This window comes from Halomonas sp. DQ26W, assembly GCF_003339685.1.
In the GTDB taxonomy this organism is placed as follows: Bacteria; Pseudomonadota; Gammaproteobacteria; order Pseudomonadales; family Halomonadaceae; genus Halomonas.
This window is the reverse complement of the sequence record NZ_QPKI01000021.1, coordinates 1-57492: the sequence shown is the minus strand read 5'-3', so window position 1 is coordinate 57492 and position 57492 is coordinate 1. Positions and strand designations below refer to the sequence as shown.

The window sequence follows — 57492 nt, the reverse complement described above, 5'->3', positions numbered from 1 at the left end:
ATGATCAGGCCGTTCTTGATCAGGGTATCTAGCTGCATGATGTCACTCTCTTGTTGTATTGATGGGCAGGTGCGCGCGGTTCGGCCCGCGCGAGGCGCCGGCGGCGCCCCGGCTGGCGCAGGCCGATCACCCCGGTCCCGCCTTCGTTGCCAGCGTCTTCAGGTAGTTCAACCAGCCGCCATGCCGGGTGATATCCACGACACCCGGCCCATCGATGGCACTCTCTCGCAAACGCATGCTCAGGGCGCCCGAGCCATCCTCGAGCTCGATGATGGTCAGCTCGAGTTCATCCGGCTCATTCGGCAGCAGGTCCTCGCGCAACTGCGCATGAGAGAGCGCGTAGAGCTCGCCCGGGACTTGAGCCCCCGCGGATGACACGGGCAGCAAGCCGGGAAACTCGTCCCTTATCGAATAGAAGCGATAGCGGGGGGCCGTAGTGATCGCGCCCAGGAATCGGGCCCCCTCCAGTGCGAAATCAAGGCTGCCCCCTGACATGGCCTGCCCGTTGACGAACATCCTCAGTGGGATCTCGTGATGTTGCATGCTTAGCTCCTGGTCGTGCTGAAGGTGAGCTCCTCGCTGGCGTCGCATCGACAGCCAACGGTCATGACGTCACCGAGTGCGATCACTGCAAAGGTGGCAAGCGCCGACAGCCCCAGTACGGTATAGCCGTCGATCCTCACCACCCCGTCTTGAGTTGGTTGCTTGTTGTCCATCAGCGGCTCGCAAGAGGGATCGGGAGAAGGCTCATACCAGCAGCCGCGGATCCTGAAAGAGACCGCCCCATCCCTGGATGGAAGTGGTGTCCTCCCCCGCAAGCCGCAGAGACTTCCATACCGCGACGCTCACCGAGTCATAGATGGGAATGCCCAGCTCCTGCTCCAGCGCCGGCACGATGGCGGCACCTCGCATATTAGTGCACAGCAGGGTGATGGCCTGGGGATGGCTCTGGGCCACCTCCCGCACCAGCCCCGCCAGGGTCGCTTCGTCGTATTCCGAGAAGGAGAAGTTGCCACGGTCATTGAGGTGGCGCTCCGCCATCACCTCGATGCCCTCGGCGGCGTAGTTGGCGACGATAGCCGCCTGGATATCGCTCAGGTAGGGCGTCACCAGCCCCAGCCGGGTCACTCCGGTGCGCGCCAGGATCTCGTTGAGTGCCAGCACGCTGCTGGTGGCCGGCACCCCGGTCGTCTCGGTGATGGCGTCACACAGCTGGCGGTCGGTCTCGAAACCCAACCAGCTCCCCGAAGTGCCGCTCCAGGCGATCACGTCCATCTGCGCGTCGTTGAGCAGGCGTGCGGCCTCCAACTGCGGCGTGGGATCGAATTGAACCTGGGCCCGACCGCTGAGTGCAGTCTCCTTGACGGTGAAACGCTGAAAATGAGCCGTAACCCGAGGAAAAAGCTCTTGAAGCAGGGCCGCGGTATAGGGCTCGAGCACAGTATTGGAGGAAGGCGTCAGCATGCCCAGCAGGGTACGATTCATGGCTTGCTCCGGGGCTGTTATTGATATTCTGTATACAAAAACCTCACCCCCAACAGATTCGCACAGCTCTGATTTTTTGCAAGCAAAACACACTGAAATACAATTTTTCATAAAAATAGAAAAGTTATCTAATTGTTTTTTAAGTATTTTTAAAAAACCTGTATTCTATGTTTTGTATTTTCTGAAATCCTCCGCTAGGGTTCAGAAAGTCGCCCACACAGAAATACAAGGCGATCGGCAGTCCACTCGTGAAACAAAAGGAACCCTGTATGACAACAACAACACGACTCGCAAAACGCTCTGCAGCCATTCTGTTGGCGCTCGGCCTAGGCTCTCCCCTGCTCGTCAGTGCCGAGACCCTGCGCTTCAGCGGCAACTTCCCCGATGACCATTCCAGCAGCCGGGCAATGGAGATTTTCAGGGATACCCTGGCCGAACGCACCGACGGCGACTTGAGCGCCCAGCTGTTCCCCAACATGCAGCTAGGCGGCGCCAGCGAGAACGTCGATCAGGTTTCGTCTGGGTCCATCGCCGGCACCTGGGTCGGCATCGCCTTCCTGTCGCGTACCGTGCCGGAGCTGGAGGCACTGAGCCTGCCCTTCGCCTTCGCTGATCGCGAGGACGCCTTCGCCCTGATCGATGGTGACTTCGGCGAGCTCCTCGACGAGAAGCTGGCCGAGAAGGGATTCGTGGCGCTGGGCTATATGGAGCTGGGCTTCCGCCATGTGACCAACAACGAACGCCCCATCGAAACCATCGAAGACCTCAACGGTCTGAGAATCCGCCTGCAGCCCAACCAGACTCACCTGGACACCTTCCGTGCCATCGGCGCCAGCCCGATCTCAATGGATATCAGCGAGGTCTACGGTGCACTGCAACAGGGGGTGCTGGACGGCCAGGAGAATCCCTACAGCATCATCAGCACCCGCCGACTGGACGAAGTACAGGGCCATCTCTCCGATACCGGCCACTTCTACGACTTCATCGTGGTGGTGGCCAACCGCAACACCTTCAATCGGCTGAGCGAGGAGAAGCAGCAAGTCGTACGCGAGGCCATGGCAGAGGCAGTAGCCTGGCAGCGGCAGACCGCTGCCGAGGAGGATGAGGCGGCCCGGGCGACGCTGATCGAACGGGGCATGCAGTTCACCCCAATCAGCGACGAGACTCGCGCCGCCCTGCGTGAGGCCAGCCAGGGGGTGGTGGAGCAGCTGCGCGACAGAATCGGTAACGAGGTCGTCGACCAGGTGCTCGAGGAACTCACGTCATGACTTCCGCCTGGCACCAGCTGGAGGCGCACGCCTCCAGCCCGGTCAAGCGCCACTTCCTGCATGGCCTGGTGCTGCTCGACCGGACATCCTATTACGCCATTCTGGTGGCCATGGGCATGATGACCCTCCTCGTCTCGGCCCAGGTGTTCACCCGCTATGTACTCTCCAGCTCTATCGACTCAGCCGACGAACTCTCGCGGCTGTTCTTCGTCTGGGCGATCTTCCTGGCCATTCCCCACGGCATCAAGGTCGGTATCCATGTGGGTATCGACGCCCTGGTCTCCCACTTGTCCGAGGGGCTACAGCAGCGCCTGGCGCAACTGATGGCCCTGTTCGGCGCCGCCATGATGGCGTGGCTGTTCTGGATCAGCCTGGGCGCGGTGGTCAGCAAGTGGCAGGAGCTGATGCCCACCCTGCCGATCACCGCCGCCGTCTTCTATATCGCCGTGCTGGTCTGCGCCGGCCATAGCTGCCTGCATCTGATGGCTCAGGCAATGCGCCTGGAGCCACTTCCCAGCGCCCCGACCCACCGTGGAGGGCTGCCCTCATGACTCCGGCCATCGTCTTCACCTTCCTGAGCTTCGCCCTGCTGCGGATGCCCCTGGCCTTCGCCCTGGGCCTGGCCTCCCTGGTGGGTCTGTATGTAGGTGGCATGGATTTCTCGATACTCCCTCAGCGCATGATGCACTCGGTCAATAGCTTCCCGCTGATGGCTATCCCACTGTTCATGCTGGCCGGCGAGCTGATGGTGGCCGGCGGCGTCCTGCAGCGCTTGGTGGACTTCGCCAACTCGTTGATCGGTCGCATACATGGTGGCCTGGCCCATGTGGCCATTGTCGCCGGCATGGTACTGGCGGCTGTCAGCGGGGCCGCCGTGGCCAGTGCTAGTGCGTTGGGCAGCTCACTGGTGCCCTCCATGCGCCAGCAGTACGGTACCGGCTACAGCAGCGCCGTGGTGGCCTCCGCCGCCAACCTGGGGGCCATCATCCCGCCCAGCAACGCCATGATCGTCTACGCCTTGATGGCCGGGTCATCGGTCTCGGTAGGCGGACTTTTCATGGCAGGCGTCGTACCCGGAATCATCTTGGCGGTGGGTTTCATGGGACTGGCCAGCTTCATCGCCATGCGCCGCCGCTACCCACTAGGCACCGAGAGCAGGATCGGCCTCAAGCATGTGCTGGTGCAGACCTGGCGCGCCCTGCCGATTCTCTTGATGCCAATCGTGGTGGTGGGCGGCATCGTTGGTGGTGCTTTCACCCCTACAGAGGGAGCTGCCATCGCGGTGGTCTATGCACTTCTCATCGGCTTCTTCGTGACCCGCAAGCTGCGCATCTCCGACCTGCCCAAGGCGATGTTCAATGCCGCCGTGACCGCTGCCATGGTGGGCGCCCTGATCGCCTTCGCTTCCACCATGACCTTTGCCTTCACCCTCGACCTGATCCCCATGCAGCTGTCCCAATGGGTACAGAACTTCACCCAGGATCCGCTGGTGTTTCTGCTGCTGGTGATGGTGTTGCTCATCGGGGTCGGCATGTTCATCGAGTCCAACGCCGCTTACATCATGCTGGTACCGCTACTAGCGCCCATTGCTTTGGCCTACGGCATCGACCCGCTGCTGTTCGGCTTCCTGTTCGTGATGAACCTGGTGGTGGGGATGATGACGCCGCCGGTGGGCGTACTGTTGTTCGTGATGTGTGGTATCTCGAAGATAAGCCTCAACGAGCTGATGAAAAGCGCCTGGCCCTTCATTGTTTTCCAATATGTGGTGCTGTTCGCCTGTATCGCTTTTCCCGGCATTGTCACCTGGTTGCCGCGGGCACTGGGGTACTGACTACCGCCTCCTCCGGCTCCAAACAGGGGCCGGGGCTCTTTCTTTTCAGCGGCGCGGGCTACCCCGCCACGAACATACTTAGTGAGCACGCCATGAAACTACTGGTCATCAATCCCAATATCTCAATCGACGTCACCGCCCTGATCGAACGGGAGGCCCGCCGCAGCATCCGACCAGGCACCGAGCTGACCATGGCCACCGCCCCTTTCGGTGTGGCCTATATCGAGACCCGCGCCGAGGCCCAGATTGGCGGCTATGCCGTGATGCAGATTGCCGCAGAAATGTATGAAGATCATGATGCTGTGGTGGTGGCGGCGTTTGGCGATCCGGGGCTTACCGCCCTGCGTGAGATCTTACCGATCCCGGTAGTAGGAATGACCGAGGCAGCTCTGGTTAGTGCCTGTCAACAAGGAAGCCGTTTTTCGGTAATCGCTATCTCCCAGCGCATCCAGGCCTGGTACCGGGAAACCATAGCCAGCTACGGCTTCTCCGATCGCTTGGCCAGTATTCGCGCCCTGGACGAGCCCTTGGCCCATATCGGTCGAGTGCAGGAGGATCAGGGCGAGCGCCTGGTGGCTCTGGCCGAGCGAGCGGTTCATGACGACGGTGCCGATGTCCTGATCCTTGCCGGAGCCCCCCTCGCCGGCCTAGCCCGCGACGTAGCTGCACGCCTGCCAGTACCTGCCCTCGATGGTGTTACCTGTGCGTTGCATCAGGCTCAGGCCATGGTCAACTTGGGGGCGGCAGCACCCTCCGCCGGCAGCTTTGCCGCTCTGCCCAGCAAGCCCTGCCATGGTCTCCCTGAGAAACTGGTAAAGTTGGTAGGCCGTCAAGTACTGACGAATCGCATCTGACTGGAATTCCATTGTGCCAGCGGGAAAAATAGAACTATCCGGTCAAGAGGAGATGCCTATGAGTACAGATGCCCCAGCGGGTGTAGCCCGCATAACCGCACCAACCCTGGCTGAGGAAGCCTACCAGACCCTGCATCGGCTTATCGTTCGGGGCCAACTACCTCCGGGGGAGCTGCTTCAGGAACCCACCCTATGCGCACAGCTGGGCATCTCCCGAACCCCCCTGAGAGAGGCACTGAAGCGGCTGTCCGCAGAGGGACTGGTGGTGATGCCTCGCAACCGCCGGGCTCGAGTGGCCCCCATCAATGCCAAGGAGCTGGATCACCTCTTCGAGGTAGAGGCGGGGCTGGAAAGCCTGGCCGCCGGCTTGGCAGCAAAACGCATGACCAAAACCGAACTCAAACGCCTAGAAACCTTGCAAGAACGTCTTGAGCGACTTCTAGTGAAGGGCGACCGTAGTGCCTATTTTGAGCTTAACCAACGCATTCATGGGTTGATCGTGGCCGGCGCCAAAAACCCCGCGTTGGAGGAGACCCATCGCAGCTTGCTGGGACGGCTGGAACGAGCACGCTATTTGGCCCTCGATCATTTGGGTCGCTGGCAGGAATCGACGGAGGAGCACCGCCAGATCCTTGAGGCACTGAAGGCCCGTGACAGTGACCTAGCCCAGCGCCTACTGGCCAGCCATATCCGACATACCGGTGAGGCGATTGCCAGCATAAACCGCCCACCCTCTTGACGCCCTAGGCACTGTCTGAAAAGTCGACGAGCGATGGTCAGATAAGGCAAAAATCAGCGAAAAGACGGAGTTTACGGGGTGTAAATGAGTATTTTGAGCTGATTTTTAACGCAGTATGGCCGAGCGCAGACAGTTTTCAGACAATGCCTAACATCCTGCTGAAAGCACAAGTGGCCCCTCCCGCCTGGAAAAGCCACTTGCTTGGCAGCAACTTGAGTTAGAGGCTAACTCGCAGTGCCAGCGGGTGCTCGTCACAGTTATTGCCCTCACCGCCACGATCGACGACCAGGAATTCCCCCTCACGCTCGAGCACCGACTGGATCGCATGCCAGGTCCCGGCTCGGTAGTTCACCCCCTGGCGGCCATCGGTGACGAAAGCGCGCACCTCGTCCGGGTCGATGGTCTCGCCCGGTGGCGCCACCACGACCACGAAGCGCTCCTCGTGCAGCGGCATGAAGGCCTGGCTGCCCAGGGGATGACGCTCCAGGAAATCGAGTTCCAGCGGCAGCGAAATCGGCTGGCTGACGAAGATGCTGATCAGTGCCCTCGTCTCCTCACCGAGGGTCTCGACCTTCGCCAGGTCGTGGTAGCGTCGGGTGCGCCCGGCATTGATGTGAAAGTATTCGGCCGTGCGCGTGTCGATGACGTCGCCAAAGGGCGCGAAGGCTTCCGGCGTCAGCGGCTCGGCTTTGAGTTCCAGCATGGCTGTTTCCTTTAGCAATTTCTGTGTTCACCCGATCAACCTTACAATCTAAAGGCAGCGCTCCAGCGAGAGGCGCCGGGGACAGGGTGAAGAGGGGGTCCGATTCCATGGATGGAATCGGTAGCGCCCAGGGAGGGGTTCACAGCGCCCCCTCGAAACCCTGTCGACGGATCAGCCTCGAGCGGCGAGACGACTCCAAGCGCCCTGCCCGTCTCAGCGAGCCCCGAGCCGCAGCTTCGGATGGCGATTCACATCCTTGTAGAGCAGGTAGCGGAACGGCCCCGGGCCGCCGGCATAGCAGGCCTGGGGGCAAAAGGCGCGCAGCCACATGAAGTCGCCGGCCTCGACCTCGACCCAGTCCTGATTCAGGTGGTACACCGCCTTGCCCTCCAGCACATAGAGGCCGTGCTCCATCACGTGGGTCTCGTCGAAGGGAATCACCGCCCCCGGCTGGAAGGTGACGATATTGACGTGCATGTCGTGACGCACATCGGCCGGATCGACGAAACGGGTGGTGGCCCAGCGGCCTTCCGTGCCCGGCATCGGGTTGGGCTCGACATCGTTCTCGTTGACCACGAACGCCTCCGGCACGTCGATACCCTCGACGAACTCGTAGGCCTTGCGCACCCAGTGAAAACGCACCGGGGCGTCGGACTCGTTGCGCAGCTGCCAGTGACTGCCCGGTGGCAGAAAAGCGTAGCCGCCCGCGGCCATGCGATGGCGCTCGCCGGCCAGCGTCAGGGTCATCTCGCCTTCCACCACGAACAACACGCCCTCGGCTGCGGGGTCGAGCTCGGGCTTCTCACTGCCACCGCCCGGCGACACCTCCATGATGTACTGGCAGAAGGTCTCGGCAAAGCCGGAGAGCGGCCGAGCCAGCACCCATAGCCGGGTCTCCTCCCAGAACGGCAGGTTGCTGGTGACGATGTCGCCGAATACCCCCTTGGGAATCACGGCGTAGGCCTCGGTGAAGACCGCCCGGTCCGAAAGCAGCTGGGTCTGGGGCGGGTGTCCGCCGCGGGGGGCGTAATACGTGCGTTGGCTCATGAGGCGTCCTGAAAGAAACGTTGAGGCTGATAAAGATGCGTTCTGGATAGAGTCACTGACAGCTGTCAGGTCAGTCGCTGCCACCTAAGCGAGAGGCGCCGAGGACAGGTCGAAGAGGGGGTCCGATGCCATGGATGGCATCGGTAGCGCCCAGGGAAGGGTTCACAGCGCCCCCTCGTAGGCCTGTCGTCGGATCAGCCTCGCGCGACACATCAAGCTAGGATAAAGCTAGCATTTCAGCGCGCCGGTGCCGGGTGATGCTCGGCCCAGTGCCGCGCGATATCCACCCTGCGAGTTACCCAGACCCGGTCGTGGGCCTCGATATGGTCGAGGAAGCGTTGTAGAGCGCGGAAGCGGCCGGGGCGGCCCAGCAGCCGACAGTGCATGCCCACCGAGAGCATTTTCGGCGACTCCTCCCCTTCCGCATAGAGCACATCGAAGGCGTCGCGCAGGTAGCTGAAGAAATGGTCGGCGGTGTTGAAGCCCTGGGGCGCGGCGAAGCGCATGTCGTTACTGTCCAGGGTATAGGGCACGATCAGGTGATCGTGTTCGCGGCCCTGGCTATCCGCCTGGCGAGTCCAGAACGGCAGGTCGTCCCCATAGTAGTCGCTGTCATAGAGGAAGCCTCCCTCGTCGAGCACCAGCCGGCGGGTGTTGGGGCTGTCACGGCCGGTGTACCAGCCCAGCGGCTTCTCACCGTAGAGACGCTGGAAGATCTCCATGGCCTGTTGCAGATGCTCGCGTTCCACATGCTCCGGCACGTCCTGGTAGTGGATCCAGCGATAGCCGTGACAGGCGATCTCGTGCCCCAGCTCCTTGAAGGCATGGGCCACTTCCGGGTGACGCTCCAGCGCCATGGCAACGCCGAACACCGTCAGCGGCAGGCCGCGCCGCTCGAACTCGCGCAGGATGCGCCAGACCCCGGCCCGGGAACCATACTCGTAGATCGACTCCATGCTCAGGTGGCGGTCGGGAAACGAAGGGGCACCGATGATCTCGGAAAGGAACTGTTCGGACCCCGAATCGCCATGCAAGACGCAGTTCTCGCCGCCCTCTTCATAGTTGAGCACGAACTGCAAGGCGATCTTCGCCTTGCCGGGCCAGTTGGCGTGGGGAGGCGTGCGGCCATAGCCGATCAGGTCGCGGGGGTAGTCGTTACCGTTGGCGGAGCGCATGGCGCCTCTCCTTGTTATTCGGGTCCGTGATGCTGCCACGAGGTCGCCAGAGTGGATGGCCCTTAGAATTCCTTTCACGACCCATCAGATAGGCGAGTCGTTTGGAAATGAACTCCTAGTAGCAACAATCTATGTATACAATAAAAAGATAAGGTGTATTCAGCTTGGTTGCAAGTCCCGTCACGCCAATGACAGCCGCTGCAGGCACATCAGCGCCTGGCACTGCATTACGGCAGCTTCAAAGCAGTCCAGCAGCCGGCAACCCGCCGGGCGCGGCATATCGGGCGCCAGCCCGGCAAATGCCGCGCCGCCGATGATCACCACATCCGGCGCGAGCCTGGCATATTGCGCCTCCAGAGTAGCGGCCAGGCGCTGCCCGGCCTGTTCACGCTGGTCGGGTAGCCGCAGGTCATCGATCACGATGGCATTGATACCCAGACAGCGTCGTGTAAGCCCTAATCCGTGCAGCCCATCCTCGATCATGCGCGGCCAGCGCTCACCAGGAGTGATGATCGAGAAGCGCTCACCCAGCTGAATGGCGGTCAGCAGCGAGGCCTCCAGCATGCCAACCACCGGCACCGGGCTGATCTCACGCACCGCGGCGATGCCTGGCTCGCCGAAGCAGGCAAGCAGGATGGCATCGAAGCCGATCGGATCCTCGGTCAGGTGTCGTTCGACCAGGGGCACCAGCGCAGCCCCGGCCAGGGCACACTCTCGCCGAGAACCGATATAGGCCACACTGTCGGTGGCGGTATCGGCGACGATCTCCGCCTCGTGTCCCAGCAACTCGCGGGCACGCCCCGCCATCTGCTCGGTCATGGAGACATTGGAATTGCCATTCAACAGTAATAAACGCATGCAAGACTCCTCCCCCACCCCTGGCCATAAGGGCCAAAGATGGGGTCTACAGTTCAGTGGGAAAACAAGATGTGTTCAGGTAGCGCGGCTATCCCATCATGTTGCGAGGTAGCCAGAGCGCAATATCAGGGAAGGCGATCAGCAGGAATGTGAACAACAACAGGATGATCACGAACGGAAAGGCGCCCCACATCACTTCGCGGAAATCACCGCCGCTTGGACGCACGCCGTGCACCACATAGAGGTTCATGCCCACCGGCGGGGTGATCAGGCCGATCTCGCACATCAGGATGATGAAGATGCCGAACCAGATCGGATCGATGCCCGCTGCCATGACGATGGGCACGGCCACCGGCACGGTGAGCACCAGCATCGACATCACGTCCATGAACATGCCCAGCAGGATGTAGAAGACGATCAGGATCAGCAGCAGCGCCAGCACCGAGAGGTCGAAAGCCACCACCCACTGGGTCAGGGTCTGTGCCACACCGGTCAACGACACCGTTACATTGAGCATCAGCGCACAGATGATCACCAGCAGCACCATGCCGGTGGTGCGCGCCGAGTTGATACACACTGCCTCGAGCAGTTCCAGATTGAGCCGCCCGCCGTACCAGACAAAGAAGATCGCCGTGACTACCCCCAGTGCCGCCGACTCGGTGGGCGTGGCCAGGCCGGCATAGATCGAGCCCATGACGATGAAGAAGATCACCAGCGGCGGGACCAGGCTCTTCGAGGCACGCAGCTTGTCCGCAAAGGAGATCCGCTCCTCCTCGCCGCCATAGTGCTTGCCCCATTGACTGATTAGCAGGTAGAGGCTGAACAGCATGGTGAGGGCGATCCCCGGGATCACGCCGGCCAGGAACAGCTGCCCCACCGAGACATTGGCTAGGGAGCCGAACACCAGCAGGTTGACGCTGGGCGGAATCAGAATCCCCAGGGTGCCGCCTGCGGCCAGCGAGCCCAGCGCCGGCCCCATGGGATAGCCGCGCTTCTCCAGGGTGGGCAGGGCCAGGGTGCCGATGGTCGCCGCGGTGGCCACCGAGGAGCCGGAGGTGGCGGCGAACAGCGATGAGGAGGCGATATTGGTGTGCAGTAGCCCGCCCGGCAAGCGGTTCATCCAAATCGACAGGGCATAGAACATGCGATCTGCGATGCCGCCGCGCAGCAGCAGTTCACCCAGCAGGATGAAAAGCGGAATCGCCGTCAGCAGGCTCTGGTTGAGTGAGGCCCAGATCACCGAGCCCATGGACTCCACCAGCGGCATGCCGAAGGTGACCAGTCCCCCGACCACGCCGATGGCGACCATGGCCACGGCAATGGGCATGCCAGCCAGCATCATGCCCAGCATGACCAGGAAGGCGAGGAACACATAGGCAAGCGTCATGGCGTCACTACCTCCTCATCACGGTGGCGGATATCCTCCAGCTCCTCCCGGAGCTCCTCCTTGGCACCGCGCGGACCGAAGTCGCGGTTCAGCGCCTCGGTATCGCGGCGCAGCAGCAGCCGGGTGGCCTGCACGGCGAAATAAACCGAGAGCAGGCAAAAAATCAGCAAGGCCAGGAACCAGGGCGCCTGCGGGTAGACCAGCGGGGTTGCCCAGACGGTGGGGGCACGACTGCCGTAGGCGACCGTATCGCCGAGTACGCCGTAGGCCAGCCAGATGCAGAACACCCCGAGCACCGCCATGGAGACACTGGCCAGCCAGTTGAGAAACGCCTGCTTCTGCTTTGACAGGCGAGCCGTGACGATATCGATGCGGATATGCGCCCGCTGGATCAGGGTCACCGAGAAGGCCAGGCCAGCGGCCACGGCCACCGCATAACCGGAAAGCTCGTCGATCCCACCCAGCGAAATATTGAAGAGCTTGCGGATGAGGGTCTCGAGACTCACCACGAAGGAGAGCGAGAAAAAGATCACTCCGAAGATAATACTGAAGATTCTTATCAAACCGTTCATCATTGACCTCCTCAGCGAAGTCGGCCGGCGCCTTTCTGGCGCCGGCCGCAGCACTTACAGCCCCAGATTGGCACCCACGGTAGCTTTCCAGTCTTCCGAGCAGCTCGGGTTAGTCCTGTCGCACAGTTCGATGAAATTGGGCAGGGACGTGGCTTCGACGGCTTCATTGACGGTCTGCAGATCCTTCTCGGTCACCTCCATGCTGGTCAGTGAATAGGCTCGGCCGTTGACACAGGGCTCGCCGCCGGTATTGCAGCGCGAGGCATCCTCGAAGAGCTCTTCTGAATAGGCCCAGATCTCATCGACCAGTTCATTGAACGCTGCCTCGAGCTGTGCCTGCTCTTCCTCCGTGTACTGGTTCCATACATTGAGGTTGATGGCATAGCCGTTCATCGCCATCTGCACCGGCAGGGGGTAGACGTAGCTGGTGACTTCTGGCCAGCCAGCGGCATTGGCGGAGCTGGGGCCGGTCACGCCGCAATCGACCAAGCCCCGGGCAATGCCCTGCTGGGTCTCGGGGAAGGAGAGCGGCACCGGTGCGGCTCCCAGGCCCGACATGAAGTTACCGAGGATATTGTCGTAGACCCGCACCCGCTTGCCGCGCAGGTCATCGAGCCCATTGATCTCCGGCTCGCAGAAGATCACCTGGGGACCCGCCGGCCAGACGCCCAGCAGCTTGGAATTGAAGCGCTCCTGCAGTCGCGCATCGGCCACCGGCAGATAGGCATCGACATTCTGGCGGGCGACCTCATAGGTAGGGTTCTGGCCGACCAGGTCGAAACCGAGCAGTGTCGGCTCGTCACCGCTGATCTGCGATAGCCGCAGCGAGACGATGCCGAACAGGTTATTGCGAAGCACCCTGAGGCCTTCCGCATCGCTGACGCCGGAGGTATCCACAGGGCTGTAGCGCACTTGGGTATTCACCCCGGTACGCTCGGCGAAGTTCTCGAAGAAGGGTTGCTCGAGGTCGTTCTGAATGGCGCCGGAGCCGACCGGTTGGCCGAGCACCCGAACCGAGGCGGGGGCGGCCATTGCCGAGGTAGCGACGATGGATGCCAGCACAGTGGCGGCAACGGGAAGGGCGAAAGGATTACGCATGGAGTCTCTCCTGCCGTGGGGGTCATTGTTGTGTGAGTTGCGGCGAGGTGGCCTTTGCAGTCTTTTTTATCTTTTTCGTACACCTTAAATCTAGATCAACAAGTACGAAAAATCAAACTCTAGTATACAAAGAAAAGAGCAGCGCAAAAAATTCTGCAACCTATTGTTTTTAATCGATTAAAATCAGACCTCTTGCCTTGTCCTGCCCGCAGCCACATGACGTCATCGTCCTCCGCCTGCTCTCTTTCTGCCCTCCTCCTGCCTTTATCCCCATTCTTCTGGGCCTGACACCGCCTTGCGCCAATGCTTAATGTACACAAACCATCTCATCTATTTTCGATCAACTTGCTTTTCTACAGGATGTCATCCTTCTGGAAAAAACCTAATTTTTATTAAAAAATGTTTATTATAAGGGTAAGATGCTGTTTTAATTAAAATATAAGCCAGTTTTGGATCGTGAAAAAATGGCTTGCACGGACGCTAATTGGCGCCTATTTTGTATACATATGCAATTGAACTTGTCCACAAAACCAACTATAGGCAGCCTATGCACCTGCATGTCATCAACCCCAACACTACCGCCAGCATGACGGCAACGATCGGCGAAGCGGCCCGCCGCATCGCCGCACCCGGTACCGAGATCGTCGCCACGCAGCCGGCCCATGGCCCGGTCTCCATCGAGAGCCATTTCGACGAGGCGATCAGCGCCGTGGGGGTGCTGGAGGAAGTGCTGTCCGGAGAGCGTGAGGGAGCGGACGCCTACGTCATTGCCTGCTTCGGCGACCCGGGACTGATGGCCGCCCGGGAGCTGACCCGTGCGCCGGTGATCGGAATCGCCGAGGCGGCCTTCCATATGGCCGCCCTGATCAGCACCCGTTTCTCCATCGTTACCACGCTGGGACGCACCGGCATCATTGCTGAGCATCTGCTGGAGCAGTATGGCTTTCGCCATCACTGCCGGCGGGTCCGTGCCGCCGAGATCCCGGTGCTGGACCTGGAGGAGAACGGCACAATGGCGCTGGAGCGCATCATCGACGAGTGCCGCCGCGCCCGGGATGAAGACAACATCGGCGCCATCGTGCTCGGCTGCGGCGGCATGGCCGACCTCACGGAGAAAATCAGCCAGGCTGTAGGGCTTCCGGTCGTAGAGGGGGTTACCGCCGCCGTCAAGCTGGCCGAGGCCGTGGTCGACCTGGGGCTTGGCACCAGCAAGCATGGCGACCTGGCCTTCCCAAGACCCAAGGCCTTTACCGGCCAGTTCGAGCACCTCTCCGACATGACCCCCACCGACCGGAAAAACCCCAAGCACAAGTCAGCACCATAGGCAGCCGTTAGTTGAACAACTGCCCGGCCAACGGCACGGGCGACCGACAACGATAAATTTGCTAAACATCCTTGCGAGGACACAACAATGAGCAATCCGACAGCAAAGGCGCAGCCCACCGCCCCGGATATCACTTTGGGCACGACACATGACGCCACCAAGGGCATAGGGGAGGAGAGCCTGGCCCCCCAGCAGACCCGCATCATGGGACGGCCCTCCTACTTCCTGGCCTGGTTCGGCGGCTGCGTGTCCATCGGCACCTTCGCCATGGGCTCCAGCGTGGTCGGCACGCTGAACCTGGTTCAGGCGACACTCGCCATTGCCATCGGCTGTTTCGTGATTGGCATCGCGCTCGCCATCAATGGCGCAGCCGGCTACAAGTACGGCATCCCTTTCATGGTTCAGGCGCGCAGCGCCTTCGGCTTTGCCGGCACACGCATACCTGGCCTGGTACGGGCCGTGCCTGCGGTGGTGTGGTACGGCTTCCAGAGCTGGATCGGCGCCGGGGCATTGAACATGGTCTCGGCCACCCTGTTTGGCTTCGACAACCTGATCTTCTACTTCATCACCTTCCAGCTGCTGCAGATCGGACTCTCGGTGATGGGTTTCCAGGGCATCAAGTGGCTGGAAAACATCGGCAGCGGCTTCATCCTCGTCTCGCTGACGTACATGTTCTATGCCACGGTACAGCGCTATGGCGATGAGCTTTCCGCCAACCTGCTGACCATGGAAGGTTCATGGGGCATGCCGTTCTGGGGCGCCACCATGCTGTTCCTGGGCATCTACAGCACCATGATGCTCAACGTCAGCGACTATTCACGGGAGCACAAGCACGGCACCGGCCCGGGGCTGCTGACCACCATCTACGCCATGTCGATCCTGCCCTGTACCCTTTTTATGGGCCTGATCGGCTTCATGGTCTCGGAAGCCACCGGCACCGCCGACCCGATCCAGGTCTTCGCCAATGCCGTGGACAACACGCCGCTGCTGATGACCACCCTGCTGTTCATCGCCTTCGCCCAGGTCACCACCAACGTGCTCAATAACGTGGTGCCACCGACCTACGTGCTGATGGACGTATTCAAGCTGAAGTTCCCCATCGCCACCGTCATCGTCGGCCTGCTGGCCTTCGCCACCTTCCCCTGGAAGCTGGTCCAGCCAGAGTCCGCCGCTGGCCTGCAGCTGTTCGTGCAGACCTACTCCGCCTTCCTCGGCCCGGTCTTCGCCATCCTGGTGGTCGACTATTACATCATCCGCCGCCGCACCCTTGACCTCGGCAAACTGTACGACGAGACCGGCCCCTACCAGGGCGTCAACTATGCCGCACTGATCGCCACTGTCGTCGGCATAGTGTCCGCTCTGACCTTCTCCGCCGTCTCCTGGTACGCCAGCCTGATTCCGGCCGGCATCACCTACTACCTGTTGATGCAGCACTGGGCCCCCTGCCAGCGTTTCCGTAGCTGACAGCTCCTGCCTGCCCGGCGAGTCAGGCAGGCAAAAGACCCAGACCTCAAACAACCTCGCCTCGGCCATTGCCGAGGCGTGGTTGTTTGGGCCAAGCAGGATGGCTCAAGGGAAACAGCGCAATCAGCTGCGTCCGAATAAGTTTCTCTTCACTTCAACAAGGTGCTCCTCGAGCAACACCCGTGCCATTTCTTGATCACGATCACGCAGGGCGGCGACGATGGCACGATGCTGCGTCTCGTAGCGCTCACGACGCTCGGGCGTCAGTGAAATCCGCTTGAGGCGGCCCCACTCCCCCTCCTCCCGAACGACATTGGTCAACTCCAGGATGCGCAGGAAGAAGCTGTTATGGGTAGCCTCGGCAAAGGCCTGGTGCAGGGCACCATCCCAATGCTCGAACGCCTCGATGCTGGTGGCCGCCTCGGATTGTGCCAGGCAATCATCCATGCGTTCGAAATCGGCGGCAGTGGCAAAGCGAACGATCAGGGAAACCATCTGCGGCTCGATCAGCAGCCGGGCTTCCATCAACTGGGCCGGGCTCACCTGCCCCGCCATGCTACCAGCACTCGGAGAAACGACGGATGCTTCAGCCGTGGGCGGCGTAAACAGCTCGGCGGCGCGCTCGCTGACGAAGGTGCCACTCCCCACCACTTGCGTGATCGCGCCTAGTGACTTGAAGTGGCCCAGCACACGCCTCACCGCACCGCGTGAGGCACTGAAACACTCGCTCAGCTCACGCTCCGTGGGCAGGCGATAACCGGGGGGAAAGCGGCCGCTGGCAATCTCGGCCTGCACATGGCGGGCCAGGGCTCTGGCGCCGTCCGAGCGGATACCGCTCTCGGCCAGGGCGTCCCGAAGATTCCTGTCATCGATGGTGCGCATCGGCCTGTCGCTCACTGGATATCCTTTCTCACGTCATGCATTTGCAAATCCAATTCTGCTGAATTTAGATCATTTGGTACATCAAGACAAAATTACTGGCTTGAATTAGTACCAATCGCCTTCTAATCTCGGTCATTACAGAACCAAAACGAACCAAGGGAGAGCCAATCATCATGAAATTTGCCACCCTGCGACCGTCGGCCGGCCAACCGCCCCTCGTCGCCTTGATCGACGCTGCGGGCCAGCGCTACTGGCCGCTTAGCGAGCTCGTTCCCGAGTTTCAGGGCGACATGCAGCAGTTGATCCACGACTGGGCGACGCTGAGAGATCAGATCGCACCCCAGGGTGAAGGCCGCCTTCTCGACGGCGCACGTCTCGAGCCTCCCCTTCATCCTCAACGCAACATGTTCTGCGTCGGGAAGAACTACTTCGAGCATGCCGCGGAGTTCAGTGGCTCCGGCTACGACAGCAGCACCTCTGCCGACGATGTGGTGCCCAAATTCCCGATCATCTTCACCAAGGCCTACAACACCCTGGTCGCCCACGGCGACGAGATCCCGCGTCATGCCGAGGTCACAGAGCAGCTCGACTACGAAGCGGAGTTCGCAGTCATCATCGGCAAAGGCGGCCGTGGCATCAAGAAGGCCGAGGCCTATGATCATGTCTGGGGCTACACCATTGCCAACGACGTGACCGCCCGCGACCTTCAGAAGAAACACAAGCAGTGGCATCTCGGCAAGTCGCTTGACGGTCTCTGCCCCATGGGACCGTGGGTCGTCACCGCCGACGAGATGGACCGAGATAATGCCACCATCAAGTGTTGGGTCAATGGCGAACTGCGCCAGGACGCCCGGCTGGATCAGCTTATCTTCGACGTGCCGACACTGATCGAGACTCTCTCGGCCGGTATCACGCTCTCGCCCGGCGACGTGATTCTGACCGGCACACCGGTCGGCGTCGGTATCGGCTTCTCCCCGCCCAGGTTCCTGCAGACCGGAGACATCGTGCGCATCGAGGTCGATGGCATGGGCGTACTGGAAAACCGGGTCGGCCGCTGAGCGACCGGCAACACGCGCAGGCACCAGGTTCAACAATGCGCATCGAGCGCCACAACAACACCAGGAGCACGCCATGTTCATTCCCGACACCAAGCTCAAGACACTTTCTGCCGCTATGCTGATGGCAGCTGGCGGCTTTGCTGCAGCCCCGGCCATGGCCGAGGATTTCTACGCCGGCAAGACCATCGAGATGGTCGTGCCGTTCGGCGAGGGTGGCGCCACCTACGTGGCAGCCAAGTTCCTCGAACCCTTCCTGGAGCAACACCTGCCGGGCAACCCGAAAGTCAACGTACGCACCCGGCCGGGCGGTGGCTCGATCCTCGGAGCCAACTGGTTCCAGCAGAATGCCGAGCCCGACGGCGAAACCATCCTCTTCACCACCTCCTCCACTTCCAATCCCTACGTACTGGGCATGGACGCGGTGGCATATGATTTGGCCGCGATGCGCCCGGCCTACAGCCTGCCCTTCGGTGCCGTGGTTTATGTCTCGCCGAATACCGGGATCGAGTCACCTGCCGACCTGCACTCGTCAGACATGCCACTGATCTACGGCGGGATTGCCGCCGCCGCCAGCGATTTACCCGTGCTGCTTTCCTTTGAATTGCTGGAGCTAGACCTGCGCGCAGTGCTCGGCTTCGACGGCCGTGGCCCAGCTCGCCTGGCCTTCGAGCGCGGTGAAACCAACATCGATTTCCAGTTCACTCCGGCCTACATGTCGCAGGTGGTGTCCATGGTCGAGGCCGGCACTGCAGTGCCGATCATGACCGGTGGCGCGGTGGGCGATGATGGCGTGTTGAGCGCCCGCGACCAAGCCTTCCCCGACTATCCCTCAGTTTACGAAGTCTATGAGGAGCTCCATGGCGAGCCTCCTTCCGGGGTGGAGTGGGACGCCTTCCAGGCGATCGGTGCCACGACCTTCAACTTCGGTCTGACCGCCTACCTGCCGGAAGGCACACCGGACGAGGTGCTCGACATCTTCGAGGAAGCCATCGCCGCCATCAACGCCGATCCCGAATATCAGGACAAGAGCCAAGAGGCCATTGGTGGCTACGACCTGCTTCCGGCATCGGTGGTCACCGGTTCGCTTCGCGAATCCTTGCAGCCCTCAGATGAGGTGCGCGACTACCTGCGTACCCTCCTCGCCGAGAAGTACGACGTCCAGCTGTAAGTCAGCACCGATGCGGCCAACCCTTTCCATTGGGTTGGCCGCATTCGATGCTCGACATTTCCCTGATCCTGCATAGTCCTGCAAAGGAATCGCAACGTGCTCGAGAATATCGTTTCGGCCCTGGATCTCCTGTTCCAGCCCGCGCGGCTCCTGGCGCTGTTCATCGGCATGCTGGCCGGGATGGTGTTCGGCATGCTACCGGGCCTGGGTGGCGTCGCCGCCGTATCGATCCTGCTGCCGTTCATCTACCTGATGGATGGCTACTCCGGCCTGGCGATGCTGCTCGGGGCCATCTCGGTGATCTACACTGCGGATACCATTACCTCGGTGCTGATCGGCGCCCCGGGCTCGCCGGCCTCGGCGCCAACTGCCATCGAGGGGCACGCGCTGGCCAAGCAGGGCAAGGCATCGCTGGCGCTCGGCGTCGGCTTTCTGGCGTCGATGGTTGGCGGCCTTTTCGGGGCCCTGATCCTCTCCGTCGCCATTCCCATTGCCGGGCCACTGGTACTGGCGCTGGGCACACCGGAACTGTTCATGTTCGCCCTGGTAGGGCTCTGTTTCGCCGCCAGCATGGTTGGCAAGGACTTGGCCGTGGGGCTAGCCGCCGCCTGCCTCGGCATCCTGCTGGGGGTGATCGGTGCCGCGCCGGCTGCCGCAAACTATCGTTTCATCTTCGGCCAGTCCTACCTGATGGATGGACTCTCGCTACCTATCGTGGCACTGGGGCTCTTTGCCGTCGCCGAACTGATCAGCATGGTCGCCTCGGGCGGCGGCATCGCCGGCCAGCCGATGACCCTTGGCAAGTGGGGCGAGAGTTTCCGTGTGTTCTGGCGCAACCGCTGGCTGATCTGCCGCTCATCGATCATCGGCATTTTCGGAGGATTCGTCCCCGCGGTGGGCGCCAGCGCCTCTACCTGGATCGCCTACGGCCACGCCATGAGCTCCACCAAGGACAAGCGCAACTTCGGCAAGGGCGAGATCCGCGGCATCGCCAGCGCCGAAGGGGCCAACAACGCCACGATCATTTCCGACCTGGTGCCCACCATGCTGTTCAGCGTACCGGGCGGACCCGCCGCTGCCATCTTCCTCGGCGCGTTGTTCTCGTTCGGCTTCTATCCCGGCCCACGCATGGTCAGCGAGTCGCCTGACCTGATGTACATGATCGTATGGAGCGTGGCGCTGGCCTCGGTCATGGGGGCCGCCATCTGCTTCGCCGTGACGCCCTATATCGCCCGACTGACCCGAGTGAACTTCGCGCTGATTGCCGCCCCACTGTTGCTGATCATGGTGGCCGGTGCCTACCAGGGGACTCAGACTTTCGGCGACATTCTTGCCCTGCTGGCACTCGGCATTCTCGGTTGGCTGATGAAGAATGCGGGCATTCCCCGTGCGCCGGTGCTGGTCGGCTTCGTCCTGGCAACGCCCATGGAGCAATACTTCTGGCTGACTACGCAGATCCACGGCTTCACCTGGCTGACACGCCCCGGAGTGCTGATCATCGCTTCGCTGATCGTCATACCCTTGGTGCTGAATGCGGGGCGCTGGCTGCGCCAACGACGTAAGCTTGCCAACGATGCAACACAGCGCCAGGCTGAAGCGTCGCCGGCCAGCGCCGAGCCCCCGAGCCATGACAGCAGCATCATCCTGATCGCGGCGCTGGTGATGGTGGTGGCCTTTGGCTATGCGCTGGTGGAGATGCTGGGCTTTCGTCCCAATGCACGGTTGATGCCGAGCCTCGGAATCGTGCCGGGCCTGCTGCTCAGCCTCTACGTGCTGGGCCGCCAGCTGATCAGGATCCGGCGCCAGGGACACATGGCCAATCTTGCCAGCCGCCAGGAACTACCCGTATTGGGGGGCATTCTCAGCTATGGCCTGGTCATGTGGCTGATTGGCTTCAATCTCGCCACGCCGCTATTGCTGGCCTGGCTACTGGTCGGTTGTGCAAGGATGCGCTGGGGGACCGCCCTACTCTACGGACTTGCGGTCTATGGCGTCGCCCAGGGCATGTTCGCCATGATGCGACTCACACCACCCGCAGGCGCGCTGCTGGACCTGCCGATGCCGTGGTAGACGCCGCCCTGCGGACACAGTATTCATGGGCGGTACCAGGGATGCTCAGGCCCCAAAGATACTGTGCAGGTCAGGCACCTCTTCAGCTTCCTCGACAATCGACAGCGATGCCTCGATCGCCTTGAGGTGACGACTCATGAAGGCCTGGGCGCGTTCGCCGTTGCGAGCTTCCAGGTAGCTGATGAGATCGTCATGATCGTGGGATTCGCAGCCCAGATGGCCGGGATTGCCATACACGGCCAGGATCAGCGACGAGCGTGAACAGAGCTGACCGACGAATGCCGACAGCGTCGCGTTCCCGGAGAGCTGGGCCAGGCGCTCATGGAAGGCGGCAGAAAGCTTGATCGCACGACTCTGCTCGCCGGCTCTCAACGCCTCGCGCTCACGCTTCGCCATGTCACGCAGCTCGCGGACATCCTCGGGCGTGATGCGCCGGGCGACGTCCGGCATCAGGCCGCACTCGATCATCTGCCGGGCATCGAAGACGTCCTTGGCTTCATCCGCCGTGGGGCGCGTGACGCTGGCACCGCGGCGGGGCGTCAGCGTGACCAGCTGCTCCAGGGCCAGGCGCTGTAGAATCTTGCGGATACCGGTACGGCTGATGCCGAACACTTCGGCGAGGGCATCCTCGCGCAGCCGGGCGCCGGGCTTGAGCCGATGCTCGATGATCGCATCGCTGATCGAGCGATGGATCGACTCGTGGCGTTCGGCGCCATCGCCGTTCTTGCCCAAACGTCGAGGAGGCATCTTGCCTGCCGCTTCGCCATCGGCAAGGCTTTGCCGCTGATCCATGGTATCCCTCCTTGTATGCCCTTCTATGGTAGCCATTGTATACGCAACACGGCTCGACTATGAACCTGGGAAATGAACCTGGCTGAACGTACACAGCCCGCCATGCGGCGGGCCGTGCGTCGATTACCGGACGTGTACAACTACCGGCTCATTCCGACCAGGCAGCGATCACCTCGCGCTCCTCGTCAGTCATGCTGGTCATGTTGCCCAGCGGCATGTACTTGCTGGCCACCACCTGCTGGATCTGGCTCTTCTGGCGCAGGATCTGGTCCTCGCTGTCGTAGGCGATACCGGCCGGCGGCGCGGCAAAGCCGGGCTGCGTCGGCTCGCGGGAGTGGCAGGCGACACAGTGCTGGTCGACCAGGGCATGAACCTCCTCGAACTCGGGGCCTGCTGCTTCCGTGTCCCTGTCCGTAGCGGCGGGCTGCCCAGCAGGCATGCCCAGCCAGAACGCCACCAGGACCAGCCCAACACCCGCGACAGGGTAAGCCGGCTGGATCTTGCCCGCGTGCATCAGTACGAAGAACTGACGGATCAGCGCGCCGGCGAAGATGAACAGCGACATCAGCACCCAGGCGTGTTCATGGCTGTAGGCGAAGGAGTAGTGGTTGCTGATCATAAGCAGCACCACCGGCAGCGTGAAATAGGTGTTGTGCACCGAACGCTGCTTGCCACGCTTGCCATCGAGCGGGTTGGGTGTCTCTCCCGCCTTCATGGCATTGACCATGCGGCGCTGGCCGGGAATGATCCAGAAGAACACGTTGGCCGACATGGCGGTTGCCATCACCGCACCGGTCAGCAGGAAGGCCGCCCGACCGGAGAACATCTGCACGCTGAGATAGGCCACCACCACCATCATCACCGCCACCGCGATGCTAAGCACGCCATCACGGGTCATGTTGGGACTGATGCGCTTGCACAGTTCGTTGTAGACGACCCAGCCACCCAGCAGGAACAGCAGTGCCAGAATGTTGGCTTGCCAGCCGCTCATATTGGCGGCCCACTCCCAACTGGCATTGGGGTTCACCAGGTAGAAGCCCGGGTTGAACATATAGAGGGTGACGAAGAGCGCAAACCCGGAAAGCCAGGTGGTGTAGGATTTCCAGAACGACCAGTGCAGGTCGTCGGGCAGCTTGGCCGGTGCCGTAGCATATTTCTGATTATGGTAGAAGCCGCCGCCGTGAACGGCCCACATCTCGCCGAAGACACCTTTCTCACGATCCTCGGCGGCCTTGGGCTTCTTCAGCCCATTGTCCAGCATTACGAAGTAGATCGACTCGCCGATCCAGGCGATGGCCGCAATGACGTGCAGCCAGCGCAGCATGAAATTGACGAAGTCGAGTAGGTAAGCTTGCATTGCAGGGTTCTCGAGCAGTGTTGTTGTTCAGCGCCTGGTGCCGAGCGCTGCCATTGACTCAGCGCTTCCCTAGCTGCCTCGGTAGGTGGAATAGCCGTAGGGAGAGAGCAGCAGCGGCACATGATAGTGCTGTGACGCATCGGCCACGCCAAAGCGTAGCGGTATCACGTCCAGGAACCGAGGCTCGTCAGCTACCACCCCTTGCCGCCGCAGATAGGCGCCGGCGTGGAAGACCAATTCGTACTCGCCGGCCACGAAGTCGTCGCCCTCCAGAATGGGTGCATCGCAGCGACCGTCATCATTGGTCGTGACACTCTTGAGGCGTGTACGCTGCTCACCTTCCAGCCGGTAGACCGCTATCTCGATCCCCTCACCGGGCTGGCCTTTCGCTGTATCCAGAACGTGCGTTGTCAGTCGTCCCATCGGTTTCTCCCATGCTTGGCTGGCGATGTCACCACTGTCGGTGCATCATGGTAACTGTAAGCCTGAAGACAGTTTTAGCTCTTTTGATGGTACATTTCAAAATTTCTTTGTATACACTTACTCGAAAAGCTGGATGTAGCCTGTTCCCCGAACACCATTGCGGAGGCCCCGATGAGTGACAAGACCCTTGAACCGCGCCCCAGTACCCTCGACCGCCAGGCATTCGTCTCGCAATACGGCGATATCTATGAGCACTCCCCCTGGGTCGCCGACCTGACCTGGCAACAGGGCCTCGGCGGCGAACAGGACACCCCGGCCGGACTCGCCGAGGCCATGAGACGAACGCTGAAAGAAGCGTCGGTGGAAAAGCAGCTGGAGGTGATTCGTGCCCACCCCGACCTGGCCGGCAAGGCCGCCGTCGCCGGAGAACTGACCGATGACTCCACCCGTGAGCAGGCGGGTGCCGGGCTCGATCAGTGCACCCCGGAAGAGATGGAGCGATTTCAACGACTGAATGATGCCTACAAGGCCCGCTTCGATTTTCCCTTCGTGATGGCCGTCAAGGGCAGCGATCGCCACGCCATTCTCGACGCCTTCGTGGCGCGACTTGAAAACACACCAGAGCAGGAGCGTCGTACCGCCATCGAGCAGATCAATCGTATCGCCCGCTTCCGCCTGGAGGCTCGCACCGAAGCATGATGTCATGCGGCACCGGCGAAGTGCCGGATGCCCTCCTGCGGCATTTTTCCTGGGTAGTAGTGGACAGCTCTCGCATCCAACTACACTTTGGGGAATAGTGATTTTGGAGACTCTGTGCATGTTTCGTGACCGTCTCGATGCCGCCAAGCAACTGGCTCAGCGGCTCGAGCACCTCAAGGGGCATAACCCGCTGATCCTGGCCATTCCCCGTGGCGGCGTGCCCATGGGACGCTATCTGGCCGATGCTCTGGAGGGCGAACTGGACGTGGTGCTGGTGCGCAAGATACGCGCACCGGGCAGCCCCGAATTCGCCATTGGCGCGGTGAGTGAGGATGGCAGCATGAAGCTCGATGACGCTGCATCGCAGTTCTCATCCGCTGCCGTGGAGCGTGAAGTCGAGCATCAGCGCAAGCTGTTGAAGGAGCGGCGGACTCGCTACAGCCCGATTCGCCCACCAATCCCGCCTGAAGGTCGGGTAGTGGTCGTGGTCGACGATGGCAGCGCCACGGGCGCCACCATGGAGGCCGCCCTGAAGATGTTGAGCGGCCGAGCCGAGCGGTTGATTGCCGCCATGGGGGTCGGATCCCGCAGTGCCGTGGCCCGCCTGAAAGCTGCGGCGGATGAAGTGGCCTGCCTGGAGGTACCACGGGGCTTCATGGGAGTCGGACAATTCTACGCCGACTTCAGCCAGGTGGAAGAGGAAGAGGTCGTCGAACTGCTTGGCCGTTCATCCAACTGAATCTGTCCGCGAGTGGTGGCATCTACGCAAAAGACCGCCATCCACAAGGATGGCGGTTTCGTCTCAGGCCTGAAGCCCTGATCCTGCTCGTTGCAGCAGAGCTTGCCTGGTGTTGTTGCGCGTCGAGCTTACTTGCTGGCCTGGGCCTTCTTGGTGGCATCTTCTACCAGCTTCTGGCCAGTCTTGACGTTTTCTTCCGCCAGTTTCTGGCCGCTCTTGACGTTCTCTTCCGCCAGCTTATGGCCTTTCTTCAGGAACTCCTGGCTCAGGGTGACCACTTTCTGGGTATCGCCCTGCAGGCGCTCGCCCAGGTCCTGGACGGCCTTTTGCTGATCGCTCACGACCTGCTTGAGGCCCTCGGCATCCTTGACGTCGACCCAAGCACGGGCCTGCGCCAGGCTCAGCTCGGAATAGGTGCGAAAGGCGTCCAGCTGGGCCGCCATCAGCTTTTCGTAATATTCCAGCGTCAGCGAGCCATAGGCGCGCGCCGGAGCGACAAACAAGCTCTCGAATTGCTGAGTAGCTTTTTCGGTGGCTTGCTCGGTTGATTTGCTCATGAAACACCTCCAGTACGGTTCGGTTGGCCAAGGCTGGTTCCCATCCGAAACCGCCTTGTTGCAATGCAGCATAACAAGCATTCTTGTGCACTGCAACATGCTCAGCGATAAGCGCCCTCGATATCGGTCACGCGCATTGCGCTACGACCAAGACCTTCGTGCAGGTCGAGCATGCGCTCGAGCCAGCCATATACCGGATCGGCGTTGGAAACCAGGTCGGCACTGGAAACCACCCGCGCCCACATGAAACTGCCGAAGACGAGATAGTCGGCCGCCGCCGGGGCAGACCCATCGATAAAGTCAGCTTCCTTTAACTGGCCGCGCAGCGGTTCCAGCGCGGCATCCAACTGCACAAGTCCCTTGGCGGGCGAATGAAACTCCTCGAGAGCACGCCCGAAGCGCTTCTCGCGAGTCTCGCGGAAGTAGTCACGATCCTTGGGGTGAATGGCATTGAGCAGGTCCATTATGATGGTACGCAGCATCGCCGGAGCCAGTGAGCGCTCGGCATAGTGCTTGAAGAAACGGGCACGCGCCTCCGCCAGGTCATTGCCGAGCAGTGGCTGTTCGGGGTAGGTGCGGTCCAGGTAGCGCAGTATCTCGTAGCTGTCGGCAATGGTCTGATCACCGTCGACCAGCACCGGCACCTTATCGGAACCGGAGAAAGCCAGCGACTCCTTGTCGGTGAAGTGCCAGGGACGGGTTTCCACCGTCAGCCCCTTGTGCGCCAGGGCGTAACGAACCCGCCAGCAATAGGGGGAGAAACGCAGCCCCTCGTCGATACCGCAGAGTTCATAGAGCACCATTGCCATGCCGTCTCCTCGCTTTAGCCGGGGGTGATAATCGATAGTGCCAGCCTTTCCCTGATGATGCCAATTCATCGGCGAGCCCACGGAAGAGGTCGACCTACTGTCCATTAGTCTAAACCCCTGATGGTAAACAGTGCCAAGTTCATCACCATGAAAATAGATAGTCTGTTGTTTTTTATCGATTAGTGAATAATAAAAGCAGATATGAAATTAGAAGATAATTGGTAATACCAATTAACCAGGATTGGAAATTCAAGATATCTAGTCGTATCGTCCATGCCCGTGGTGATAGTTCTGGGTCCCGTGCCTGAGCCATCGCCCCGATTCCCGAACACGAGACAGCGAGGTAACGTCAGCTCATGACGGACACGACACTTGCCCTACTCGCCTTTATGCCACTGGTCCTGGCCGGCGTCCTGCTGATTGGCCTGCGCATGCCCGCCAAGACCGCCATGCCGGCGGTCTATGTGGTCACCGCCCTGATAGGCCTGCTGGCCTGGGAGATGAGCTTCAACCGAGTCCTGGCTTCGACCCTGCAGGGCCTGATCCTCACCGTGTCGATCCTCTGGATCATCTTCGGTGCCATCCTGCTGCTCAACACACTGAAGCACTCGGGGGGCATCACCGCCATCCGCAACGGCTTCTCGGGCATCAGCCCCGACCGCCGCGTTCAGGCCATTATCGTCGCCTGGCTGTTCGGCTGCTTCATCGAAGGTGCTTCCGGCTTCGGCACCCCCGCCGCCGTGGCCGCCCCGCTGATGGTAGCGCTCGGCTTCCCGGCGCTGGCCGCCGTGGTGGTGGGCATGATGATTCAGTCCACGCCGGTCTCCTTCGGCGCCGTGGGTACGCCCATCGTGGTGGGTGTCACCGGTGGCATCAACCGCGAAGGAATTACGGAAGCGCTGGAAGCCGGCGGCTATACCTGGCTGGAGTACTTCCGCCTGATCGCCGCCGAGGTGGCCGTCATACACGGCATCGTCGGCGTCCTGATGCCACTGATCATGGTGGTGATCATGGTGCGCTTCTTCGGGGCCAACAAGTCCTGGAAGGAAGGCCTCTCCATCACCCCCTTCGCGCTCTTCGCGGGCGTGGCCTTCGTGGTGCCCTACATGCTCGCCGGCGTGCTGCTCGGCCCGGAATTCCCCTCGATGATCGGTGCCATGGTGGGCCTGGCCGTTGTCGTGCCCGCCGCGCGCAAGGGCTTCCTGATTCCCAAGGACGTCTGGGATTTCCCCGAGCGCAAATCCTGGCCGGACGAGTGGATCGGCAAACTGGAAATCAAGCTCGACGACATCGCCGGCAAGGCCCCAATCTCCACCCTGATGGGCTGGGTGCCCTACGTGCTGCTGGCCGTGATCCTGGTCGCCTCCCGCACCATCGACCCATTCCGCGAGGCACTTCAGTCACTGAGCTTCGGCTGGAGCAATATCCTCGGTGAGTCCGGTGTATCCGGCGCCATCCAGCCGCTCTACCTGCCTGGTGGCATACTGCTGATGGTGGTGCTGCTCACCGCCCTGCTCCACCGCATGCGCCTGGGTGAGCTCAAGGCGGCCTTCGGCGAGTCCTCACGGACCATCCTCGGCGCCGGTTTCGTGCTGATCTTTACCATCCCCATGGTGCGCATCCTGATCAACTCCGGGGTCAATGCCGCTGACCTGGTTTCGATGCCGGTGGCCATGGCCCAGTTCGTAGCCGACGGGGTGGGCGGCGTCTACCCGTTCTTCGCTCCCGCGGTGGGCGGCCTTGGCGCCTTCATTGCCGGCTCCAACACGGTATCGAACCTGATGTTGGCCGAGTTCCAGTTCAACGTGGCGCAGCAACTGGGTGTTTCCACCGCGATGATGGTGGCGCTGCAAGCCGTCGGTGCCGCCGCGGGCAACATGATTGCCATCCATAACGTGGTGGCGGCGTCTGCCACCGTGGGGCTTCTGGGACGCGAAGGCGAAACCATTCGCAAGACGATTCTGCCCACGCTCTACTACCTGGTTTTCACCGGCGTCATCGCCATGATCGCCTTCTACGTGATCGGCGTTACCGACCCGCTGATGCGCGCAGGCTGAGCCTTTACGGGAACGCAGCAAACAGCCCCCATGACCTTGGACTGAACCTAGGCCATGGGGGCTTCTCGTTGACGCTCAACCACCAAGCCTGTCGTCGACCCGAACGGCATGCTCGGTAAAATACGCCTTGATGCTTGCCACAAAGTGACCAACGTCTTGCACTGAAATGTCCAGGTGCGTCAACATCCGCGTGACCGGTGACGCGGCGATCAAGACGCCCCGGTCGGCGAGAAACTCCCCAAGCGCCTTGCAGTGAGCCTCGGGCAACGCGACGAACAGCACGTTGGTCTCACAGCCTCGCACCTCGATCTCGTCGATCTCGCCCAACCCTTCGGCCAGCAGCGCAGCATGGCGATGATCCTCCGCCAGACGCTCGACATGATGCTCCAGCGCATGGTGGCAGCCCGCCGCCAGGATACCGACCTGACGCATGCCACCGCCCAGGGTCTTGCGCCAGCGACGCGCCCGGCCAATGAATGCCTCGTCGCCCAGCAGCAGGGACCCGACCGGCGCGCCTAGCCCTTTTGAAAAGCAGAGCGACACCGAATCGAAACCCTGGCACAGCTCGGCGAGAGAGCGCCCGGAGGCCACCACGGCGTTGAATAATCGTGCCCCGTCCAGGTGGGTGGCCAGCCCATGCTCATGGGCCAGCGCCGTGGCACGTCGGGTATAGGCTTCCGGCAGCACTTTGCCCCGAAAGGTGTTCTCCAGCGCCAACAGCCGGGTGCTGGCATGGTGAATGTCGGCTCCCTTGATGGCCGCCTGCACTCTCTCCAGCGGCAGGCTGCCGTCCGGGTCATGCTCGATGGGCTGGGGCTGGATGCTGCCCAGCACCGCCGCACCGCCGCCCTCATCGCGATAGATGTGCGAAAACTGGCCGGCGATATATTCGTCGCCTCGCTGACAGTGGACCATGAGTGCCGCCAGGTTGCTTTGGGTCCCCGATGGAAAGAACAGCGCGGCCGCCATGTCAGCCCTCTCGGCCACCACCGCCTCGAAGGCGGCGACACTGGGGTCATCGCCCCATACATCGTCACCAACCGGCGCCCTGGCCATCGCCTCGCGCATGGCCGTGGTGGGTCGGGTCACGGTGTCACTGCGTAGATCGATCATTGTCGTTCATCCTCGTCACGACGAAAGGGGCGACCCCTGTCGCCCCTTTCCATGGTCATGATACTTGGCCATGGTCATGATGCCGGTCGGCTTCGTCTCAGGCCAGCGCCTGCTCCAGCAGTCGGGCCACGTGGATCGCCTCGCGCCCCACCCCGTCCTTGATCTGGTGACGACAACTGGTGCCGTCGGCCACCAAGACGACATCGTCAGCGGCCTCACGGATCGCCGGCAACAGCGACAGCTCGGCCATTTTCATCGAGGCGTCATAGTGCTCGACCTCGTAACCGAAACTGCCGGCCATGCCGCAGCAGGAGGAGTCGATGGTCTCGACCTCGAGCTCGGGAATCCATGACAGCACCTGCTCTATGGGGCGCACGGCATCGAAGGCTTTCTGATGACAGTGGCCGTGAAGCATCGCTCTCCGATACGCCAGCGGCTTGAGTTCCAGCGGCAGTTCTCCGGCCTCACGCGCCTTGACCAGGAACTCCTCGAACAACATCGACGCCTCCGCCAGCGCGCGGGCCTCCTCGCCGAAACCATACTGCAGGAACTCGTCACGCATGCTGAGCAAACACGACGGCTCCAGGCCGACAATGGCCATGCCACTGTTCACATAGGGCATCAGCGCCTCCAGCGTCCGCTGCGCCTCGGCTTTCGCCTTGTCGAACTGGCCGGACGAGAGGTAGGTGCGCCCACAGCACAGCGGTCGCTCACCCTGCTTCACGTTGAGGTGTACCTCGAAGCCGGCGGCTTCCAGCACGCGCTTGGCGGCCCTGGCGTTGCCTCCCTCCATATAGTTGTTGAAGGTATCGACGAAAAGCAGTACTTCGCGGGTCGCCGTCTCCTGCGCGGTGTGCGCTTCGGCCAGGAAGTTGCCAGCGAAGACCGGCAGCGCGCGCTCGGGGGCCAGCCCCAGCCCGCGCTTGATCCCACGGGCGATAAAGGGTGCTCGCTCGATGCCGTTGACCAGGGCGGAAAATCGGCTCGCCCAGGGCGCGTAGCGCGGCATCTCGCCGACCATGCGGTCGCGCAGGGAGAGTCCCTTGGCCCGCACCCGGGCACTACGCGCCTCGATCTTGAACTTGGCCATGTCGACCCCGGTCGGGCAGTCCCGCCGACAGCCCTTGCAGGAGACGCAGAGATCCAGCGCTTCCTTGACCTCATCGCTGGCCAGGCCCTCTTCACCCAGTTGGCCGGAGAGCACCAGCCGCAGGGTATTGGCGCGGCCCCGGGTCAGGTGTTGCTCGTCACGGGTGATGCGGTAGCTCGGGCACATGGTGCCAGCATCGAACTTGCGGCAATGGCCATTGTTGTTGCACATCTCGACCGCCATGGCCAGACCATGGGTGGGGTCGCCGGCGCTGCCTGGGTTGCTCTGCTCGCCGGTCAACGGATCGCGCCTGACGTTCCATGCCGACCAGTCGAAGGCCGGGGTCACCGGAATGGTCCGGTAATCCCTGGGGAAGCGAAAGTAGCGGTCGTCGTCCATCTTTGGGGTTTCGACGATCTTGCCTGGGTTGAAACGATTGTCCGGGTCGAAGAGCCGCTTTACCTCGCGGAAGGCGTCGTTGATCGTGGGTCCGAACTGCCAGGCCACCCACTCGCCGCGGCACAGCCCATCGCCGTGTTCGCCGGAGTAGGCTCCCTTGTACTCCCGCACCAGTGCCGACGCCTGCTCGGCGATCTCGCGCATCTTGCCGGCGCCGTCGCGACGCATGTCGAGGATCGGGCGCACGTGCAGGGTGCCGACGCTGGCGTGGGCGTACCAGGTGCCCTCCGTACCATGGCGGTGAAAGACCTCGGTGAGCTTGTCGGTGTATTCGGCGAGGTGCTCCAGCGGCACCGCGCAGTCCTCGATGAAGGAGACCGGCTTGCCGTCGCCCTTCATGCTCATCATGATATTTAGCCCCGCCTTGCGCACGTTCCACAGCGCCTTCTGCTCGGCGGGCTCGGGCATATCGACCACGCTGCCGGCCAGCCCCAGGTCGCCCATAAGCTGGCTGAGCGAGCGCAACGATGCCAGCTGCGCCTCGCGATCCTCACCGGCGAACTCTACCAGCAGCACGGCCTCAGGCCTGCCGATCAGTGCCTTCTCGATCACCGGGCGAAACGCCGGATTCTCCAGCGACAGCTCGATCATGGTGCGGTCGACCAGTTCCACCGCGGTGGGATCAAGCTTGACGATATGCTGGGTGAAATCCATGGCCTGGTAGAAGGTGGGGAAGTTCACCACGCCCAGCACCTTGTGCTCGGGAAGTGGCGAGAGCCGCAGCGTGATGCGCCGGCTCACCGCCAGGGTACCTTCCGAGCCGACCAGCAGGTGGGCCAGATTGATCCGGCCACCCGGGTCGTAAGGCTTGGGGTTCTGGCAGTCGAACAGGTCCAGGTTGTAGCCGCCGACACGGCGCAGCACCTTGGGAAAGTGATCGCGAATCTCCGGGCCGACCCGCTCTGCGATGGCCTGCACCTTGTCGGCGATCAGGCGCGCCCTGCTGCCCGCTGCCAGGTCGTCGACGAAACCGAAGCTCGCCTCGCTACCATCGGCCAGCAGGGCATCCACGCCGAGCACGTTGTGGACCATGTTGCCGTAGCGGATCGAGCGCGAGCCGCAGGAGTTGTTGCCGGTCATGCCACCCACAGTGCACTGGGCGCTGGTGGAGACATCCACCGGAAACCAGAGCCCATGAGGCTTGAGCCAGGCGTTGAGGTGGTCGAGCACGATCCCGGGCTCCACCACCACCGTGCGCGCCTCGGCGTCGAACTCGACCACCTGATCGAGCCAGCGGGTGGTGTCGATCACCAGCGCCTCGCCCACCGTCTGGCCACACTGGCTGGTGCCGGCACCCCGGGGCAGCACCGGAGCGCCAGCGTCTCGGGCGATGTCCAGGGCCAGGGCCAGGTCTTCCTGATGCCGTGGTATCACCACCCCCAGCGGCATCACCTGGTAGATCGAGGCGTCTGTCGAGTAGCGACCACGCGATGCATGGTCGAACAGTACCTCGCCTTCCATCTCCCGGGAAAGGCGGGCCGCCAGCTCGGTCACTGGCTTGATCCGCGCATCCGGGGAAGGGGTCTTTCCCGTCATAGACGTCATTCTGCCTTCCTCAGCCATGTCAGGATGGGCTCACCTGGCGTCGAGCGGATGCCGGGCAAAGTAGTCCAACGCCGCCACCACGCCACTATCCTTGAGCGGCACGCCGCTGAGTTTCATGCCGGCTTCACAGCCGCCCAGGGTGGCGATCAGCGTCAGGTCGTTGCAGTCGCCCAGATGGCCAATGCGGAACATCCGGCCCTTGACCTTGCCCAGGCCCATGCCGAGCGACAGGTCGAAGCGCTCGTAGATCAACTGGCGCACGGCATCGGCATCGACACCATCCGGCATCATCACGCCGGTCAGTACCGGGGAGTAGAGCGCGGCGTCCTGGCACTGGATCTCCAGGCCCCATGCCGCCACCGCCGCACGCACCCCGGCCGCCCAGCGCTGGTGGCGCGCAAGCACATGGTCGAGCCCCTCCTCGAGCAGCATGTCCAGCGACTCGTTGAGGCCATAGAGCAGGTTGGTACTCGGCGTATAGGGCCAGTAGCCGTTCTGGTTGGCCTCGATGATCTCGTCCCAGGCCCAGAAGCTCTTGGGCAGCTGCGCCTCGCGACTGGCAGCGATGGCCTTGTCGGATACGGCATTGAAGCTGATGCCCGGCGGCAGCATGAGGCCCTTCTGGGAACCGGAGATCGTCACGTCCACGCCCCACTCATCGTGGCGGTAGTCGGCGCTGGCCAGCCCCGAGATGGTATCGACCAGCAGCAGTGCCGGGTGACCCGCGGCATCGATGGCACGACGCACCGCCGCGATGTCACTGGTCACCCCGGTCGATGTCTCGTTGTGCACCACGCAGACCGCCTTGATCTCATGGCCACCGTCTTCCCTCAGGCGCGCCTCGATCATGTCCGCCTGCACCCCCTGCCGCCAGCCTTCCGCTCCCGGCAAGCCGAGGAACTCGGGTTCCAGGCCCAGGCGTAGCGCCATCTTCTGCCACAGGGTGGCGAAGTGGCCGGTCTCGAACATCAGCACGCGGTCGCCCGGTGACAGGACATTGACCAGTGCCGCCTCCCAGGCGCCGGTCCCCGAAGCCGGATAGATGACAACCGGATTCACGGTCTTGAAGACCTGCTTGATCTTGTCGAGCAGCTCACGACCCAGCGCGCCGAACTCGGGGCCACGATGGTCGATGGTCGGCAAGCTCATGGCACGCAGGATGCGATCCGGTACCGGCGAGGGACCGGGAATCTGCAAGAAATGGCGGCCCGAAGGATGGTAGTCAAGATTCAGCATGGGGGTCTCTCCGTACTATTTATCTGGTCAGGGTGGCGGACAGCGCCGGGCTACTTGATGCAGCCCGCCTCACGCAGCGTGGCGAGCTCGTCAGGGGCCAGGCCCAGATCACCGAGAACCTCGTCGGTATGCTGACCAAACAGCGGGGCCGGCGCACGAACCTGCGAGGGCGTGACCGAGAACTTGCTGGGAAAGCCGATGGTCTTCATCCGGCCCATTACCGGGTGCTCCATTTCCTGCACCATCTCCCGGGCCAGGTAGTGCTCGTCGGCCATGGCCTGGGCGAAGTCGTTGATCGGTCCGGCGGGCACCCCGGCGCTGTCGCAACGCTCGAGCCAGTCACCCACGCCGCGCTTGGCCATGATCGACTCCAGCAGCGCCTCGAGTTCCTCGACGTGCTGGCCGCGATCGAAGTTAGTGAGAAAACGCGGGTCCTCCATCAGGTCGGGGCGCTCCAGCACGTCGCCGCAGAAGCGCTCCCAGGTGCGCTGGTTGGCGCAGCCCAGCATCAGGTAGCCGTCTTGGGCCTTGACCGCCTGGTAGGGCGCCGAGACCCGATGTCGCCAGCCGGTGGGCTCCGGCACTTTCCCCTCTGAGAAGTAGGCAGCAGCCTCCCAGGTGAACCAGGGCAGGCCACACTCGGTGATGGCGATGTCGATATGCTGGCCCTCGCCGGTGGCCATCCGGTGGATATAGGCGGCCAGGATCGAGTAAACGGCGGTGATACCGCCGCCGATGTCGTAGACGGCGATGCCGGTCTTGAGCGGTCGTCGGCCCGGCTCACCGGTCATCGACATCAGGCCGGACATGCCCTGGGCCACCAGGTCGAAGCCGCCGCGGTGACTGTAGGGGCCGGTCTGGCCGTAACCGGAGATCGAGCAGTAGATGATGCCGGGATTGATGACCTTGATGGTGTCGTAGTCGATCGAGAGTGACGTCGTCACCCCCGGCCGATAGTTCTCGACGATGACGTCCGCTTCCCGGGCAAGTCGATAGAAAATCTCCCGCGCCCGCTCCTCCTTGAGGTTGAGCGAGATGCTCTTCTTGTTGCGGTTGATCTGCGCGAAGCAGGTCGACTCGTCGTTGACATAAGGACCCATCTGACGACTGTCGTCGCCGCCGTTGATCTTCTCGACCTTGATTACCTCTGCGCCCATGTCGCCCAGAACCATGGTGCAGTAGGGACCCGCCATGATCTGCGAGACGTCCAGTATCTTGAGCTTTTCCAGGGGAAGCATCGGCTTCACCTCGCTTGTCGTTGTCGTGTCATGCCAGCATCGGCCGGCCCGTTGACCGGCTCAGCGGCCGGTCCACTCGAAGGGTGTCTTATGCAGGAACTTGCTCACCGCCGCCTTGAAGTCGTCGCTCATGTAGCAGGCGGTAACCCAGTCATCGCTGGCATCCCTCTCGAGGCGGCGATGAGCCAGCACCCTGCCAACCAGCGCCTTGCTGGCCTTGAGAGTGAGTGGCGCTCGCCGTCCCAGCTGCTCTGCCACCTCGGCTACCTCTTCATGAATGTGCTCGGGCGCGACAACCGCGTTGAGCAGCCCGGCCGCATAGATCTGCTCTGCATCGAAGAGGGTGCCCAGCATCAGCGCCTCCTTGGTGCGAGCCACCCCCAGCATGTCGATCAATCGCGAGACATTGGTGATGGAGAGCGTGTTGCCCAAGGTGCGAGCGATCGGCACGCCGAACGTGAGACTCGGCGTGGCATAGCGGAAGTCGCAGACCAGGGCGAGCGCCGCGCCTCCGCCCACGCAGGCGCCCTCCAGCAAGGCGATGGTGGGCTTGTCGAGAGCCTCGAGCTTGCCGACCACCGCATCGATGCGCTGCTCGTAGCCGATGGCGTCCTCGGGGTCGCTGAAGTGCTCGAACTGGCCAATGTCGGTCCCCGCCACGAAGGCCTCGCCGCCCACCCCATGCAGTACCACTGCATGGATGGCGTCATTCTCATTGATGCGGTCGCAGTGCTCGGAGAGCGCGTCGTACATCTCCCAGGTCATGGCGTTGCGGCTTTCAGGACGGTTGAAGCCGAGCCATGCCACACCGTTTCGAACCTCATACAGCAAGGTATTCCCATTCATCGTGCCTCTCCCACATGCCGGCCTGGCACCTTAATATGAATAATGAATTCAGATTATTCCAGCTGCCGCCTCCCCCTTATCCACAGCTAGCCCGGCCGAACAGCGCCTGGAAGCGCGCTGCAAGCCGGGCCTCTCCCTAGCGGTAGAAGAACTCCACCAGGGCCATCGGAATGGCAGGGATGTAGGTCACCAGCAGCAAAATGAAGAGCAGCACGCTGATGAAGCCGAGGTTCGACCGGGTCACCGACCAGACATCCGTCTTGGCGATCGAGCAGGCTGTGATCAGCACGCTCGCCACCGGCGGTGTCTGCTGCCCTATGGCAAGGTTGAGACAGACCACCAGGCCGAAGTGAACCGGATCGATCCCCGCCGCGCCGACCAGCGGCATGACGATGGGCACCACCAGGATGATCGCCGCCGCAGAATGCAGAAAAAGCCCGATCAGCAGAAAGAAGACGTTCAGCATCATCAGGATGAGATACTTGTTGTCCGTCAGGCCCAACACCGCCTGGGCCAGTTGCTGGGGCATGCGCATCTCGGTCAGGAACACGCCGATCAGGGCCGAGGCCGCCACCAGCAGCATCACCACGGCGGTCTGCTGGCCCCCATCGATGATAGCCTTATAGAGAGTGCGCAGATCCAGCTCACGGTAGATCACGGCACTGATGAAGACCGCCGCCGCCACTGCCAGCCCCGCACCTTCGGTGGCGGTCACGAAGCCGCCGAAGATGGAGCCGAGGATGATGATCGGCAGGGTCAGGGCCCAGCTCGCTTCCTTGGCGGTCTGCCTGACGCGCTTGAACTGGAAGACCTCCTCCACCGGCCAGTCGTACTTGCGGGCATAGTAGTAGCTCAAGGCCATCAAGCCACCGGCCCCCAGCAGCCCTGGCACGATACCGGCCACGAACAGCTGGACGATGGAGGCGCCGGACATGACGCCGTAGAGGATCATCGGGATGGAGGGGGGAATGATAATCGCCAGGGACGCCGACGAGGAGGTCACGGCCGCGGCGAAGGGCGCCGGGTAGCCGCGCTTCTTCATGGCCGGGATCAACACGGAGCCGGTGGCGGCCACGTCGGCCACCGCCGAGCCGGAAATCTCGGCGAAGAACAGCGAGACGCCGATGTTGATCATCGCCAGTCCCCCCCGGATAAAACCGAACAGCGCCGAGGCAAAGGCGATCAGGCGCTTGGAGATGCCCCCCGTGTTCATGATGGCCCCGGCCAGCACGAACATCGGGATCGCCAGCAGCGGGAAGCTGCTCGCCCCCTCGAACATCGTCAGCCCGATGTTGGGCAGCATATCCAGGCCCTGGTAGACCACGATGGCCACCGTCGCGACGATCGCCAGGGCCACCGCGATGGGCAGCCCCATCAGGATCAGCCCCAGCAGGCCGATTATCATGAAGGGCAGTGTCATGGCTGATCCCTCTTGGTCAGGGCATCCGCAGTGAAGCCAGCCCGCGCGTTGTCACGTTCGGCCTCGGCGATGGCGTGGCGGATCTCTTCTTCTTCCTGAGTGAGGCCCGAGCGCATCCTGGTCAGATGACCCGGCATGCTGAGCAGTTGGGCGATGATGAACAGCGCCGCCCCGATGGGAATGACTGACTGGGTGAAGGTGAGCGGCACCCAGCGCAGGGTGATCAATGCCATGCCCTGCATGACATCGAGGACCACCAGGCCGGCCCAGCCAAGCACCAGGAAGAAGCCGATGAACAGCGCCTCGGTGAGATAGGCAATCGGCATGCGGATTTGCACTGGCATGGCGGCCAGTACGCCATCGACGCCAATGTGGCCACGCTTGAGCGCCGCCAGCGCCCCGGCATAGTAGGTCAGCCACACCAGCATGATGGCGGCCACTTCGTCATACCAGGAGGGGGTGCGCCAGGCGTAGCGGGTCACCACCGCATAGAGCACCACCAGCGTCAGCGAAACCATCAGCACCACGGTGATGATCTCGAGAAGACGCTCCAGGATGCGGGAAATGTTATTCACGGTACCCATGGGTCTCGACTCGTTCAGAAAAGTGGACAGGATCCCCCACGCCGAGGGGCATGGGGGCGGGTGCCCTGCGAGTGACGCAAGGCAGATCAGGAGTCGTTGCCGAGCTCCAGCACCCTGTCGATCAGTTCCTGAGAGCCGGACACTTCACTGGCGAAGGCCTCGTAGATGGATCCTGAGGCCTCGATGAAGACCGAGGTATCGACCTCGTTGACCTCGGTATTCGCCTGACGGATCACGTCGATCAGGTCTTCATCGAGCTGGGCGGCATGCTCGTATACGAATGTCTGGGTCTCCTTGGCCGCCTCGATGATGATCTCCTGGATTTCATCGGGCAGGTTGTTGAAGCGGCGTCCGGCGGTGAGATAGGCCGGCGTATAGACGTGACCCGTCAGTGACAGGTAGTCCTGCACCTCCTGGAAGCGCTGGCCGGCAATCTGCGCCAGGGGGTTCTCCTGGCCGTCCATGACGCCGGTCTGCAGGGCCATGAAGACCTCGGAGAGCGACATCGGCGAGGGCTCGGCGCCATACTCCTCGAACATCCTCACGCGCCACACGCCCTGGGGCACCCGAAGCTTGATGCCGCGCAGGTCCTCGGGCGTGTGGATGGCACGCCGGTTGTTGGTGATATGCCGGAAGCCGTTCTCCCAGACAGCCAGGATACGATAGCCGTTCTCCTCGGCCAGCGGCGCCAGCTCAGGCCAGACGATCTCCTCCTCGACCCGCTTCATGTGCTCGCGATCCTGAATGAGATAGGGCAGTTCGAAGAGACCGAACTCGTCCGCTACCGAGGACATGATGGTGGAAGGCAGTGCCAGGTCGACGGTACCCAGCCGCATGCGCTGCAGCAGCTCTGAGTCGGTACCCAGCTGGCTGGAGCCGAAAACCACCACCTCGTAGGGCTCGGGGAGACGCTCGTTGACAAGTTCAGCGAAGTAATTGGCCGAGTCGGAGAACAGGGAGTCGGGGCCTCCGACATGGCCGAAGGTAATCTCGCGAGCCTGGAGGGGGGCCGAGACTAGGGCAACGGCGGCGGCTACCGCCGTGAGACGTAGCAGATGCATGGCGCTTTTCCTCTTTTTGTAGTGTTGGCTCTTTTGTTGCGGGCTGGTCAGACGCAGGCAAAATGAATTCTTTATTCTAAATGCGTCTACGATCTAAGCTAGTCCTATCCGAGAAGAAGTGTCAAGCCGCAATCATCCTCGCGCTCGGCGGCAGGATCAGAAGGCAAGAGAGCATTTCTAATTCATGAGTCCTCGCTAGGTATGCCGTCAACTGCGCGTTGTGCTTGAATAGCGGGCAAGAGAAGCAACACCGTTCGCCAAGCAGGAAAAAGCCACGCTAGCGACAGCGGACAAGGAAAAATATCCATGACCAAGATTCAGCCTCGTACCCTCTACCGAGAGGTCGCCGATCGCATCCGAGACCTCATCGAGCAAGGGGAACTCGCACCCGGGGAACGCATCTCCGAGAAGCAGCTGTGCGAGAGTTTCGGCGTATCACGCACGCCCCTACGCGAAGCGCTCAAGGTGCTGGCCTCGGAGGGCCTGGTGGAACTGCTGCCCAATCGGGGTGCGCGAGTCAGACAATTGACCCTGAAGCAGGTCAAGGACACCTATGATCTGATGGGCGCCCTCGAAGGGCTCTCGGGCGAGTTGGCTTGCCAGCAGATCAGCGAGGAGGGCATCGCGACGATCTGCGCGCTGCACGACCGCATGCTCGAGCATTATCACAATCGTGAGCTGCCGGAATATTTCCAGGTGAACCAGCGGATCCACGAGAGCTTGCTGGCCGCCTCCAACAACGATGCACTGCTGGAGATGTACAATAACCTCAGTCAGCGGGTGAAGCGGGTTCGTTATTCCAAGAAGATGACCGACAGCTATTGGCGCCGCGCCGTACAGGACCATGAAGAGATGATCGCCGCACTCAAGAAGCGTGACAGCAAGCGGTTGGGCCAGGTACTGCGCGAGCATCTGTGCAACAAGCTCGAGGTAGCCTCGATCGCCGGCGTTATCGACGACGAGGAAAGCCGCAACGTAGCAAACTCCTGACCTGGCATGCCGCTACGCCCCTGCCGCCATGACTCTCAATGAGGCGTCTCTATGAATATCCTCTACGATGAACGACTCGATGGCGCCGCGCCGAAGCTGGACAAGACCGCCATCCGTGACAGTCTCGCCCAGGACGTGCCTGGCCTGACGCTGCTGCATCGTGAAGAAGACCTGCACCCCTTCGAGTGCGACGGCCTCTCGGTCTATCGCACCCTGCCCATGCTGGTGGCGCTGCCAGAGACCCTGGCCCAGGTCGAACAGCTGCTCAAGACCTGCCACCGCCTGGGTGTGCCGGTGGTGACCCGCGGGGCCGGCACCGGCCTCTCGGGCGGTGCCATGCCGTTGGAGCACGGCGTGCTGCTGGTGCTGTCGCGCTTCAGCCGCATCCTGGAGATCGACCCCGAGGCACGAATTGCCCGGGTCGAGCCCGGGGTACGCAACCTGGCCATCTCCGAGGCGGCCTCACCCTATGGCCTCTACTACGCCCCGGACCCCTCTTCCCAGATCGCCTGCTCCATCGGCGGCAACGTGGCCGAGAACGCCGGCGGCGTGCACTGCCTCAAGTACGGCCTGACCGTGCACAACGTGATCAAGGTCGAGGTACTGACCATCGAGGGCGAGCACATGACCCTGGGCAGCGATGCCCTGGACGCCCCCGGCTTCGACCTGCTGGCGCTGTTCAATGGCTCAGAGGGCATGCTCGGCGTGGTCACCGAGATCACCGTCAAGCTGCTGCCCAAGCCCGAGACCGCCAAGGTGCTGATGGCCAGCTTCGACGACATCGAGAAGGCCGGCAATGCCGTGGGCTCGATCATCGCAGCGGGGATCATTCCCGGCGGCCTGGAGATGATGGACAACCTGGCGATTCGCGCCGCCGAGGACTTCATCGGCGCCGGCTATCCGGTGGAGGCCGCCGCCATCCTGCTCTGCGAACTGGATGGCGTCGAAGCCGATGTCGATGACGACTGCGAGACCGTTCGCCGCGTACTCGAGGCGGCCGGCGCCACCGGTATCCAGCAGGCCCGCGACGATGCCGAGCGCGCGCTGTTCTGGGCTGGTCGCAAGAACGCCTTCCCCGCAGTGGGCCGCATGTCGCCGGACTACTACTGCATGGACGGCACCATACCCCGCCGCGAGCTGGCCCGGGTGCTGAAGGGCATCTCCGACCTGTCCGAGCAGTACGGCCTGCGCGTGGCCAACGTCTTCCATGCCGGCGACGGCAACATGCACCCGCTGATCCTGTTCGATGCCAACACCCCGGGCGAGCTGGACGAGGCCGAGGCGCTGGGCGGCAAGATCCTGGAACTGTGCGTCGAGGTGGGCGGCACCATCACCGGCGAGCATGGCGTTGGCCGCGAGAAGATCAACCAGATGTGCGCCCAGTTCCGCCCCGACGAGCTGGCCACCTTCCGCGCCGCCAAGGCCGCCTTCGATCCGACGGGCCTGCTCAACCCGGGCAAGAACATTCCCACACCGGCGCGCTGCTCGGAATTCCGCACCATCAAGAGCGCGGCAGCCGACCCCGCCAAGCAAGGCTGACTGGAGTGACCATGGACAAGACAGCAACGACGCCCCATGACCATGACGCCAGCGAGTCATTGGCAGAGCGCATCCGTCAGGCGAGTGCCACCGGCACACCGCTGCGCATCGTCGGCGGCGATACCCGCGGCTTCTACGGCCGTCCCACCGAGGGCGAAGTGCTATCCACCGCCGAACACCGCGGCATCACCTTCTACGACCCGGTGGAGCTGGTGGTATCGGTGCGCAGCGGCACCCCTCTCGCCGAGCTCGAGGCCGCCCTCGCCGAGCAGGGGCAGATGCTGCCCTTCGAGCCGCCACGCTTTGGTGAAGCGAGCACCGTGGGCGGCATGGTCGCCACCGGCCTCTCCGGCCCACGCCGCCCCTGGGCCGGCAGCGTACGTGATTTCGTGCTCGGCGCCCGGGTGCTCGGTCACGAAGGGATCGAGCAGCGCTTCGGCGGCCAGGTAATGAAAAACGTCGCTGGCTACGACCTGTCGAGGCTGATGGTCGGCGCCCAGGGCACCCTCGGGCTGCTCACCGAAGTCACCTTCAAGGTGCTGCCCCGGCCCGGCGCCAGCCGCAGCCTGCACCTGGATATCTCACTCGAGGAGGCGCGCAACAGGCTGGCCGACTGGGGCCGTGAGCCGCTGCCCATCAGTGCGGCAGCCTGGCTGGAGGGCGCCCTGCATATCCGCCTGGAAGGTGGGCCGAGCTCCGTGGCCGCCACCCGCGAGCGTCTTGGCGGCGACGAGCTGGATGAGAAATTCTGGCCCGCGTTACGGGACCTGAAGCTGGACTTCTTCGGCCAGGGTGACGCCTCCGCCAGGGCCAGCGACCGGCCCCTGTGGCGCCTGTCACTGCCCCATCGCACGGCCTCGCTGGGGCTCGCCGACGCAGCGGAAGCCTCGATGATCCACGACTGGGCCGGCGCCCAGTGCTGGGTCAGGAGTGCCATCGATGCCGAGACCCTGCGCAGCGCCTGCCGGCGCGTCGATGGTCATGCCACCTACCTGGGCGCCTGTGGAGGGCCGGGAAGCGACGAGCCCTTTACCCCGCTGCCATCGGTGCTGCTGAAGTATCACCGCAACCTCAAGGCCGAGCTCGACCCCAAGGGCATCTTCAACCCGGGCCGGCTCTACGCAGCGTTCTGAGACGTATCGAGGAAACCGACATGCAGACGCACTTTACCGAGGAAGACCTCAAGAAGCCGCACATCCGCGAGGCCGACCGCGTCCTGCGCAGCTGCGTTCACTGCGGCTTCTGCAACGCCACCTGCCCTACCTATCAATTGCTGGGCGACGAACGCGACGGCCCCCGGGGACGCATCTACCTGATGAAGGAGATGCTGGAGAACCCCGACGACGACGTGAACGTCACCGAGCAGACCCGGCTGCACCTGGACCGCTGCCTGACCTGTCGCAACTGCGAGACCACCTGCCCCTCCGGCGTGGAGTACCACAAGCTGCTCGACATCGGCCGCGCCGAGATCGAACGGCGGGTGCCGCGCAAGGCTAGCGACCGCGCCCTGCGCTATGGGCTGCGCAAGGCCCTGACCGATCCCAAACGCTTCCAGGCGCTGCTCAAACTGGGCCAGACCTTCAAGCCGCTGGTGCCAGGGAAGCTCAAGGACAAGCTGCCGCCCAAGCCGGTGGATGCCGGGGCACGGCCCGAGGGCAAGAGACACCAACGCCAGATGCTGATTCTCGAAGGCTGCGTGCAGCCGGGGCTTTCGCCCAACACCAATGCCGCCACGGCAAGGGTGCTGGACCGTCTGGGCATTGGCCTCACCCCGGCTCCCGAGGCAGGCTGCTGTGGCGCTGTGGATTTCCACCTCAACGCCCAGGACGACGGCCGAGCCCGTATTCGCGCCAATATCGACGCCTGGTGGCCACACGTAGAGGCCGGTGCCGAAGCCATCGTGCAGACCGCCAGCGGCTGTGGTGCCTTCGTCAAGGAGTACGGCGAGATGCTGGAGGGCGACCCCGACTACGCCGAAAAAGCCCGCCGGGTCAGTGAGCTGGCTCGCGATCTCGTTGAAGTGCTGCGCGACGAGGACCTGGAAATGCTGAAGGTGAAGGAGAGCCGCAGGCTCGCCTTCCACTGCCCCTGCACCCTGCAGCATGCCCAGAAGCTCGGCGGCGCCGTCGAAGGCGTGCTGGTCAAGCTCGGCTTTTCGCTGACGCCTGTACAGGACGCCCACCTCTGCTGCGGCTCGGCGGGCACCTACTCCATCACCCAGCCGGAACTTGCCACCCAATTGCGCGACAACAAGCTCAACGCCCTGGAAGCCGGCGCCCCGGAGCTCATCGTGACCGCCAATATCGGCTGCCAGACCCACCTCAACGGCGCGGGGCGAACGCCCGTCAGACACTGGATAGAAATCGTCAACGAAGCCCTGTCTCCGCCCGTAAACAGCTAGCCTCGGCGGGCAGCGCTTAAAAGAACATTCAGCACCGCATCCGATGAGCGCCGGGGACAAGGCGAAACGAGGGTCTTTTGCCATGGATGGCAAAAGTAGCGCCCAGGGACGGGTTCACAGCGCCCTCGCGAAGGCTTGTCGCCGGGAAGCTCATCACCGGCAACAGTAGCTCGAACCAAGGAGATACCCATGAAGACCAAGCCCGTACTCACCCTGACCGACGTCAACGCCATTCTCGATGCCGCCCAGCAGGAAGCGGAAGCCAACGGCTGGGCCGTGACCATTGCCGTGGCCGACGACGGCGGTCACCTGCTCGGCCTGCGCCGCCTGGACAAGGCGCCTCTGTTCAGCGTCGAGGCAGCCACCGAGAAGGCGCGCACCTCCGCCTATGGCGCCCGCGAGACACAGCTGTTCGAAGAGATGATCAACAACGGCCGCACCGCCTTCGTCACCGCCCCGATGAAGGCGATGCTCTCCGGCGGCGTACCGGTGATCGTCGACGGCCAGGTCGCCGGCACCGTCGGGATCTCCGGCGTCAAGCCAGACCAGGACGTGCAGGTCGCTCGCGCCGGCGTCGCCGCCATCGGCTGAAGTCCAGGCCAGGCCAACCTCGCAAGCGCCCTGCTGTTGCATGACAGCGGGGCGTTTCTGTCCTGTGCAGTTCGCCCGGGTTATCTATACTGACAGCGGCCGAACCGATGGCTCACCGGCACCGCATCACGTCGGGGAGAGCTGGCTCAGAAAGACGGTTACGGTCGAGGCATTGCCTATCCATTCGGACCAGCCGACCGGCTGCGTTCAAAGGAGACATCCACGATGATAAAGACACTGTTTGCCGCACTGGTATTACTCGCCTTCGCCTTTCCGGCCTGGGCCGCCAGCTGCCCCATGCTGATGGGCGAGATCGACGAGGCCCTGCAGGACGACGCCAAGGTCGCCCAGCTAAGCGAGGCCGAAATCGAGCAGGTCAACGAGCTGCGCCAGGAGGGCGAGGAAGCTCACAATGCCGGCGACCATGCTCGCTCAGAAGATTTATTGAACCAGGCCAAGGAAATCCTCGGCGTTTGACCGGATAGGCGACGAGGGCCAAAGCCCTTGTCGCTTTTCAAAGCGATTTTCAGGATGAAAATTGGCTCGCGAAGAGCCAGGGAGGAAGGACAGTGGCTGGTGGCTGGTCAAGAGACGGCGCCGAGCAGGAGCAGATCGAAAGTACGGTGGAAGATGCGCTGCAGCGGGTACGCAGCCAGCTTCCCACCGGCGAGAGCCTGACACACTGCGAGGAGTGCGGAGACGAGATTCCCCAGGCTCGCCGCGAGGCGATCAGGGGTGTGCGCCTGTGCATTGCCTGCCAGAGCGAGCGAGACAAGCAGCAGACGACCTATAGCGGCTACAACCGCCGCGGCAGCAAGGACAGTCAGCTGCGCTAGGGTGTCGCCCAACCAGCCTGGCGCTTCGTCGGCACGACTTCAAGCGGCTAATACCATTAGCCGTCTCATGACTTGCAGCGTCGTTTCAGCGCGATATGATGACAGCTCTCCAGAGCCCCGCCTCAGCGGGGCTTTGCCTTGTTCAAGAGGTCGCCATGCCGCTGCTCTATTTCCTGGCCCCGCTCGGTGCCGTGCTGATCTGGTCGGGCAACATGACCATCAACCAGCTCACCGTGGGCACCATCGCTCCCAGCAGCATCGCCTTCCTGCGCTGGGTGCTGGCACTGGCCGTGCTCACGCCCTTCGTGCTGCCGTCCGCCTGGCAGCATCGCGATGCCATCCGACGCCACTGGCCCAAGCTTGCGGTGCTGGGCCTGATCGGCATGGCGCTGTGGCAGGGCCTGGCCTATGTCGCCGCCGAGACCACCTCGGCTACCAACATGGGCATCCTTGCCGCCATGGTGCCGCTGCTAACCGTACTGCTCAGCGCGCTGATCCTGCGAGAGGCGCCGAGCCTCGGTGGCACCCTGGGCGGTATCGTGGCGCTGTTTGGCGTTACCGTACTGCTGGGGCGCGGCAACCCACTCTCACTGCTGCAGCTGGAAGTCGCCCTGGGCGACCTGCTGATGGTGGTCGCCGCTACCTGCTACGCGCTCTACGGTGTCATGCTCAAGCGCTGGCCGCTGGACCTGCCGCCCTGGGTCGTGCTCTACGTGCAGGTCTGCTTCGCCGTACTGTTCCTGCTGCCCGGCTACCTGCTGGGGCCGATGACGCCGGTGGACAGTCAAAACGTCTGGCTGATTCTCTACGCCGGCATTCCCGCCTCGATCGTCACCACCTTCCTGTGGATGCGCGCCATCCGCCAGATCGGCGCCAGCCAGGCGAGCATTTTCATCAACCTGATGCCGCTGTTCAGCGCCCTGATCGCCATGGCCTTCCTGAACGAGCGAATCGCGCTGTTCCACCTGGTTGGAGGCGTGCTGGTGCTGGCGGGTGTCATCATGGCGCAGACGTTGACCCAGCCTCTCATGCGCAGAGCCAATCGCAGCTTATGATTCTGGATACCCCACGGCCCAGCGGCCCCAACCGCGATTACCTGCTCAATCTTGCTGCCGTACTGAAAGACCTTGGCGCCGTGGATGAGCATGTCTTCACGCTGGCGCGGCAGGTGCGCGATCTTCAAGGGCGACGGCTGGGAGTGGTAGGATTGAAACCCCTACCCGCACCACCGTTCGACGCTACAGTGCCAAGTGAATAGCTGGCGACTACAATTCTAGACCAGCTCCATTTTTGCGCAGCCACTCCTTCCGCTCGCGCCAATCCGGGAGCACCTTATCGACCTCGTTCCAGAAAGTATCGCCATGATGTCGATAATGAAAATGGCATAGCTCGTGAACGACGATATAGTCCACGATCTTCGGTGGCGCCATCATGCACTTCCAATGGAAGTTCAGAGTGGCGCTCCTGCCGCAGCTAGCCCAACGATAGCCCATGTCTTTAACTTTAATCCCGCCAACCTCTACACCCACCTTGGGTGCGAAATACGCCACGCGCTCACGAAAGCGTTGTTGCCCCTTGTCAGCGTAAAAGCACACAAAAGCGTTACGAGCCGCAGGCGTACCACCTCGCTCGATGACATCACGGCTCAGACAAAATCGCCCTTCCCTAAGCTTCAGAGGCGCGCTCTGCTGAGACACTAATGACAACCTATAGGCGCTGCCCAGATAGAGAAAGCTTTCGCCATTTACCCATTCGCGAGCCACGGCGCTGGCATTCAGGTCTTTCCACTCAGCCAGGTTGCGGTAGATCCACATTCGCTTGCTCTCGACCACTGCATCCACCTGCTCGGGCGTGTAGCTGGCGGGTGGACGTACGACGATGCAACCATCGCGCTCGATGACAATGTCCGTGGTTCTACGCGAGCTGCCCGGTAGTAGCTGATATTCGATGTCCCTGACCCGACGAGCACTCATGAGCCACCTCCCTTGGCACCCTTGAGCAACTCGTCATGACGGTTCTTGGCAAGCTTCATGATTTCCACAGCGATCCTTTCCCGCTTGGCTTTCAACTCAGGAACACCGGTCAGGGTCATCGCCGCCTTGATTTCGCTCCGGGTTCTTTTCTGCTTATCACTGTTATGCCAGAAGTCGATACTGCCAATGCTCTCCTGAAGGGTTTCTACCACCGCCTCCATCACTACCTTCATCTTGGGCTTGGCGTCATGCGGTACCTCGCCATTCTCAAACGCTTCACTGGCAATGTGATCGAAAAAGGTCGTCGCCTCGCGGCTCATGCCGTAATCGCCCTGCTGGCGTCCCTCTGCCGCTACCCGACGCAACTTCTCCAGCTCTTCAGCAAGCTTGTCCCACTGGCCCTGGTACTGGTCAATCAGCTGTTCAACCTTTTCCGACAGGCTCTTGTAGAATGACGGATCTTCATCGTGGTGGACGGTACAGTGCTTGCGAAGGGCATGCTCCATCTCGCTGGCCTTGGCTTCGTCATTATCGCCCGCATGCTGGTTGAGCTTCTCGATGAAGTCCTCGGAGAGCAATTCAACCGGTGCAACCTTGGGGTTGATCCCCAAGCTGATCAAGTGATTGTTGATCAGCTCGCGTACCTTTTGACCGGCATCGCCCAGATCAAGGCTGTCATCCTTGTAGCGCTCCTTGGCCACACGCAGAATATAACCCAGCCGTTTGGCCGGCACCCGATAAGGGTGGCCCGCGGCATGTGGCAGGATGATATCCAGGCTGGTCAGAAATTTCTTCAGATAGACATCGAAGTCGGCGCGAGTCTTCTCATCCTTCAGCACCTTCACCGCCTCATGCACCACCGCTGCATCCTCTTCCACAGTGGCCAGTTGTCCCTCGACAAATTCGGATAGCTGGCTGACCTTGCGACTGGCAAAGAGCTGCAACAAGCGTTGGTAGCGCTCCTGCAGCACCGGCACTTCGGAGCTGATGTTCTTCAGACCGCTGGCCAGTTCCTGTTGCTCATCGGTCGTTGCGTAGAGCGTCAGCGCATCGGTCAGGTGATGGGTCAGGCCAATATAATCCACCACATAGCCACGCTGCTTGCCCTTCTTCACTCGGTTGGTGCGGGCGATGGCCTGTAGCAGCGTATGTTCGCGAATCTTCTTGTCGAGATACATCACCTGCTCGATGGGCGCATCGAAACCGGTGAGCAGCATGTCACACACGACCAGGAAAGCGATGCCGGCATAAGGCTTGTCCGGGTCGTCGAAGGCAAAGGGGCGGCAGAAATTCTCGACTGCATTCCAGGCCCTGGCCTGCTTTCGTGCTTCGGTGACGTAAGCGGCTTCATTGGTACCATCGCTCGAGATCACTACCGCGGCTTTCAGCGATGCGACCTTCGTGGCAAGTGCAGGCGATGCGGATTGCATGGCGCTGGCCGTATCAGCCAATGCCTGGTGGATGGCCTTCTGATAGCGCACGGCGGCCAGCTTGGAGTGGCAGACCACCTGCGCCTTGAACCCATTGGGAAAGATATGCTCGAGGTAGTGCTTGACCATATCCTTGGCGATGGCCTCGATACGCTGCTCGGCTTCCAGAAGGTCACCCGTGGCACCGTACTTCTTCTTGATCGCCAGCAGCTCCTCCTCGCTGCGATCCTTGAACAGGTTTTCGAACTGCGTTTCGAAGCCATGTTTATCGTTCAGAGCCGCATCGGCAGTCCGCCCTTCGTAGAGAATCTGCAGGGTCGTGCCGTCCTCCACCGCATCCATCAACTTGTAGGTGTCGATATACTCGCCGAAACGTTTGACGGTTTTTTTCTCGCCGTGACGTTCGGTAATCAGTGGCGTACCGGTAAAGGCGATGCGCGCAGCATTGGGAAACGCTTCGAAGATATTTTCGCCAAGGTCGGAGCCCTGCGTGCGGTGAGCCTCATCGATCATCAGCACGATGCGCGACGAGTCATTCACGACGCCAAAGGTCTCCTTGCCAGGAATGGCCTGATAGGTTCCCAGCGCTTCGGCTACCGATAGCGGCAGGCTCTGGTCCTGCAACTGAAACTTGTGCGCCATAACCATATTGATATCGGAACAGTCACCGGCGAGGTCGCTGCGCAGCGCCTGACGGCTTTCAATAACGTTCACCCGGCCACCGATCAGGGTTGCGGTCTCGGCTAGCTGATCTTCCAGATCGACTCGATCGTTGATCAGCAAGATCTTGTAGTCGTGCAGATCCCGTGAGGCGCGTAGCATCCGCGCCAGGAACACCATGGTCAGGCTCTTACCCGAGCCCTGGGTGTGCCAGACCACGCCGCTTTTCTCTTCCGCCGTTTGGCCACGGCGCAGCCGATCGACGATTTTGTTAGCCGCGCGGAACTGCTGATAGCGCCCCACTACCTTGATGCGCGGGCCGCCATCGGTATCCATGAACACCGAACAGGTGCGCAGCAGGCTTAGCAGGTTGGCCTTATCGAGCACTCCACTGATAAGCCGCTGCTGTGGATTCATCCCTTCGACCACGCTATCGGGCTGGGGCCACAGGGTCTTCCACGGGTAGAAGTGCTCTTCACCGGAGGTAATAGTGCCATAATCTGCCTCTACCCCAGTGGTGCGAATCAGCAGCAGGCTGCTGTGAAACAGACGCGGCTCACCCTCTTTCAGCCCCTGTTGGGCAGTGGCCTGACGGCAGTTCATGTAACGCTGCAACTGCACGAAGGCTTCGGCCATGGGGTTGGCGCAGGTTGGCCCACCCTTCTTGCACTCCACTACCGCCAGTGGAATGCCATTCACGAACAGCACGATATCGGGGATGATGAACTGTTTCACACAGCCCGGCGTGTCGACACGGAACTGGTTGATGGCGAGGAAGTGGTTATTCTGTGGGGTGTCGAAATCGACCAGCCGAACCACCGGGTCCTGTTCACCCGTGACGTCGTTGATATCGACCTGGGCCTTGAACAGCAGCTTCTGGACCGCCTCGTTGGCCTCCAGTAGAGACCGGTTGGGCTGACGCAGGATCTGATCCTGCAGATCCTGCAGTTGCTTGCCGCTCAACCACGGCTGCCCGTCAGGCAAGCGATTGAGATCGGCAACCGCCTGGGCAAACACGCGGGGCAGCAGCCACTGGCGAAAATTGAGACGCAGGCTCTTGGCAGGGTCCGAGGGAATCTCCTGCCCCTGATCGACAATCTGCCAGCCCAACGCCTGCAGTTGCTGGAGAAAAGGCTGCTCGACTTCGGTGTATTCACTCAAATTCCATCTCCAACGAACATTAACCCACCGACTGCAACGCCATGACTTCGAGCCGGTTAAGGGCTAGCTCGACGCTGGAGAGGTCAAACAGCTTACGCTTACGTTGTGCCGAGTGTTCACCACCCGGCCAGCGGCGCACCCCTTCCATCACCGATTCAGGGTCTGGTGCGGCCTGCGCCTGGGATAACAGCCAATCTACCGAAGCCAGCAGCTCCATCCCGAAAGGCGACTCGAAGCCATCGATCAGTGCTGCGGTCTTTTCCAACGCGGGCAGGTACGCTTTGGCTTCGGTGTTGAGGTACAGGGCCACTTTCTCCCGCTTGGCATCATTGAACCAGATGGTATCCAGCGGACCACAATCATTGATGCGCTTTTCGCTTTTCAAGTAGCTGCCATCCAGGCCGTTCAACAGATGACGCAGCCTATCCGCGTAGGGACCGTAGTTATTGGCCTCAAAGCGCAGATCCAGCGGGTTTTCCAGCCCTTCGGCGTCAATCGACCGCTCCAGGAACCAGGCCAGCTTCTGAATTTCCAGCAGGCTGCACTCCATGCCCAGCACCCAGTAGCGGCGCACCAGCTCGGCGATCAGCGCACGGGCCGGCGTCAGTTTTTCCACGCCTTGGCGTTTTGCGACGTTCTGATATTGGGTCGTCGGCTCGAAGACAACAATATTCACGCCATCCAGGTCTCCCAGGGCTTGCTCCACTTGGGGCTTGACCTCAGCCCACTCCAGCCCGCCATTGCCTGCTCCCAGCGGTGGAATGGCAATGGAGCGCACCCGGTTCTCCTCGATAAAACGGCGCAGGTCAGCCAGGCCGTCGATAATCCACTGCAGCTGGGATTTGGCGCGCCAGTGCTGCTTGGTGGGAAAGTTGACGATCCAGCGCGGGCCCATCAGTTCTCCGGTCTCGGTCACGAACACCTGGCCGGTCTTCACCTCGCCGGCCTTGCAGGCGCGGGTATAGGCAGAGGTATTGGCGGGAAAGCGCTCCTTGAACATCAGCGCAATGCCCTTACCCATGACACCCACCGTATTGACGGTGTTCACCAGCGCCTCGACCTCGGCATCCAGCAGATTGCCTGTCGTATAGGTGATCATGGCTGCCTCCTCAAAAGTACCAGCCGGGAATACAGCGGATATCCAGTTGGACACCCAACCCCGCCGCTTGTTGTTGTAGTTCGGCCCGCACCTCATCGGTATAGCAAACCGCACCCAGTATCGCGTGAATGGGCACCCACCCATGAACGAGCGCCTCTGCCTGGTAGCGCTCCACCTTCTCCGGGTCGTCCGGATCGCGCTGAAAGTTGCGCTGTTGCAGCAGCGGCCAATCAATGGCGCTCAGGTGATCCAACGCATTGTAGTAGTTGGCCGTTACCGGGTAGGCGTGACGGTCGGTGAAGACATAGGGCAGGCCCAGATCCGCCACCCTGGGCAGGCTGGACACCAGAATGACGATATCGACGTTGGCCACCTGCCGTACGCCACCACGGCCGGTGTAAATGTTGTACATCATCGGCGAAAAGGGGGTGAAGTAAAACGGCACGTAATCGTTCAACACCCCACCCGGAGGCAATGGCACCGCACGACGCGCACGACGATCGATCAGGTCCTCATTGCCAATGGTCACCCAATCCGGTGAGCGCGCACCGCCATTGCCGGCATGCAGGCCGTTGGCCAGAATCCAGGGCAGGTTCTGACGGTGGGTAATGCGCCAGATAAGGGCCTTACCCGGATTGAGGCTAGGGTAGCGGCTAGGCATTGACTGCCTCGGGTTCGGCCACTGTATCAACTCGGACCGGGACCTTGCCGGTAAGGAGGTCGTGCATCAGGGCGATTTTTTGTATCTTTAGCTTCCCTTTTCGCTTGATCTCTGACTGAACCATACACTCAAAGATGTTCATACGAAGAACAATTTCATCTTGTTCTGTGGCTGACGGAACTCCTATTTTTATCTGATACAAATCTTTCAGGTCAAACCTCTTTGTACCGTGAGTTGACTCAGTTGTCTTCTTTAAAAAAGAATTGGCATTTGCAACAAGCCAGTATGCCAAAAATCGATTTCCAAGCGACTTGCACCCGATTAACGCCTTAATATCTTGATTAAACGCAAACTCGTTCTGAGAAAGAACTACTGGAAACGAATGTGCCAGTATCATTCCGCGCACGACTATGAAAACAGTATTCTCTGGGACAATGCGCGACCCCTGTAACGCCGCAATTCGCGTGACGTGATGGTAGGTATCGGAAAGTTCAAACCTCTTCATATCCTTCGGCGATAGCCAGGGTACATTACCTCTCCACCAAACTTCTTGACTTTTGCTAGGCGTGCCTCCGCTATACCATTCACAAGTTTCAGAGAGTGGCTTCGTTACCCACTCCTTCGGAACCCACCCAATCGGGGTTTCATGGTACAGCTCTGGCGCTTCTTCGCGAGGCGGGCGAAGCTGACCGTCGGGGCCAATGCCGCGGGTAAAGAGATCATGCATCAGCCCGGTCTTGATCTGCTGGTACTTATCGATCAGGGCTTCGGTTTTTTCGATGGCCTGGTCGATGGTTTGGAGGATTCTCGCAATCTTCCTTTGCTTATCCAATAGAGGTGCACGGAGCATTGTTCTTGAAATTGCACCATTGGATAACCCGTAGCGTGTTGAGCCTGCTGCCACTCTTGAGAAATATGAGGCTGTTTCATAAGAGGCCAACTGCTTGGACAAAAAAACGGGATCAACCAAATCGACTCTTGGCTTGATCAAGGCTAGGTGATAACCACAAACCAAGCCTTCTATCTCGTCAATTACTACCGATGGGATGCCTATATCATAGGGCGTCTCAGAGTCCTTGGTGATCAGCACATCGCCTTTGCCAATCTTAAATTTCTCGATCTCGACGGCTGTTGCTGTTGCCTCCATAAACTCGACATCTTCAGTAACGTAGTCGTTCGAGTAGGCGTCCATATAGTTACATAACAACACGGGGCTCTCACCCGCGTTGCTTTTCTTATCGACATTGCTAACGCGAATGACAGCCAACTCTGCCAAAGCGTAGCTTTTCCATTCACTCATACCCCAACTCCACCAAAAACGCCTGCAACTGCCGTGATGCCTCATCCCGCTCGGCTTCGATCTCCCTGGCGGTGACCGCATACTTGCTCCACAGGTTCTCGATGGCCTTGGTGCAGGCGCGCTGCTCGGTGCGCAGGTAGCCTTGATAGATCGCCATCAGCCGCTGGCGCAGACGCTCGATAATCACCGTGCGGGCCTCGTCCACGGAAATCTTCTTGCGCGCACTTTCCACCAGATCGTCGCGCTTGTTCTCGATGGCCTTGATCGTCGCCTTGAGCGCCTTGGCTTCGTCCTCCAACCCCTTGTGACGAGCAAGGCTTGCGTCGAGCCTCCGGGCGCTATCATAGGCCTGCTGGCCCTGTTCCATGGCATGCCGCAGCGCCAGATCGAGCTGCGTAGAAAAGCGCTGCTGGGCTGCCAGGTCGATGATGCGCTGGCCGTTGGCGAACTGCGGCGCTTTCGCCGTCAGCCCCTCGCTGCAATAGAAGGCCTTCTTGCTACCCTCGTGCAGCTTGCCCGCCACCTTGAGCTCACTGAATAGGTGCGTCGCCAAGTCCTTTATGCGTTTCAGCTCGGCTTTCCACCCGGCATTCAGCGCCTTGAGCTCTTCCTTCTTGTTCTTCACCTCGCTGCCGGGCAGCACGCCGGTGTCGTCGCTGTCTTCGAAGTCCTCTTCGTCGGCGGCGGCAAACAGCGCCTGCAATTCGGCGAGGCGGGCCTGCGCCTGCTCCTGCTCCTCCAGTACCTCGGGGAACTGGCTCTGCAGGATATCCTCGTCAGGGATCAACTCCGGCCCCCAGCCGCTGGCGGCGATGGACTTGAAGTCCGCCTTGAGGTGATCCACGTAGGTAGCGAAAGCCCCGCGTATCTGGAAATCCGTCAGTAGCTGCTGCTCGGCCAGCGCCCGCTGGATGCTCTCCAGCAACTGGCTACGCATGACGTAGACGTTGCGTGGCCTGTCCTGTTGGTTGTCGGCATCCGGCGCCAGCGCCTCGACGATGGGCAGGTTCGCCTGCCACCACCGTTCAAGCGTCTCCATGAAGGCCTGGTTGGCCATCATCACACTCTGGTGGAGATTGACGAAGTCGCCAATCTTCCGCTTGTCACTCAATACCGTCGAGAAGTCCATATAGCCCACTTCCCGGGGCACGAAGGCATCGTCCTTCAGCTGCGGATAGTTCTCCCAGTAATGGCCAAGACTCTCGATCTCGGCGACCGGTACGCCACCATGGAGGTGGGCGCGAACGTCGTGGGGCTCGGGGGGAGGAGCGTTGTCCACATAGCGACGGATATTGCAGTTGTACTCCTCTGCCTGAATTTCCGCTACCGGCACCGGGCGGGCATAGCCTGGAATCTCATCGCCCTGGCGGTAAGCGTAGATGATCTTGTCGATATCTTCCGGGCGCAGGTGATTCTGAGCCTTGCCTTCGCGGTACTCCCGGTCGGCGTTGATGAAAAGCACGCTGCCCTGGTCACCCCGGCGCTGGTTCGCGCCCTGTTTGTTCATCACCAGCAAGCAAGCGGGAATGCCGGTGCCGTAGAAGAGATTGCCGGGCAGGCCGATCACCGCCTCAAGGTAGCCGTGGTCGATAAAGTACTTGCGTGCTTCGCGCTCCTCACCGCCGCGAAACAGCACGCCATGGGGCATGACCGTGGCCATGCGCCCATCGTGTTTAAGCACGGCCAGCATATGCTGCACGAACATCAGGTCCGCTTTCTTGCCCTTCTCGGGCATCATCACCGGGAAGCGGCCGCTGAACTTGAGATCCTTCTTGATATAGTTCTGGCTGAAGGGCGGGTTGGCCACCACGCGGTCGAAGCGCTTCAGCTCATTGTTGTCGTCGAAATGCTGCGGCTCGCGCAGGGTGTCCTCCTGGCGGATATCCGCGTGGGATATCCCATGCAGCAGCATGTTCATCTTGCAGATGGACCAGGTGGTGCCGATCTTCTCCTGACCGTAGAGCGCCAGCTCGCCGGCATCGCCGCCCTTCTCGCGCAGGTAGTCGCGCATCTGGATCAGCATCCCGCCCGAACCTACTGTTGGATCGTATACGCTCATCCCCTCCTCGGGGTCGCAAATCTCGACGCAGAGCCTGACGACTTCCCAAGGCGTATAGAACTCCCCCGCCTTCTTGCCGGCGGAGTCGGCGAAGTACTTGATCAACCACTCGTAGGCGGCACCGAGCAGGTCCGGAAACTCAAAGTCCTCGTCGCGTAGCGGGATCTTGTCGAAGTTCTGGACAAAGTCGGCCAGGGTATCGTCATCGAGCGTACGCTGACCGATCTTGCGGTTGAAGTTGATGCCCTTCAGAACATCCTGAAGAATCTCGATATTAGTATCTTCGATGGCTCCCAGGGCCTTGTTCAGCGCGCGGCCGACATCCGTCTTGACGTGCTTGAGTGCAGGCCGCTGCATGACCTTGGCAACACCGTTCTCGACCACCTCCTTTTGCCATGGCTCGTTCCAACGAGCGCGGGGCGGTACATAGAAGTACTTACCGGAGTAGTTATCCGGGTCCTCCAGCTCGACGGCAATATCCTCCTCGTTCATCCCCTGATGCTGGTAGCGCTTGCGCAGCTCCCTGCGACGCTGGTCGAACAGATCGCTGGCACGCTTGAGGAACAGCATGCCGAAGATATATTCCTTGTACTCGCTGGCGTCCATGCTGCCGCGCAGGTCGTCGCAGGCGCGCAGCAGCAGGCTTTCCAGGTGCGGGAGCGTCAATTTCATCGGTGTGCCAGGGCTCGTCTGTTCGGGGCTCGAAGATGACCCGTATGGTACCCGTATCGCCCTATTCTGCCCATCAAGCGATGACCCGTGCCAGGATTCCCGGAGGCTCCAATCCGTGCGAGGAAATAGGTCAACGGGCCACCTTGGGATGAGAGCCGCCAGGCTGGGCCGACAAGGGAAGTCGTGACCAATGCGGAAAGCGTGAGCTCTCTCGCGACGGCTGTCGTACCGCAGATGGTGAATGTAAGCCATTTCCTACAATGTTGTCGGTGAAGCCCCACAGATACTCACCCCTGCGATTGGTATGCTTTTCGCGCGAGAAACCGCGAACATTCCACGCTCAGTAGAGCGCTAACTCCAGACGCAGGGAGGCGTAATGGCCAAGGCAAGCGGATTGCAATTCACCTTGACCCTACCCGGGGCCGAGGACGTGGCGGTCATCGAGTTCACCCACCGCGAGCAGCTCTCCGCGCCCTTCGAACTGACGGTACGCTTCGCCAGCCGCGACGCCAACCTGGGTGCCGACGCTATCCTCGACCGCGAGGCCACGCTGACGATCTGGCAGGATGGCGAGGCGCTGCGCCGCATTCACGGGGTGGTGAGCGAGTTCGGCTGCGGCGATAGCGGCCACCGCCGTAGCTTCTACCATGTGGTGATTTGCCCCGCGCTGTGGCGCCTTGGGTTGCGCCAGAACTCGCGTATCTTCCAGAACATCTCGCCGCTTACCGTGCTCAACACCCTGTGCGATGAGCACGGCCTGAGCGACGTGGCCTTCGCCGCCACCCGCGAACCCGAGTCCCGGGAGTACCTGACCCAGTATCGCGAGACGGATCTCGCCTTCGTCCAGCGCCTCGCCGCCGAAGAGGGGTTGTTCTATTTCCACGAGTTCTTTGAGACTGGCGGTGAGACACCAAGCGCCGCCCACCGCCTGGTCTTCGCCGACGCGCCCCCGGTGCTGTCTCACCTGGGCGAGCGCAGCTACCACGGCCGCGCCGGCGGCAGGTCGCCTTCGTCGTCGGGCCCGAGGGCGAGGAGATCCACTGCGACGAGCATGGCCGGGTCAAGGTGCAGTTCCCCTGGGATCGCTACGCCGAACCTGATACCGCCGGGGC

At 61.7% G+C, this 57492-nt stretch carries 53 protein-coding genes (1 of these 53 only partly in view); 22 read left to right on the top strand and 31 right to left on the bottom strand.

Going from position 1 to position 57492, the window contains the following annotated elements:
- The 4 genes from hydA to DU490_RS11970 form a co-directional block, all read right to left on the bottom strand.
- Positions 1-59 carry the 5' portion of a dihydropyrimidinase gene (gene hydA / locus DU490_RS11980; protein ID WP_258801648.1) on the bottom strand. The gene continues 1390 nt to the left of window position 1, outside the view, so only the first 59 of its 1449 coding nucleotides appear in the window; it begins with the start codon at positions 57-59; the stop codon falls past the left edge of the window.
- Between the two features lie 67 nt (positions 60-126).
- On the bottom strand, positions 127-543 hold the full coding sequence (locus tag DU490_RS11975; protein ID WP_258801647.1) for a gamma-glutamylcyclotransferase: 417 nt from the start codon (positions 541-543) through the stop codon (positions 127-129).
- A gap of 2 nt (positions 544-545) precedes the next feature.
- Positions 546-716, bottom strand: a complete 171-nt coding sequence (locus tag DU490_RS17210) for a hypothetical protein (RefSeq protein WP_181870031.1) — start codon at positions 714-716, stop codon at positions 546-548.
- 31 nt (positions 717-747) lie between these two features.
- The gene (locus DU490_RS11970; protein WP_114574522.1) at positions 748-1485 is read right to left on the bottom strand and encodes an aspartate/glutamate racemase family protein; all 738 of its coding nucleotides are present in this window, start codon (positions 1483-1485) and stop codon (positions 748-750) included.
- 269 nt (positions 1486-1754) lie between these two features.
- Here DU490_RS11970 and DU490_RS11965 point away from each other — a divergent pair, with 269 nt between their 5' ends.
- From DU490_RS11965 to DU490_RS11945, 5 genes are all read left to right on the top strand, one after another.
- A complete protein-coding gene (locus tag DU490_RS11965) occupies positions 1755-2753 on the top strand; it encodes a TRAP transporter substrate-binding protein (RefSeq protein WP_114574521.1) in 999 nt (332 codons plus the stop codon).
- A complete protein-coding gene (locus tag DU490_RS11960) occupies positions 2750-3304 on the top strand; it encodes a TRAP transporter small permease (protein ID WP_114574520.1) in 555 nt (184 codons plus the stop codon). Before DU490_RS11965 ends, DU490_RS11960 begins: the two co-directional genes overlap by 4 nt.
- Complete coding sequence (locus tag DU490_RS11955; RefSeq protein ID WP_114574519.1) at positions 3301-4584, top strand: TRAP transporter large permease; 1284 nt, start codon at positions 3301-3303, stop codon at positions 4582-4584. The genes DU490_RS11960 and DU490_RS11955 overlap by 4 nt, the downstream gene beginning before the upstream one ends.
- Before the next feature lie 92 nt (positions 4585-4676).
- Entirely contained in the window at positions 4677-5438 is a 762-nt protein-coding gene (locus DU490_RS11950) for an aspartate/glutamate racemase family protein (RefSeq protein ID WP_114574518.1), read from the top strand.
- A 58-nt stretch (positions 5439-5496) separates the two neighbouring features.
- On the top strand, positions 5497-6177 hold the full coding sequence (locus tag DU490_RS11945) for a GntR family transcriptional regulator (RefSeq protein WP_114574517.1): 681 nt from the start codon (positions 5497-5499) through the stop codon (positions 6175-6177).
- Between the two features lie 217 nt (positions 6178-6394).
- On the opposite strand, the gene DU490_RS11940 is transcribed toward DU490_RS11945, so the two are convergent.
- The 7 genes from DU490_RS11940 to DU490_RS11910 form a co-directional block, all read right to left on the bottom strand.
- Positions 6395-6880, bottom strand: a complete 486-nt coding sequence (locus tag DU490_RS11940; protein WP_114574516.1) for an ureidoglycolate lyase — start codon at positions 6878-6880, stop codon at positions 6395-6397.
- Positions 6881-7093: 213 nt separating this feature from the next.
- Complete coding sequence (locus tag DU490_RS11935) at positions 7094-7927, bottom strand: bifunctional allantoicase/(S)-ureidoglycine aminohydrolase (RefSeq protein ID WP_114574515.1); 834 nt, start codon at positions 7925-7927, stop codon at positions 7094-7096.
- Positions 7928-8163: 236 nt separating this feature from the next.
- Complete coding sequence (puuE, locus tag DU490_RS11930) at positions 8164-9102, bottom strand: allantoinase PuuE (RefSeq protein ID WP_114574514.1); 939 nt, start codon at positions 9100-9102, stop codon at positions 8164-8166.
- A gap of 180 nt (positions 9103-9282) precedes the next feature.
- Positions 9283-9960 (bottom strand): aspartate/glutamate racemase family protein, encoded by a 678-nt coding sequence (locus DU490_RS11925; protein ID WP_114574513.1) that lies wholly within the window; start codon positions 9958-9960, stop codon positions 9283-9285.
- 88 nt (positions 9961-10048) lie between these two features.
- A complete protein-coding gene (locus DU490_RS11920; RefSeq protein ID WP_114574512.1) occupies positions 10049-11347 on the bottom strand; it encodes a TRAP transporter large permease in 1299 nt (432 codons plus the stop codon).
- Entirely contained in the window at positions 11344-11919 is a 576-nt protein-coding gene (locus tag DU490_RS11915) for a TRAP transporter small permease subunit (RefSeq protein ID WP_181870030.1), read from the bottom strand. Before DU490_RS11915 ends, DU490_RS11920 begins: the two co-directional genes overlap by 4 nt.
- Before the next feature lie 54 nt (positions 11920-11973).
- Entirely contained in the window at positions 11974-13017 is a 1044-nt protein-coding gene (locus tag DU490_RS11910) for a TRAP transporter substrate-binding protein (RefSeq protein WP_114574510.1), read from the bottom strand.
- A gap of 547 nt (positions 13018-13564) precedes the next feature.
- Between DU490_RS11910 and DU490_RS11905 the strand changes: the two genes are divergently transcribed.
- Both DU490_RS11905 and DU490_RS11900 read left to right on the top strand, forming a co-directional pair.
- Positions 13565-14341: an aspartate/glutamate racemase family protein gene (locus tag DU490_RS11905; protein ID WP_114574509.1), complete on the top strand. Its 777-nt coding sequence runs from the start codon at positions 13565-13567 to the stop codon at positions 14339-14341.
- A gap of 87 nt (positions 14342-14428) precedes the next feature.
- Positions 14429-15805, top strand: coding sequence for an NCS1 family transporter (locus tag DU490_RS11900; RefSeq protein ID WP_258801646.1), 1377 nt, complete (start codon positions 14429-14431; stop codon positions 15803-15805).
- A gap of 123 nt (positions 15806-15928) precedes the next feature.
- Here the strand turns inward: DU490_RS11900 and DU490_RS11895 are convergent, their stop codons facing one another.
- Positions 15929-16702, bottom strand: a complete 774-nt coding sequence (locus DU490_RS11895) for a FadR/GntR family transcriptional regulator (RefSeq protein ID WP_258801645.1) — start codon at positions 16700-16702, stop codon at positions 15929-15931.
- A gap of 158 nt (positions 16703-16860) precedes the next feature.
- Here DU490_RS11895 and DU490_RS11890 point away from each other — a divergent pair, with 158 nt between their 5' ends.
- From DU490_RS11890 to DU490_RS11880, 3 genes are all read left to right on the top strand, one after another.
- Positions 16861-17745 carry a fumarylacetoacetate hydrolase family protein gene (locus tag DU490_RS11890; protein ID WP_114574507.1) on the top strand — a complete coding sequence of 295 codons (885 nt, stop codon included), beginning with the start codon at positions 16861-16863 and terminating at the stop codon, positions 17743-17745.
- A 73-nt stretch (positions 17746-17818) separates the two neighbouring features.
- Complete coding sequence (locus tag DU490_RS11885; protein WP_114574506.1) at positions 17819-18913, top strand: tripartite tricarboxylate transporter substrate binding protein; 1095 nt, start codon at positions 17819-17821, stop codon at positions 18911-18913.
- 96 nt (positions 18914-19009) lie between these two features.
- Entirely contained in the window at positions 19010-20983 is a 1974-nt protein-coding gene (locus tag DU490_RS11880) for a tripartite tricarboxylate transporter permease (protein ID WP_114574505.1), read from the top strand.
- Between the two features lie 45 nt (positions 20984-21028).
- Here DU490_RS11880 and DU490_RS11875 read toward each other — a convergent pair whose 3' ends face one another.
- The 3 genes from DU490_RS11875 to uraH form a co-directional block, all read right to left on the bottom strand.
- Entirely contained in the window at positions 21029-21730 is a 702-nt protein-coding gene (locus tag DU490_RS11875) for a GntR family transcriptional regulator (RefSeq protein ID WP_114574530.1), read from the bottom strand.
- 193 nt (positions 21731-21923) lie between these two features.
- Positions 21924-23132, bottom strand: a complete 1209-nt coding sequence (locus tag DU490_RS11870) for a urate hydroxylase PuuD (RefSeq protein WP_114574504.1) — start codon at positions 23130-23132, stop codon at positions 21924-21926.
- Positions 23133-23201: 69 nt separating this feature from the next.
- The gene (gene uraH, locus DU490_RS11865; protein ID WP_114574503.1) at positions 23202-23555 is read right to left on the bottom strand and encodes a hydroxyisourate hydrolase; all 354 of its coding nucleotides are present in this window, start codon (positions 23553-23555) and stop codon (positions 23202-23204) included.
- Positions 23556-23726: 171 nt separating this feature from the next.
- On the opposite strand from uraH, the gene uraD reads away from it, so the two are divergent.
- Positions 23727-24254 carry a 2-oxo-4-hydroxy-4-carboxy-5-ureidoimidazoline decarboxylase gene (gene uraD / locus DU490_RS11860; RefSeq protein WP_114574502.1) on the top strand — a complete coding sequence of 176 codons (528 nt, stop codon included), beginning with the start codon at positions 23727-23729 and terminating at the stop codon, positions 24252-24254.
- Between the two features lie 118 nt (positions 24255-24372).
- A complete protein-coding gene (locus DU490_RS11855; RefSeq protein ID WP_114574501.1) occupies positions 24373-24993 on the top strand; it encodes a phosphoribosyltransferase in 621 nt (206 codons plus the stop codon).
- A 128-nt stretch (positions 24994-25121) separates the two neighbouring features.
- Here DU490_RS11855 and DU490_RS11850 read toward each other — a convergent pair whose 3' ends face one another.
- Both DU490_RS11850 and DU490_RS11845 read right to left on the bottom strand, forming a co-directional pair.
- Complete coding sequence (locus DU490_RS11850) at positions 25122-25550, bottom strand: phasin family protein (RefSeq protein WP_114574500.1); 429 nt, start codon at positions 25548-25550, stop codon at positions 25122-25124.
- Positions 25551-25651: 101 nt separating this feature from the next.
- Entirely contained in the window at positions 25652-26359 is a 708-nt protein-coding gene (locus DU490_RS11845; protein ID WP_114574499.1) for a glutathione S-transferase N-terminal domain-containing protein, read from the bottom strand.
- A gap of 356 nt (positions 26360-26715) precedes the next feature.
- Between DU490_RS11845 and DU490_RS11840 the strand changes: the two genes are divergently transcribed.
- Positions 26716-28416 (top strand): L-lactate permease, encoded by a 1701-nt coding sequence (locus DU490_RS11840; protein ID WP_114574498.1) that lies wholly within the window; start codon positions 26716-26718, stop codon positions 28414-28416.
- 75 nt (positions 28417-28491) lie between these two features.
- Here the strand turns inward: DU490_RS11840 and ltaE are convergent, their stop codons facing one another.
- The 8 genes from ltaE to DU490_RS11800 all read right to left on the bottom strand — a co-directional run bounded on the left by ltaE (position 28492) and on the right by DU490_RS11800 (position 39008).
- Positions 28492-29529, bottom strand: a complete 1038-nt coding sequence (gene ltaE / locus DU490_RS11835; protein WP_114574497.1) for a low-specificity L-threonine aldolase — start codon at positions 29527-29529, stop codon at positions 28492-28494.
- A 97-nt stretch (positions 29530-29626) separates the two neighbouring features.
- On the bottom strand, positions 29627-32623 hold the full coding sequence (locus DU490_RS11830; RefSeq protein ID WP_114574496.1) for an FAD-binding and (Fe-S)-binding domain-containing protein: 2997 nt from the start codon (positions 32621-32623) through the stop codon (positions 29627-29629).
- Between the two features lie 30 nt (positions 32624-32653).
- On the bottom strand, positions 32654-33859 hold the full coding sequence (locus tag DU490_RS11825; protein ID WP_114574495.1) for an alanine--glyoxylate aminotransferase family protein: 1206 nt from the start codon (positions 33857-33859) through the stop codon (positions 32654-32656).
- Between the two features lie 50 nt (positions 33860-33909).
- Complete coding sequence (locus DU490_RS11820) at positions 33910-35097, bottom strand: CaiB/BaiF CoA-transferase family protein (RefSeq protein WP_114574494.1); 1188 nt, start codon at positions 35095-35097, stop codon at positions 33910-33912.
- A 60-nt stretch (positions 35098-35157) separates the two neighbouring features.
- Entirely contained in the window at positions 35158-35943 is a 786-nt protein-coding gene (locus DU490_RS11815; RefSeq protein WP_114574493.1) for an enoyl-CoA hydratase/isomerase family protein, read from the bottom strand.
- A 136-nt stretch (positions 35944-36079) separates the two neighbouring features.
- Positions 36080-37363 carry a TRAP transporter large permease gene (locus DU490_RS11810; protein WP_114574492.1) on the bottom strand — a complete coding sequence of 428 codons (1284 nt, stop codon included), beginning with the start codon at positions 37361-37363 and terminating at the stop codon, positions 36080-36082.
- On the bottom strand, positions 37360-37947 hold the full coding sequence (locus DU490_RS11805) for a TRAP transporter small permease (protein WP_114574491.1): 588 nt from the start codon (positions 37945-37947) through the stop codon (positions 37360-37362). The genes DU490_RS11810 and DU490_RS11805 overlap by 4 nt, the downstream gene beginning before the upstream one ends.
- Before the next feature lie 86 nt (positions 37948-38033).
- Positions 38034-39008, bottom strand: a complete 975-nt coding sequence (locus tag DU490_RS11800; protein WP_181870028.1) for a TRAP transporter substrate-binding protein — start codon at positions 39006-39008, stop codon at positions 38034-38036.
- A 306-nt stretch (positions 39009-39314) separates the two neighbouring features.
- Between DU490_RS11800 and DU490_RS11795 the strand changes: the two genes are divergently transcribed.
- From DU490_RS11795 to DU490_RS11760, 8 genes are all read left to right on the top strand, one after another.
- On the top strand, positions 39315-39998 hold the full coding sequence (locus tag DU490_RS11795) for a GntR family transcriptional regulator (RefSeq protein WP_114574490.1): 684 nt from the start codon (positions 39315-39317) through the stop codon (positions 39996-39998).
- A 51-nt stretch (positions 39999-40049) separates the two neighbouring features.
- A complete protein-coding gene (glcD, locus tag DU490_RS11790; RefSeq protein ID WP_114574489.1) occupies positions 40050-41537 on the top strand; it encodes a glycolate oxidase subunit GlcD in 1488 nt (495 codons plus the stop codon).
- Between the two features lie 11 nt (positions 41538-41548).
- On the top strand, positions 41549-42670 hold the full coding sequence (gene glcE / locus DU490_RS11785; protein ID WP_114574488.1) for a glycolate oxidase subunit GlcE: 1122 nt from the start codon (positions 41549-41551) through the stop codon (positions 42668-42670).
- 20 nt (positions 42671-42690) lie between these two features.
- Positions 42691-43938, top strand: coding sequence for a glycolate oxidase subunit GlcF (gene glcF / locus DU490_RS11780; RefSeq protein WP_114574487.1), 1248 nt, complete (start codon positions 42691-42693; stop codon positions 43936-43938).
- Between the two features lie 189 nt (positions 43939-44127).
- A complete protein-coding gene (locus DU490_RS11775; RefSeq protein WP_114574486.1) occupies positions 44128-44529 on the top strand; it encodes a heme-binding protein in 402 nt (133 codons plus the stop codon).
- A gap of 225 nt (positions 44530-44754) precedes the next feature.
- Positions 44755-45006, top strand: a complete 252-nt coding sequence (locus tag DU490_RS11770; protein WP_114574485.1) for a hypothetical protein — start codon at positions 44755-44757, stop codon at positions 45004-45006.
- Between the two features lie 92 nt (positions 45007-45098).
- Positions 45099-45365, top strand: a complete 267-nt coding sequence (locus DU490_RS11765) for a DksA/TraR family C4-type zinc finger protein (protein ID WP_114574484.1) — start codon at positions 45099-45101, stop codon at positions 45363-45365.
- A gap of 155 nt (positions 45366-45520) precedes the next feature.
- The gene (locus DU490_RS11760) at positions 45521-46420 is read left to right on the top strand and encodes a DMT family transporter (RefSeq protein ID WP_114574483.1); all 900 of its coding nucleotides are present in this window, start codon (positions 45521-45523) and stop codon (positions 46418-46420) included.
- Positions 46421-46630: 210 nt separating this feature from the next.
- Here the strand turns inward: DU490_RS11760 and DU490_RS11750 are convergent, their stop codons facing one another.
- From DU490_RS11750 to DU490_RS11725, 6 genes are read right to left on the bottom strand one after another with little or no spacing between them, the layout of a single operon-like run.
- Positions 46631-47338: a M48 family metallopeptidase gene (locus DU490_RS11750; RefSeq protein WP_114574482.1), complete on the bottom strand. Its 708-nt coding sequence runs from the start codon at positions 47336-47338 to the stop codon at positions 46631-46633.
- The gene (locus DU490_RS11745; RefSeq protein WP_114574481.1) at positions 47335-50589 is read right to left on the bottom strand and encodes a type I restriction endonuclease subunit R; all 3255 of its coding nucleotides are present in this window, start codon (positions 50587-50589) and stop codon (positions 47335-47337) included. Before DU490_RS11745 ends, DU490_RS11750 begins: the two co-directional genes overlap by 4 nt.
- 19 nt (positions 50590-50608) lie before the next feature.
- The gene (locus DU490_RS11740; RefSeq protein WP_114574480.1) at positions 50609-51688 is read right to left on the bottom strand and encodes a macro domain-containing protein; all 1080 of its coding nucleotides are present in this window, start codon (positions 51686-51688) and stop codon (positions 50609-50611) included.
- Between the two features lie 10 nt (positions 51689-51698).
- Positions 51699-52349, bottom strand: coding sequence for a DUF4433 domain-containing protein (locus DU490_RS11735; protein ID WP_114574479.1), 651 nt, complete (start codon positions 52347-52349; stop codon positions 51699-51701).
- On the bottom strand, positions 52342-53649 hold the full coding sequence (locus DU490_RS11730) for a restriction endonuclease subunit S (protein ID WP_181870027.1): 1308 nt from the start codon (positions 53647-53649) through the stop codon (positions 52342-52344). Before DU490_RS11730 ends, DU490_RS11735 begins: the two co-directional genes overlap by 8 nt.
- Complete coding sequence (locus DU490_RS11725; RefSeq protein ID WP_114574477.1) at positions 53642-56380, bottom strand: N-6 DNA methylase; 2739 nt, start codon at positions 56378-56380, stop codon at positions 53642-53644. Before DU490_RS11725 ends, DU490_RS11730 begins: the two co-directional genes overlap by 8 nt.
- A gap of 376 nt (positions 56381-56756) precedes the next feature.
- Here DU490_RS11725 and DU490_RS11720 point away from each other — a divergent pair.
- Positions 56757-57492: contractile injection system protein, VgrG/Pvc8 family (locus tag DU490_RS11720; protein ID WP_258801644.1), on the top strand; the 736-nt coding region annotated here is incomplete at its 3' end.

Bases quoted from the DNA above. Each gene is read 5' to 3' on its own strand.
- DU490_RS11975 (WP_258801647.1), bottom strand. From the start codon at position 543: ATGCAACATCACGAGATCCCACTGAGGATGTTCGTCAACGGGCAGGCC.
- DU490_RS17210 (WP_181870031.1), bottom strand. From the start codon at position 716: ATGGACAACAAGCAACCAACTCAAGACGGGGTGGTGAGGATCGACGGC.
- DU490_RS11970 (WP_114574522.1), bottom strand. From the start codon at position 1,485: ATGAATCGTACCCTGCTGGGCATGCTGACGCCTTCCTCCAATACTGTG.
- DU490_RS11965 (WP_114574521.1), top strand. From the start codon at position 1,755: ATGACAACAACAACACGACTCGCAAAACGCTCTGCAGCCATTCTGTTG.
- DU490_RS11960 (WP_114574520.1), top strand. From the start codon at position 2,750: ATGACTTCCGCCTGGCACCAGCTGGAGGCGCACGCCTCCAGCCCGGTC.
- DU490_RS11955 (WP_114574519.1), top strand. From the start codon at position 3,301: ATGACTCCGGCCATCGTCTTCACCTTCCTGAGCTTCGCCCTGCTGCGG.
- DU490_RS11950 (WP_114574518.1), top strand. From the start codon at position 4,677: ATGAAACTACTGGTCATCAATCCCAATATCTCAATCGACGTCACCGCC.
- DU490_RS11945 (WP_114574517.1), top strand. From the start codon at position 5,497: ATGAGTACAGATGCCCCAGCGGGTGTAGCCCGCATAACCGCACCAACC.
- DU490_RS11940 (WP_114574516.1), bottom strand. From the start codon at position 6,880: ATGCTGGAACTCAAAGCCGAGCCGCTGACGCCGGAAGCCTTCGCGCCC.
- DU490_RS11935 (WP_114574515.1), bottom strand. From the start codon at position 7,927: ATGAGCCAACGCACGTATTACGCCCCCCGCGGCGGACACCCGCCCCAG.
- puuE (WP_114574514.1), bottom strand. From the start codon at position 9,102: ATGCGCTCCGCCAACGGTAACGACTACCCCCGCGACCTGATCGGCTAT.
- DU490_RS11925 (WP_114574513.1), bottom strand. From the start codon at position 9,960: ATGCGTTTATTACTGTTGAATGGCAATTCCAATGTCTCCATGACCGAG.
- DU490_RS11920 (WP_114574512.1), bottom strand. From the start codon at position 11,347: ATGACGCTTGCCTATGTGTTCCTCGCCTTCCTGGTCATGCTGGGCATG.
- DU490_RS11915 (WP_181870030.1), bottom strand. From the start codon at position 11,919: ATGAACGGTTTGATAAGAATCTTCAGTATTATCTTCGGAGTGATCTTT.
- DU490_RS11910 (WP_114574510.1), bottom strand. From the start codon at position 13,017: ATGCGTAATCCTTTCGCCCTTCCCGTTGCCGCCACTGTGCTGGCATCC.
- DU490_RS11905 (WP_114574509.1), top strand. From the start codon at position 13,565: ATGCACCTGCATGTCATCAACCCCAACACTACCGCCAGCATGACGGCA.
- DU490_RS11900 (WP_258801646.1), top strand. From the start codon at position 14,429: ATGAGCAATCCGACAGCAAAGGCGCAGCCCACCGCCCCGGATATCACT.
- DU490_RS11890 (WP_114574507.1), top strand. From the start codon at position 16,861: ATGAAATTTGCCACCCTGCGACCGTCGGCCGGCCAACCGCCCCTCGTC.
- DU490_RS11885 (WP_114574506.1), top strand. From the start codon at position 17,819: ATGTTCATTCCCGACACCAAGCTCAAGACACTTTCTGCCGCTATGCTG.
- DU490_RS11875 (WP_114574530.1), bottom strand. From the start codon at position 21,730: ATGCCTCCTCGACGTTTGGGCAAGAACGGCGATGGCGCCGAACGCCAC.
- DU490_RS11870 (WP_114574504.1), bottom strand. From the start codon at position 23,132: ATGCAAGCTTACCTACTCGACTTCGTCAATTTCATGCTGCGCTGGCTG.
- uraH (WP_114574503.1), bottom strand. From the start codon at position 23,555: ATGGGACGACTGACAACGCACGTTCTGGATACAGCGAAAGGCCAGCCC.
- uraD (WP_114574502.1), top strand. From the start codon at position 23,727: ATGAGTGACAAGACCCTTGAACCGCGCCCCAGTACCCTCGACCGCCAG.
- DU490_RS11855 (WP_114574501.1), top strand. From the start codon at position 24,373: ATGTTTCGTGACCGTCTCGATGCCGCCAAGCAACTGGCTCAGCGGCTC.
- DU490_RS11850 (WP_114574500.1), bottom strand. From the start codon at position 25,550: ATGAGCAAATCAACCGAGCAAGCCACCGAAAAAGCTACTCAGCAATTC.
- DU490_RS11845 (WP_114574499.1), bottom strand. From the start codon at position 26,359: ATGGCAATGGTGCTCTATGAACTCTGCGGTATCGACGAGGGGCTGCGT.
- DU490_RS11840 (WP_114574498.1), top strand. From the start codon at position 26,716: ATGACGGACACGACACTTGCCCTACTCGCCTTTATGCCACTGGTCCTG.
- ltaE (WP_114574497.1), bottom strand. From the start codon at position 29,529: ATGATCGATCTACGCAGTGACACCGTGACCCGACCCACCACGGCCATG.
- DU490_RS11830 (WP_114574496.1), bottom strand. From the start codon at position 32,623: ATGACGTCTATGACGGGAAAGACCCCTTCCCCGGATGCGCGGATCAAG.
- DU490_RS11825 (WP_114574495.1), bottom strand. From the start codon at position 33,859: ATGCTGAATCTTGACTACCATCCTTCGGGCCGCCATTTCTTGCAGATT.
- DU490_RS11820 (WP_114574494.1), bottom strand. From the start codon at position 35,097: ATGCTTCCCCTGGAAAAGCTCAAGATACTGGACGTCTCGCAGATCATG.
- DU490_RS11815 (WP_114574493.1), bottom strand. From the start codon at position 35,943: ATGAATGGGAATACCTTGCTGTATGAGGTTCGAAACGGTGTGGCATGG.
- DU490_RS11810 (WP_114574492.1), bottom strand. From the start codon at position 37,363: ATGACACTGCCCTTCATGATAATCGGCCTGCTGGGGCTGATCCTGATG.
- DU490_RS11805 (WP_114574491.1), bottom strand. From the start codon at position 37,947: ATGGGTACCGTGAATAACATTTCCCGCATCCTGGAGCGTCTTCTCGAG.
- DU490_RS11800 (WP_181870028.1), bottom strand. From the start codon at position 39,008: ATGCATCTGCTACGTCTCACGGCGGTAGCCGCCGCCGTTGCCCTAGTC.
- DU490_RS11795 (WP_114574490.1), top strand. From the start codon at position 39,315: ATGACCAAGATTCAGCCTCGTACCCTCTACCGAGAGGTCGCCGATCGC.
- glcD (WP_114574489.1), top strand. From the start codon at position 40,050: ATGAATATCCTCTACGATGAACGACTCGATGGCGCCGCGCCGAAGCTG.
- glcE (WP_114574488.1), top strand. From the start codon at position 41,549: ATGGACAAGACAGCAACGACGCCCCATGACCATGACGCCAGCGAGTCA.
- glcF (WP_114574487.1), top strand. From the start codon at position 42,691: ATGCAGACGCACTTTACCGAGGAAGACCTCAAGAAGCCGCACATCCGC.
- DU490_RS11775 (WP_114574486.1), top strand. From the start codon at position 44,128: ATGAAGACCAAGCCCGTACTCACCCTGACCGACGTCAACGCCATTCTC.
- DU490_RS11770 (WP_114574485.1), top strand. From the start codon at position 44,755: ATGATAAAGACACTGTTTGCCGCACTGGTATTACTCGCCTTCGCCTTT.
- DU490_RS11760 (WP_114574483.1), top strand. From the start codon at position 45,521: ATGCCGCTGCTCTATTTCCTGGCCCCGCTCGGTGCCGTGCTGATCTGG.
- DU490_RS11750 (WP_114574482.1), bottom strand. From the start codon at position 47,338: ATGAGTGCTCGTCGGGTCAGGGACATCGAATATCAGCTACTACCGGGC.
- DU490_RS11740 (WP_114574480.1), bottom strand. From the start codon at position 51,688: ATGATCACCTATACGACAGGCAATCTGCTGGATGCCGAGGTCGAGGCG.
- DU490_RS11735 (WP_114574479.1), bottom strand. From the start codon at position 52,349: ATGCCTAGCCGCTACCCTAGCCTCAATCCGGGTAAGGCCCTTATCTGG.
- DU490_RS11730 (WP_181870027.1), bottom strand. From the start codon at position 53,649: ATGAGTGAATGGAAAAGCTACGCTTTGGCAGAGTTGGCTGTCATTCGC.
- DU490_RS11725 (WP_114574477.1), bottom strand. From the start codon at position 56,380: ATGAAATTGACGCTCCCGCACCTGGAAAGCCTGCTGCTGCGCGCCTGC.